Source organism: Streptomyces sp. I05A-00742, from assembly GCF_013055795.1.
Taxonomy (GTDB): Bacteria; Actinomycetota; Actinomycetes; order Streptomycetales; family Streptomycetaceae; genus Streptomyces.
Window position 1 is genome coordinate 1 of sequence record NZ_JABETO010000049.1, and the last position, 42298, is coordinate 42298.

Genomic DNA, 42298 nt, shown 5'->3' on the forward strand with positions numbered 1-42298 from the left:
GGAGTGGTCGCGCGGGGCGCGGACGCCGCTAGGCGTCCGCCGGAGCCCCGCCGCGGGGCCGGTCGTCGACGGCGTGCCACCGCCGGGCGCCCGGCGGTCGACCGTGCCGTCGGCCCCGCCCGCCGCCGAGTGCGGCCGCTCCGGTGGCATCGCCGTCCGCTCCCCGACGGCCTCGCTTCCCGGCCTGTTCCCCCGCGTCACGACCTGTGCGGCCTCCACTGAAGGGGCAGTCCTTCCCAGGGCACCGTTCCGGCCCGGCCAGGCAGCGGTACCGTCGTTACCCCGGGTGCCGCTTCCATCAGTGGCTTCCGGCTTCGGGACCGGCTCCGCTCCGGCGTCCGCCCTCCACGGATTTCCGTGTACGGCCACGGACGCTGCCGCCCGAAACCCTTCCCGATCACCGCCGGTTCCAGCGGCGTCCGGCGGCACCATGTGCCCGCCGGTCCCCACCCCGCCGACATCCTGCCGACCGGGCACCGCACCGCGCTCCCTCGCCTCGGCCACCGACGCGGCCAACCGCTCCTGGTACCGCGCGACTTCCTCGGGCCCGTCCGCGATCACCAGCCCTTCCACCACCGCGCGACCGGCGGGGGTCGACGGCCGAACCGTGGTCAGCGTCGGCCGGAGGGCGCTCACCCAGGCGCGTTCGCCCGGGTCGGGCACGGCGGGGATCAGGTGGGCGGGCGACAGGACGGCCGCCGTCGCGGCGGCGCGCTGCCAGGGGTCCTCGGCCCCGGCCACCAACTGCCCGACGCGCAGCCGGCGCCAGCGCACGCCCCGTTCGTCACCGCCCGCGTCCAGCGCCGCGCGGAGGTCGGCCGGGAGCCTGCCCGTCAGCAGGCCGGGCCGGCTGTCGGCGAACTCCGCGACCTCCGAGGCGAGGTACTGCCAGACGACCGCCCCGTACCGGTTGATCCAGAACCTCACCGGGACGAGGAGCCCGCACCGCGCGAGCCGGGTGAAGCGCGACGGGCCGACGCCGGCCAGTTCGGCACCGTCCGCCGTGCCGACCGTCCACAGCCGGGCCCGCAGGGCCTCCGGGAACCCCTCGGCGGACCGGTGCCTCTCGATCTCCTCCCCGGGAACGACCCGTCGTACGGCCCCCGGCCCCGAGGCGGCCGTCCGCACCTCTCCCAACTGCACGGCGAGCTCGAACTCGTTGGGCTTCAGGCCCAGTTCCCGAGCCGCCCGCCCGAGGGGAACGCCGTGCTCCGCCACGCTCCCCGTCCGGCACCGCACCGCCATGACATCCTCCTGCCACACGTCGATTACTCACAGTGACGACTGTAGAGGAGGGGTCTGACAATGCCCTCTGACCTTGTCTTCGGAGCCTTCCGTCACCCGGGCCGTACGCGGCGCTCCCCCGGATCCTGGTCCGGACGGCCGGGGTCCTGAACCGCCCCCGGTCCACCGGTCGCCGGATCGCCGCCACCGCCCCGCGCCGCCCGCGCCCCGTCGGCCGCCCGCGCGGCCACGCGTTCGGCGAGCACGGTCATCTCGTAGGCGATGTGCCCGATGTCCGCGGCCTCGCCCCCCAGCACGCAGAGGCAGCTCTCGTCTCCCGCGGCGGTCACGAAGAGCACACCGCCGTCGAACTCGATCATCGTCTGGCGGACCCGTCCGGCCCGGAACTGGCGGCCGGTCCCCCGGGCCAGGCTGTGCAGTCCCGAGGCGACGGCGGCCAGATGTTCGGCGTCCTCGCGCGCCAGCCCCTCACTGGCCCCGGTCACCAGACCGTCGTTGGACAGCACCAACGCGTGCCGTACACCCTCGGCGCGACGCGTCAGTTCGTCCAGTATCGCTTCGAAGCCCTCGCCGAGCCCCATACGCCGCCTCCCGCTCCGCGTTCCCGGCAGTGTCGTGCCAGCCTCGCTCACGCTTGAGCGGTCGGCAACCACGCCGCTCCGGGCGCATCACGTCGGACGGGTCACGGAGGAGCGGCCGGGACGCCGGTCAGCGGCCGCCCGCCGACGCCGCGAACTCCGGTCCGGCGACGGCCGCGACGAACGCGTCCGGGTTGTCGAACATCACCACGTGACCGGCCCCCGGCACGGTCTCGACCATCACGCCGGCCGCCACCAGCTCGTCCCTGCCGGGCAGTTCGCCGCTGAGCTCGCCCTGGAGGTAGGTGCGCGGAATGTCCAGGCCGAGCAGCATGGCCCGCATCGTCGGCCGGGTGCCGCGGACCAGGCAGGTGGCGCTGCGGTGCAGCGCCGCCGGGTCGGCCAGGCGCATCGTCGAGGCCCACTCCCCGCCCACCCGCTCCAGCGTCTCCTCGAACCCTCCGCCCCGCACAAAGGTTTCTTCGCTGTAGGCCGCGATGCCGCTGCTCCCCGCGGTCACCGGCGGATCGGGGTCGAGGTTGGCCTCGGTGAGGACGAGGCGGGAGACGAGGCCGGGCCACCGGTGGGCGAGCACGACGGCGACCGCTCCGCCCATGCTGTGCGCGACCAGTTCGGCCCCTTCCGCTCCCGCCGCGCGCAGGACGGCCGCCAGGGCGTCGGCGTGGTCCTCCAGGGTGTAGGCGAAGTCGGCGGGCCGGTCGCTGATCCCATGACCGGGCAGGTCGACGAAGAGGGAGCGCCGGCCCCGGAGCGCCGGGTGCGCGGCGATGTGGGCGTGGTAAACGGTCGACGCGGCACCGAGGCCGTGCACGTAGACCAGGGGCGTGCCCTCACCGCGCGCCTCCACCCATCGGATCCGCGCCCCTCCCGGGGTGAACTCCGCTGCCCTCATCATCTTTCCCGTTCCCCTCTCCCGCGATCAACACGTGGTGATCGCCAACAGAGGAGAGCATATATCGAAACGACCTATCTCGTATTCGATCTATCTCCACGACGGCGGAGGCGGACACCCGACCGTCCCCCTCCCCCGTCCACGGGTTCAACCGGCCGCGGACCGGGCACACTTGCACAACCGCAGGAAGAGCCGCTCACGGGGCAGGTGATCCGCGTGTTCGACAGGCTTCGCAGGCGCTCGGGACCGGCAGGGCAGGAAAAGGGACCGAGCGCCGCCCCGCCGCGCCGCCCGGAGAGGCAGCACAATCTCTTCGAGGCCGCGGCCGTGTACGTCGCCGCGTGCGCCGAGAACGACGCGGAACGGAGCGCGGAGGCCGCCCGCTGGGTCTCCCCGGAGGCGCTCAGCTTCGGGGTCAACGAGCTCGCCTGCCGCGCCGTCCTCGCCCTCGCGCGCGAACGCGGCACGTCACCGCAGAACGTGGCCCGGAGCCTGCTCGGCCTGCCCGCGGCCTGACGCGCGCCGGGGGGCCGTACGTCCATCCCCGCCTCGGCGAACGTTCCCCGGGGTGTCACCGGCAAGACGTGTACATGCCACCGTCCGCGTCCTACGCTGCCAGCGCACCCCGTACGCAGCGGAACTCCCGGCCCCCGGCCCCTCCCACCCCCATACCGGAGGACCCCGTGCCCCCCACCACGCCACGCCCCCAGCGCCCCCGCAGACGTCATCTCGGAGCCCTGGCCGCCGCCTTCGGCCTCGTCGCGGGCTCCCTCGGCCTCTGGGCCGCCAACTCCTCCGCCTCACCCACGCGCGCGGCGGTCCCCACGCCGGACCACGTCGTGGTCGTGGTCTTCGAGAACCACGCGTACAACCAGGTCATCGGTTCCTCCTCCGCTCCCTACCTCAACTCCCTGGTGGCCGGCGGCGCGAACCTCACCGCCTCCTACGCCGAGACGCACCCCAGCCAGCCCAACTACTACGCGCTCTTCTCCGGGGACACCCAGGGCGTCACCGACGACAGCTGCGTGGACGTCGGTTTCAGCGACGCGCCCAACCTGGCCACCGAACTGACCGCCAAGGGCAGGACCTGGGCCAGCTACAACGAGTCCCTGCCGGCCGAGGGCTCCACCATCTGCAAGAGCGGCAAGTACCGGCAGAAGCACAACCCGTGGTTCGGCTTCGGCAACGTGCCCACCAGCACCGCGCACACCTTCGACGCCTTCCCGACGGACTACACCAAGCTGCCGACGGTGTCCTTCGTGGTGCCCAACATGTGCAGCGACATGCACGACTGCTCGGTGTCGACCGGTGACTCCTGGCTCAAGAAGAACCTCAAGGGCTACGCGGACTGGGCGAAGACCCACAACAGCCTGCTGCTGGTCACCTTCGACGAGGACAACCGGCTGAGCGGCAACCGGATCCCGACCGTCCTCTACGGCCAGCCGGTCAAGGCCGGTTCCACCTCCGGGACCACGTACAACCACTACGACGTGCTGCGCACGATCGAGGACATGTACGGGACCGCGCACGCCGGCAACGCCGCGCGCGGCAAGGACATCACCGGCATCTGGAACAGCTGACCGTGTACCTCGCGGACAGCCGCACGACCCCGGGGACCACCGCGCCCGCCGGCCGGACCGCCCGGTCCGGCCGGCGGCGGGCCGCCGTTCCCGGCACGGTGCTGGTCCTGGGGACCGTCAGCCTGGTCACCGACATCTCCTCGGAAATGGTCACCGCTGTCCTGCCCCTGTACCTCGTGGCCGGGCTGGGGCTCTCCCCGCTCGGGTTCGGGCTCTTGGACGGCGTCTACAACGGTGTCAGCGCGCTGGTACGGCTCGTGGGCGGCGGGCTCGCCGACCGCGGCACCGGGCCCAAGGCCGTGGCCGCCGTCGGCTACGGCCTGTCGGCGCTCTGCAAACCCCTGTTGCTCGCCGTCCACAGCGTGCCGCTGATCGGCGCGGTCCTCGCCGCCGACCGCACGGGCAAGGGCCTGCGCACCGCGCCGCGCGACGCGATGATCTCGCTGGCCTGCGAACCGGCCGGGCGGGGGCGGGCGTTCGGGGCGCACCGGGCGATGGACACGGCGGGCGCACTGCTCGGTCCTGTCGTGGCGTTCCTCATCCTCGGGGTCGCGGCCGGCGGATACGACGCGGTGTTCACGGTGAGCGGCTGCGTCGCGGCCCTCGGGGTGCTCGTCCTGCTGCTGTTCGTCCCCGGACGCTCCCGCGCGCCGGGGCGTACGGAACCGCGGGCGCCGCGCACTCCGGTACGCGCGCTGCTGCACCGGCCCGCGGTCCGCCGACTGGCCGTCTGCGCGGCCCTGCTCGGTCTGACCACGGTCAGCGACTCCTTCCTCTACCTCACGCTGCAACGCCGCCTGGACCTGTCCGAATCCTGGTTCCCACTGCTGCCGTTGGGCACGTCCGCCGGCTTCCTGCTGCTGGCCGTGCCGGTGGGGATACTCGCCGACCGGTTCGGCCGCCGGCTCTTCTTCCTCTGCGGCCATCTCGCCCTGCTGGGGGCGTACGGAGTGCTCGTCGTGCCTCTCGGCGGCTCCCCCGCGCTCGCCTGCGTGGTGCTCGCCCTGCACGGGGCGTTCTACGCGGCCACGGACGGCGTCCTCGCCGCGGCGACGGCCGACGCGGTGCCCGAGGCCGTGCGCGGCAGTGGGCTGGCCGTGGTGCAGACCGGTCAGGCGGCGGCCCGGTTCGTCTGCTCGATCGCGTTCGGCGCGGCCTGGACGGCCTGGGGCGACCGTACGGCGCTGGCCGTGGCGGCCGCGGGACTGGCGGTCTCCGCGCTGGTCAGCGCGGTGCTGCTGCGGCCCGCCGGGCGGGACACCGAGCCGGGGGCGGTCCGGTGAAGCGCGCGCACCGCGTCCTCGTCCTGCTCGCCGCCGTGCTCGTCCTGGGCGGCGTCGCCCTCGGCGCGACCCTGCGCGCCGCGGACCGCGCGGCGGAGAAGGACCGCGCCCAGGCCGGCGGTCCCGAGGTGCGCTCCGGCGACGTCGTGCTCGGGGCCCCGGGCCGTACCGTCTTCCGGAACATGGCCTGGGGTCCGCACCGGGACGAACTCGCCTCGGTGGCCGACGCCGACCCGTCCGGGCCCCGCACCGCCTCGGGCGTGCGCTGCCTGCGGTTCCACTCCGCCGACGGCACCGGGGTCTGTCTCCAGGCGGTGCGCGGCGCGCTCCGCGACACCTACCGCGCCATCGTCCTCGACGCGCGCCTGCGGGAACGCCACCGGTACGGCCTGGCGGGCATCCCCAGCCGCGCCCGGGTGGCGCCCGGTGGGCGGGTCGTCGCCTGGACGGTCTTCGTCAGCGGCGACTCGTACGCCGGCAGCGCCTTCTCCACCCGCACCTCCATCCTCGACACCCGCACCGGGCACCTGGACCACACCCTGGAGTCGTACCGCTTCTTCCTGGACGGGCGGGAACACCGGGCGGCGGACCTCAACGTCTGGGGCGTCACCTTCGCCGACGACGACCACTTCTATGCCACGGTCGCCACCGGCGGCCGCACCTATCTCGCCCGCGGCGACCGTTCCGGGAAGACCCTGCGTTCCCTGCACACCAACGTGGAGTGCCCCTCGCTCTCGCCCGACGGCACCCGCGTCGCCTACAAGAAGCGCGTCGAGGGCGCGTCGTCGGACGCGCCCTGGCGGCTGTACGTACTCGACCTGCGCACGTTGCGGGAGACCGCGACGGCGGAACACCGGAACGTGGACGATCAGGCCGTCTGGCGGGACGGACACACCCTGGTGTACTCGCTGCCCGGCGACTACGGCTCGGACCTCTGGACGGTCCCGGCCGACGGATCCGGACGGCCGCGGACGCTGATGGCGGCGGCGTTGGCACCCGCGTTCCCGGGCTCGCGGTGACCGCCGGGGTCCGGCGCTCGGGGGTCTGTACGGCCCCCGAGCGCCGTGAGCGCCGGCCATGACGCACGGCGCCCCTCAGGCCGCGGGCACCAGTTCGGCGCGGCCGAAGAGCAGGGCATATCCGCGGGGAAGTCCGGCGAGGATCCGGCCGGTGAGCTCCTCGCCGGCCGTCTCGGCGAGCACGCCGAGGACGGTGCCGACGCCCCAACGGGCGGTCGGCAGGGGGACGGACCCCAGGCCCGCGGCGACGGCCTCGACGAACTCGGGTGCGGTCAGGGGCTGGGTGAGCGGGATACGGCTCGCCAGGATCTCGCCCGCCCCGGTGGGCAGGAGACGCACGAGTTCGCAGCGTTCCTCACCGATGACGTGGCCGCCGAGGACGGTCAGGACGGCACGCAGGACGTCTTCCGCTTCCGCGTCGGTGGTGTACCGGCCCGAGGTGCGTATCCGCCGCACGAGTTCGTGCCAGGTCATGTCGGTCTGGGTCCTTCCTGTAAATGGTCCGCGCTCTGTCGACGAGCCCCCGGAGACGGGCCGGGGGCGGACCGGAGCGGTCGGGGGATACGGACGGAGGGATGCGGATGAGGGGATGCGGAGGAGGGAGAAGACGGCTCACGCGGCCTCCGGGTGTCCGAAGAGCAGGTCGTAGCCCGGCGGGAGTTGCAGCAGGATGCGCCGCGTGAGGTCCGCGCCGACGGCGTCGGCCGCCACGCTGAGCACGGCGCCGGTGTCCCACAGGGCCGTCTTCTCGGTGGCCCCTTCTATCCAGGCCGCTGCCGCCCGGACGAACCGTTCGGGGCTCAGCGGCTCGGCGGCCGGCAGCGGGTTGAGGAGGATCAGGGCGTAGGTCTCGGGCAGCCGGGCGGCCAGCCGGCTCCGTTCCTCGCCCACGAGGTGTGCGCCCAGCAGCGCGAGGACGACCCGGGCCGCCCGGTCCGCCTCCTGCCGCGACGCGTACTCGCCCCGTTCCCGGACCGCCTCCAGGAACGCGTCCGTCGTCATGTGCGCCACCGCCGCCTCCTCCCGGGCCGGCCTCGCCGCGGCGGAGGGCGGTTCGACGGACCCGCCCTCCGCACGCGGTGCTCAACCGCGCTCAACCGCCGATCTGCCGGGGCGTCCCTCCGGCGGAGATGGCGATCTTCCTGGGCTTGGCACGCTCGGCGATCGGGATGCGCAGGGTCAGGACACCCGCGTCGTAGTCGGCCTTGATGTGCTCGGTGTCGAGCGTGTCGGCCAGCATCAGCTGGCGGGAGAAGACGCCCAGCGGGCGCTCGGACAGCTCCATCTGCACGCCGTCCTTCTTGACGGCGGGCCTGCGCTCGGCCTTGACGGTCAGCATGTTCCGCTCGACGTCGATGTCGATCGCGTCCGGCGAGACGCCGGGGAGGTCCAGGGCGATCACGTACTCGTCGCCCTCCCGGTAGGCGTCCATCGGCATCGGGGAAGGCCGCGACCAGGTGCCGGACGTACCCAGGAGCTGCTGGGTGAGCCGGTCGAGCTCGCGGAACGGGTCGGTGCGCATCAACATCGCGAAACACCTCCAGTCGGTTCGGGCAAATCTGCCAATGCGCTTCACCTGCTTCCTGTTGTAGCATGTCATCGAAACGACGACAAGCACGATGTCATCGAAAGGGTGACAGCCGAGGGAGGCCCCCGTGCCCGAACCGACCGACCCGCCGAACGCGCCCGCGAGCCCCGCCCCCGCCTCGCTCCTCGCCGCCGCCTCGGCCCTCAGCGCCATCGACCGGGAGGTGCGCACCGCTGGAGCCGCGGGCTCCGAAGGGCGTCCGGACACCGGTGCGACCAACCTGGAACAGGCCCTGGCCACGCTCCTTCTGCTGCGCGAGGTGCGCCATCAGCTCGCCGAATGGGAGCCCGGTCTCATCGAGGCGGCCCGGGAGGCCGGCGCCAGCTGGGCCGAGCTCGCCCGGCCGCTGGGCGTCACCAGCCGGCAGGCCGCCGAGCGCCGCTACCTGCGGCTCCGTCCGGACGGCGCCGGCACCACCGGCGAGCAGCGCGTCAAGGCCACCCGCGACCGGCGCGCGGCCGAGCGCACCGTCACCGCCTGGGCCCGCGACAACGCGGCGGACCTCCGCCAACTCGCCGGCCAGATCACGGCCCTCACCGGCCTCCCCGCCGAGGCCAGGGCCCCCATCGTCGGCCTGACCCGGGCGCTGGCCCGGGACGACGCCGCCCACCTCGTCGGCGCCCTGGCCGACACCCACCCTCACCTGCGCCGTGACCATCCCGAGCTCGCCGCCCGCGTGGACGCGCTCACCCGCCACACCGACCGGCTGCGCCAGGACAGTCACGTACGGCGCGGGAACACCGGGTGACACCCTCGGACCGGACCACAGGTCCGGGAAGCGGCGAGGGGCCCGGCCCCGCCGGGGTCTAGCGCCCCAGCTCCTTCCGCGACACCCGGCGCAGCCGCTTGCGCTGTGCGGGGTCGAGCAGGAGGTACGCGCCGACGGGCACGCCCACCATCACCAGTACCGCCAGCCAGAAGGGCAGCACCAGCAGGAGGAGTGCTCCCACCGCCACACCGCCGACGGCGACCTTCGCCCTGCCGCTCATGTCCGTTCCTCCTCGTGCTCGCCGGCCGATCCGCCCGCACAACGCCCGGCGATCGCACCCGGTTCCTGTCGTCCAGTGTGCATCCGAACGCGTGCCGCGGCTCAGAGCGGGAGGGGGCTCTGTTCCGGAGTTCCGGACGGCCGCCCAGTTCCGGACGGCCGCCCTGTACCCTCGGCGGCTCCGAAGCCGCCGCGGTCAATCCGCTGATCGAATCCGAGGAACGCACCGCCCCCGTGACGCCGCTCCCTGCCCTGTCCCCCACCGAGGTCGCCCGGCTCGCCCGCTGCTCCGCCGTGTTCCTCCCCTCCGGCCCCGGCCGCGTCGCCTTCTGGCAGCCGGACGGCGCGGCCCCGGAGGTGCGGGGGCCCGTGGAGGAGGTCACGGTCGTCGTCCCGGAGGGCCCGGACAGCCCGGCCGGGGCCACTGCGGCCGTACGGGCGGTGGTCCTGCCCGTGCGCGACGCCCTGCCCGTCCTCACCCGCGCCCGTGCGGGAGGGGCCGGCGGGGCCATCGCCTTCTGGGGCACGGCGGCCGTTCTCGCCCTGCAACTGGCAGCGCGCGGCCGGACCGCCGCCGGTGGCCAGGAGGACCTACGACGGGTGCGGGACCTGGCCGACGCCATGCCGCCCGCCGCCCACGCCGTGCCCCTGGGCGGCGAGGCCCCGCGGCCGGAGCGGCTGCTCCGCTCCTTCCTCGACGCCGTCGCCGACGGACTGCCCCGCTCCCGCTCGGCCGTCGCGGCCCCCGAGCCGCGACGGGCGCTGCCGAGGACCGGTCACGAGGCGGGCGTCCGGCTCTCGCTGCGCATCGAGGTCCGGGGACTGACGGCGACCGGCGCCCGCGACTCCGGCCCCCGCTTCCGGGCCGTCCTCCAGCTGCACGGCCTCGCCGACCCCGCGCTCGTCGCCGACGCCGCCGACGTGTGGTCCGGGGCCTCCCCCGCCGCGTCCGCACTCGGCCCGGGCGCCCGGGCGAGCGCCCTGCTCGCCCTCCGCCGCGCCGCCCGCGCCTGGCCCGCCCTGTCCCCGCTGCTGTCGGCCACCGTGCCCGACGCCCTCGACCTCGCCGACGAGGAGGTCGTCGAGCTGCTGGGCGCCGCCACCACGGCCCTCGACCATGCCGGGGTCGAGGTGCACTGGCCCCGGGAACTGGCCCGGACGCTCACCGCGCACGCCGTCGTCGGCCCGCCGGAGGACGACGGTCCGTACCCGGACCGGGGCACGGGCATGCCGTCCGTGCTGTCCGCGGACGCGCTGCTGGAGTTCGGCTGGCGCCACTCCCTGGGCGGCCAGGAGCTGAGCCGCGCCGAGCTCGACCGGCTCGCCGAGGCGAACCGCCCGGTGGTGCGCCTCCGGGACCGGTGGGTGCTCGTCGACCCCGCCGCCGTCCGCCGCGCCCGGGACCGGCGGGGCCGCGAGGTCACCCCCGTCGAGGCCCTGGGCATCGCCCTCACCGGCCGGGCCGGCGCCGGGGGCGGTACGAGGCCGACGGAGACGGTGGAGGTCCGGCCGACCGGCTGGCTCGCCGCCCTCCGCGACCGCGTCGCCGACCCCGCGACCGTCCGGGAACCCGTGCCCCGGCCCGCCGGGCTGGCCGGCACCCTGCGCGACCACCAGCTGCACGGCCTCGGCTGGCTGGACCGGATGACCTCGCTCGGCCTCGGCTGCTGCCTCGCCGACGACATGGGGCTCGGCAAGACCATCACCCTCATCGCCCTCCACCTGCACCGCCGCACCCGCCCCGGGGCGGCGGGCCCGACGCTCGTCGTCTGCCCCGCCTCCCTCATGGGCCACTGGCAGCGGGAGATCGAACGTTTCGCCCCCGGCGTCCCCGTCCGGCGCTTCCACGGCACGTCCCGGTCCCTGGAGGCGTTGGCGGACGACGAGTTCGTCCTCACCACGTACGGCACGATGCGGCGGGCCTCCGGTGGCACTGAGCAACTGGCGGGCACGGAATGGGGCTTGGTCGTCGCCGACGAGGCCCAGCACGTGAAGAACCCGCACTCCGCCACGGCCCGCCGGCTGCGCGCCATCGGGGCGAAGGCCCGCGTCGCGCTCACCGGCACCCCCGTGGAGAACAACCTCTCCGACCTGTGGGCGATCCTCGACTGGACGACCCCCGGCCTCCTCGGCCCCCTGAACACCTTCCGCCGGCGCCACGCCCACGCCGTCGAGTCCGGCACCGACCCGGACGCGGCCCGGCGCCTCGCCGCGCTCGTCCGCCCGTTCCTGCTGCGCCGCCGCAAGTCCGACCCCGGTGTCGCGCCCGAACTGTCGCCGAAGACGGAGTCGGACCGCGTCGCCGCGCTCACCCCCGAACAGGCCGGCCTGTACGAGGCGGTGGTACGCGAACTGCTCGCCGAGGTCACGGAGGCCGACGGCCCCCAGCGGCGCGGACTGATCGTCAAGCTGCTGACGAGCCTGAAGCAGATCTGCAACCACCCCGCGCAGTACCTGAAGGAGGACGGCGTACGGGGCCCGGCACCCCGCATCGCGGGCCGCTCCGGCAAGGTCGCGCTGCTGGACGAACTCCTCGACACCGCCCTCTCCGACGGCGCGAGCGTGCTCGTCTTCACCCAGTACGTCCGGATGGCCCGCCTCCTGGAACGGCACCTCGCCGACCGCGGCGTCGCCGCCCAACTGCTGCACGGCGGCACTCCCGTGACGCGCCGGGAAGAGCTCGTCCGGCGCTTCCAGAACGGCCAAGTCCCCGTCTTCCTCCTCTCCTTGAAGGCCGCGGGCACCGGCCTGAACCTCACCCGCGCCGAACACGTCGTCCACTTCGACCGCTGGTGGAACCCCGCCGTCGAGGCCCAGGCCACCGACCGCGCCCACCGCATCGGCCAGACCCGGCCCGTCCAGGTGCACCGGCTGGTCACCCAGGGCACCGTCGAGGACCGGATCGCCGAGCTGCTGACGCGCAAACAGGCCCTGGCGGACGCCGTACTGACGGCCGGCGACGGCGGGATCGCACCGCTGACCGAACTGAGCGACGCCGAACTGGCGGAGCTCGTGGCCCTGGGGGGACCGGGGCCGCGCCGATGACGTCACGGTCCCGGCGTGGGCGGCCCCCTTCACCACTCCGCCGCCAGTCGCCACAGCGAGGTGACCTCCGCGGCGCGCGCCACGTGCAGGGGATCGGTGGTGTCTCTCGTCCGGGGATGGCGCGGCCGGGTGTCCGTTCTGTCGACCACGCGCAGGCCCGCCGCCGCGATGGTGTCCAGCAGTTCGGTCCGGCTCCGGAGGCCGAGGTGTTCGGCCAGGTCGGAGAGGACGAGCCAGCCCTCGCCGCCCGGTTCGAGGTGGTCGGCGAGTCCGTGGAGGACGTCGTGGAGCATGGTGCTGTCCGGGTCGTAGACGCCTTGTTCGACGGTGGACGTGGGACGGGCGGGCAGCCAGGGCGGGTTGCACACGACGAGGCCGGCGCGGCCTTCGGGGAAGAGCCGGGGGCCTGTCACCTCGACGTGCCCGGCGAGGCCCAGGCGGCGCATGTTGTCCCGTGCGCAGGCGAGGGCGCGTGGGCTGATGTCGGTGGCCACGACGCGGCCGCAGCCGCGGCGGGCCAGGAGCGCGGCGAGCACCCCGGTGCCCGTTCCCAGGTCGAAGGCGGTGCGGCGGCCGGCGGCCGGGAGCGGGGCCCGGGCGACCAGGTCCACGTATTCGCCCCTGACCGGCGAGAACACCCCGTAGTGGGGGTGGATCCTGGCCCCGAGCGCGGGTATGTCGACCCCCTTGAGGCGCCACTGGTGCGCGCCGATGACGCCCAGCAGTTCACGGAGCGGGACCACCGTCGCCCCGCGCGGGGCGCCGTACGCCTCGGTGCACGCGCGCCGGACGTCGGGGGCCCTGCGCAGGGCCAGGCCGTGGTCGTCCTCCAGGGACACGAGCAGCATGCCCAGGGTCCGGGCGCGGTGGGCGCGGGCCCGGCGGTGCCGCTCGAAGGTCTCGGCGGGGTCGCCGCCGGGGCGGAACGGTACGCGGTCGACGCGGCGGCCCATCGCCGCGAGCAGTTGGCGCGCCTGGGGGAAGTCGCCCTGCCACAGCAGTGCGGTGCCCTCACGGGCGAGCCGGTGGGCGGTGGTGGCGTTCATACGGTCGTCCGCGGGGACGACCCGCCGCGGGGGCGGCGCTCCGTTCTCGGAGTGCCAGCGAGCGGACCGGTCGACGCCGGCCAGGGTCCAGTGCAGCGTCCGGAGGTCGGACATGGGTGCTCCTCGTGATCGCGACGTGCGGGGCGAAGAGCACGTCGACGAGGAGCGGGCGGGCAAGGCGAACAGCCCGTGCGGCGGGCACGGGTGGGGAAACGACCGGGGCCGGTTCGGCTGTCTCTTCCGCTAGTTCTTCCGCGTCGGCGTGCGGGAGGAGACGTCACCGAGGACCATGCCGAGCGTCATGATCGCCCTTTCTGGAGATCCGGGGAGCAAAGGCCCCAGGCTTTCAAGTACGCGCTCCGGTCCGCAAATCCTTTTCGCGCGGGCCTCACCTGCTGCTCCCCACCGCCGACACCCCGCCGGGCAGGCCGGGCGGCAGGGCCGTCGGGAGCCGGGTGGGGAGGCCGGGCGGCAGACGCGTCGGGAAGCCGCTGGGCAGTTCGGACGGGAAGCCGGAGGGGAGCCGGGACGGAAGGCGGGTCGGGAAGCGCGACGGCAGCTCGGTCGGGAAGCCGCTGGGCAGGGTTCTCGACGGCCCGCCCGGCCGGGCGGAAGGGCTCGCGGACACACGGGCCGTGGCCGTGCCGTCCGGCGCCGGATCGTCGCCGCCGCCCCCGTCGCCCTTCGTGAGCAGGGCGGCGCCGAGGCCGAGCCCGCCCACCACCAGCACTCCGGCCACGGCGACGATCATCCACCGCCGGCGCCGGCCGTCCCCTCCGTCCCCCGGGTCCGGTCCGGGCGGGGGCGCCGGCGGCCAGGCCGGCGGTGGGGGGCCGAAGGCGCCGGGTGGCGGCCCGGGCGGGCGGTCGCGGGGCGGCTGCGGTGGAGTGGCCATGGGGACAGCGTCCTCCGGCCCGTCGCGCCGATACCCTGCGGCGACAGGACCGTCACACGGTCCGCCCGGGAGCATGACATTCCATCAGGAAGCCTCCGATGAACGTCCGCGTGGCGCTCCTCCGGAATGATCCACCGACCGTACGATTTTCCGGATGACTGTCGATACGCACCAGAATGTCACGGCGGCGAAGGCGCGGGCCGCCCGCCTCCTGCTGGCCTTCCGGCACGGCAATCAGCGGGCCTTCGACGACGGCCTGCCCTGCGACATGGCGGCCGACGAGGCGCGCGTCCTGGTCGCGGCCCTCGTCTGGATCGCCAACGAGGCGGTCCGCAAGGTGTACCGGCCCGGCGTCGCCGACCGGGTGCTGCGGCACCTCGTCACCCGGTCGCCGGACGAGCCGGGCTGGGTCCGGACGGACGAGGAGGCGGCGCCCGATGTCGCGTTGCTGCTGGAATCGGTGTGGCGGGAGGACACGGACGCGGTCCGCGAACTGGTCCGCACCACGCCCGACACCACCTTCCTGCTCGGCAAGCTCCTCCAGGCCGTGGCGCTGCTGCTGCCCCGGATCCCCGAGGCGGACCTGCGCGCGGTGCTCAGCGAGCTGCGCGGAGGAACGCCTCCAGACCCGCCAGATCGTCCGTGTTGAGATGGTCGACGCCGGCCGCGAGCAGTTCCCGCCACACCGCGTCCCTGGCCGGGCCCGGCACATCCGGCGTCGCCCAGAAGCGCACCCGCCGGTGCTCGGCGTGCGCGCGGTCGGCGATCCGCCGGAGCGCCGCCCGTTCCCGTGCCGGCATCGGCCCGATGCCCTGCCAGGTGAAGTTCTGGCCCCAGTTGTCGCTGACGAGCGGCAGGAACGAGGCGGGCGCGGCGGTGCCGAGGTCGGTCAGCCGTCCGTCGTAGAAGGCGTACCGCACCCGTTCGGCCTCCATGGCGGGCCGTGCGCCGCGGTCCCCGGAGACCACGGCCGTGACCGCGCCGCGCCGGACCCCGCCGTCCGCGCAGGTGCTGAGGATCCCGCGGTAGCGGCGCAGTTCCCGCGACAGGGCGCGGTACGTGGCGTCGCCCGGGGACTTGATGTCGATGAGCAGCTGGAGGGTGCGGTCGTACCCCCGGTACACCCGGCCGCCGTTCTCCCGGACGCGGCGGAGCAGCGGGTCCAGGTACAGCGCGGCGAGGGTGCGGCGGGGGTCGAGCCCGGTGCTGTCGTGCGCGACGAGGAGCCGGTCGCCGACGAGCCAGATGTCGGCCTCGACACTGGCGAAGCCGTGGGAGAGCGCGTCGGTGAGCGGGCGCGGGTGTTCGTAGTCGTTGTGCGCGTGCGCCCGGCGCAGGGGCGGCGGGACGCGTCTGCCATGTCCGGCGGCGGCGAGGGCGGGCGGGGCGACCGAACCCGCGAGGGCGGCCCCCAGGGTGATGACGACGGCGCGGCGGGTGCGGCGCGGCGGTCCGGTGCGCTCGGTCCGAGGGTTCACGGTCTCTCCAGGGGAGCGGGCGTTCGATGGACGCGCATGCGGGCCGTGCGCGCGATACGCACACGCTGCGCGTGCTACTGCCAGTGAGTATCGGGGCCCGAAGGGCTGTTCGGCAGGGGCGTGCCGAGAGTTGACGGGTTGGACGCCGGTGCTTTCACTGCCGTTCTTTTGGGGCAGGGATTTCGGGGCAGGGACAAGGCCCCTGTGCTGTGGTGCTGTTGACGGGTCCTCTGGGGTGACGGTGAGTAGACGCGGATGCCGCGTGCGCGCGGTGCTGACGGTGCTGGTGGCATGGGTCTCCCTGGTCGGCCCAGGCGTCGCCCGGGCCGCCCCGGCGGGTGGACCGGAGGTCCGGGACGACGCGGCGCTGCGGCTGGGCACCCGGGCGGCCGTCGCCCCCGGGGTCGGCTACCGGGAGTTCTCGCTGAAGGGGAGTCACGGCCCCGCGCACGGCCATCTGCTCACCGTCGACCTGCGGGAGAGACGGGTGTCGGTGGACCTGTTGTACCCGGGGGTGGTGGGAGCCAGGGAGCGCGTGTCGCGACTGGCGGACGGGCGGGGCGCGGTGGGCGGGGTGAACGGGGACTTCTTCAACATCGCGGAGGCGCAGCATCCGGGCGTGGAGGCGACGGGCGCCCCCGTCGGGCCCGCCGTGGCGGGCGGGCAGGCGCTGAAGTCGGCGGTGCCGGACGGCCAGCGCTTCGGCCCCGCGATGCCGCGCGGGGTCACCACCGAGGACGTCATCGCGGTGGGCACCGACCGGGTGGCCCGGCTGGACCGGCTGCGCTTCGAGGGAGTGGTCACGGCCGGGGACGACGAGCTGGAGCTGAGCGGGTTCAACCAGTACGCGCTGCCGGTCGGCGGCGTCGGCGCGTACACCTCGGCCTGGGGGCCGGCGTCCCGGCTGCGCGCGACGTGCGGTACGGACACCGACCGCGCCGCCCCGTGCAGCCGGACCACCCGTGAGGTGACCGTGCGCGGCGGCAAGGTGACGGCGGTGGCGCGCAAGCCCGGCAAGGGGACGATCCCCCGGGGTTCGGTGGTGCTGCTGGGCCGGGACGGCGGGGCGCGGGACCTGGGCCGGCTGGAGGTCGGCGACGAGGTGGAGGTGTCGAAGCGGCTGCGTCCGCGGGAGGGCGGGGCGCCGCGGTTCGCGCTGGGCGGCTTCCCGATCCTGCGCGACGGCCGCGCGCTCGGCGGCCTGGACGCCGCGACGGCGGCCGTGCGCACCGCGGCGGGCGTGGCCGACCGCGGACGGCGTCTGTATCTGCTGGCCCTGGACGGGCGGGCGGCGTACCGCGGCGGGCTGACCCTGGCCGAACTGGCCGCCGCCATGCGGAAACTCGGGGCCGTCGACGCGTTCAACCTGGACGGCGGCGGGTCGAGCACCCTGGTCACCCGGGTTCCCGGCGGGCACGCGACGGTGCGGAACCACCCTTCGGGCGGTGCGGAGCGGGCGGTGCCCAACGGGATCGGGGTGTTCGTCCGCTAGAAGAGCTTCGAGGCCCCCGACGGACCGTGCGGTCCGTCGGGGGCCTCACTCAGGGCCGGACGCTGGCGACCAGGTCGGTCGTCGCGGTGATGCCGTGGGAGATCATCGGGGCGATGCTGGTGCTCGCGAGCATGAAGCCCAGCAGGATGCACACCAGGGCGTGGGACGTCCGGAGTCCTCCGTTGCGGAGGAACACCACGGCCAGGATCATGAGCAGCAGAATCACGGAGATGGAAACGGCCATGGCGAACCTCCTGGGCGGAGCAGCGGTCATCCGCAAGTCTCGCGTATCTCGCCATGTCCTCCCGCATGCCACATGTCCTCCTTTCAGGTGACAACTTCGCAGATCGGGCGAGCGCGGCCCCGCTCCGGCCCACGACCCGGGTGACGGCACGCGCCTACGTTCTAGGAATGTTCGACAGGCGTGCTGCCCCGGGCCTGCCTAAGGTGACGGAATGAGCCGCACAGTCCGGGAGCGCGGGCGCGCCGCGGTGGAGAAGGAGACGGCACGGGAGACCGGCGTCCGGGGCGCGGAGGAGGGCGAGCCGGCCTCCGCCCGGAGCCGGGTGCTGCGCAGGGTCCCGAACGGCTTCGCGCTCTTCTTCGGTCTGCTCGGCGTGTTCTGCGCGCTCACCTCGCTGATCTCCCCCTTGCGGCGCGCGGCGTACCCGCTGACGGACGCCCTGGACACCCTCACCGTGCCCACCGCGCCGAACCTGGCGTACGCGGTCTTCCTGCTGCTGCTCGCCACCGCCACGGCCGCCCGCAAGCGGGTCGCGCTCTGGTTCGTCCTCGCCTATCTGACGCTGCTGGTGCTGGCGGACGCGCTGTTGCTCGCCGTGGGCTACTGGGACACCGTCCCCTCGCTCGTCCTGTCGCTGGCCGCGATGGCCCTGCTGGTCCTGGCCCGGCACGAGTTCTACGCGCAGGTGCGGCGCGGTGCGTTCGTCCGCGCCCTGCTGGTGCTGGTGGCGGGCCTGGCGGCGGGCACCCTGGTGGGCTGGGGGCTGGTGGAGCTGTTCCCCGGCACGCTGGAGCACGGCGCCGCCAACCGGCTGCTGTTCGTGGCCAACAAGGTGTGCGGCGGGCTGGTCAGCGGCCGGCACTTCACCGGGCACCCGCCGCACGGGGTGTACTTCCTGCTCGGCCTGTTCGGCGCGCTGGCGCTGCTCAACGCCACCATGACGCTGTTCCGCTCGCAGCGTCTGGAGGCCGCCCTGCACGACGACGAGGAGCCTCGCATCCGCGCCCTGCTCAGCCGCTACGGCGGGCAGGACTCGCTCGGCTACTTCGCGACGCGCCGGGACAAGGCCGTGGTCTTCTCCCCCAGCGGCAAGGCCGCCGTGACCTACCGGGTGGAGGCGGGCGTCTGCCTGGCCTCCGGCGATCCGCTGGGCGACCCCGAGGCGTGGACGCCTGCGGTCGACGCCTGGCTGGAGCTGGCGGGACGGTACGGGTGGCAGCCCGCGGTGATGGGCGCCAGCGAGGCGGGCGCCCGCGCGTACGCCCGGTCGGGGCTGGGCGCGCTCCAGCTCGGTGACGAGGCGATCCTCCAGGTGGCCTCGTTCGACCTGGACGGCCGGGAGATGCGGGTGACCCGGCAGGCGGTCAACCGGGTCGAGCGCACCGGCGCGTCCGTCCGCGTCCGGCGGCACGCCACGCTCACCGACGAGGAGATGGGCGAGGTCATCCGGCGCGCGGACGCCTGGCGGGACACCGAGACCGAGCGGGGCTTCTCGATGGCCCTGGGGCGGCTGGGCGACCCGGCCGACGGGGACTGCCTGCTGGTCGAGGCGTTCGACAGCGAGGGGAAGATGATCGCCCTGCTGTCCTTCGTGCCCTGGGGGCGGGACGGGGTCTCCCTGGACGTGATGCGCCGCGACCGGGCCGCGCCCAACGGTGTCATGGAGTTCATGGTCTCGCGGTTGTGCACGCAGGCCGGCCGCTTCGGGATCAAGCGCGTCTCCCTCAACTTCGCGGTGTTCCGCGCGGCGTTCGAGGAGGGCGCGCGCATCGGCGCGGGACCGGTGCTGCGGCTGTGGCGCAGGCTGCTGCTGTTCTTCTCCAAGTGGTGGCAGCTGGAAGCGCTGTACCGCTCGAACGTCAAGTACAACCCCGAGTGGCACCCCCGCTTCCTGTGCTACGCCGACGCGGGCGCCCTCGCCCGGATCGGCCTGGCCTCCGGCATCGCGGAGGGCTTCGTCTCGGTGCCCAGCCTGGGGCAGCTGTGGGGCAGGGGCCGCGCGCGGGGCGTCGTCAGCCCGGCGTCGACGGCCGGACTGCCGCCGCTGTCCGAACTCGGCCTCGGTACCGAGGCCGGGGGCGCGGTGCTACAGGACGAGCTGGAGCGGCTGCCCGAGCAGGTGCGGATCCGCCGCCGTAAGCTGGACCGGCTCCGCCGCGAGGGCATCGACCCGTACCCCCCGGACGCGCACCGCACCCATACGCTCGCCGCGATCCGCGCCGCGCACGCCGGGCTCGCGCCCGGCTCCCGCACCGGGGAGCGGGCCGCCGTCGCCGGCCGGTTGCTGCTGATCCGCAACCACGGCGGGATCGCGTTCGCGGTGCTGCGCGACTGGTCCGGCGACCTCCAGCTCACCGTCGCCCGCGACGGTTCGGGTCCGGAGCTGCTGCGCCGCTTCACCCGGCTCGACCTCGGGGACCATATCGAGGCCGAGGGCGAGATCGGCACGACCGACCGCGGTGAGCTCACGCTCTTCGTCACCCGGGCCCGGCTGATCGCCAAGTGTCTTCGCCCGCTGCCCGACAAACGGCACGGCCTCAGCGACCCGGAGGCCCGGGTCCGGATGCGCTACGTGGACCTCGCCGTCTCGCCGGAGGCCCGGCGGACGGTGCGGGCGCGCAGCGCGGCCGTCCAGGCACTGCGCCGGGGACTGCTGGAGCGGGGCTACCTGGAGGTCGAGACGCCCATGCTCCAGCAGGTGCACGGCGGGGCGAACGCCCGCCCGTTCACCACCCACATCAACGCCTACGACCTGGACCTGTACCTGCGCATCGCCCCCGAGCTCTACCTCAAGCGGCTCTGCGTGGGCGGCCTGGAGAAGGTCTTCGAACTGGGCCGCACGTTCCGCAACGAGGGCGTCTCCTACAAGCACAACCCCGAGTTCACCATGCTGGAGGCCTACCAGGCGTTCGCCGACTACGACGTGATGCTGGACCTGACCCGCGAGCTGATCCAGGAGGCGGCCGTCGCCGCGCACGGCGAGGCCGTGGCGGTGCGGACGGAGGAGTCCGGGAAGGCGGTCGCGTACGACATCTCCGGCAGCTGGCCGGTGCGGACCGTGCACGGGGCGATCTCGGAGGCGCTGGGCGAGGAGGTCGGCCCGGACACCGGTGAGGCGGAGCTGCGGCGGCACTGCGACGCGGCGGGGGTGCCGCACCGGCCGGAGCACGGGCGCGGGGACATCGTCCTGGAGCTGTACGAGCGGCTGGTCGAGGAGCGGACCACGCTGCCCGTCTTCTACAAGGACTTCCCCACCGACGTCTCCCCGCTCACCCGCCCCCACCGCGTCGACCCGCGGCTCGCCGAACGCTGGGACCTGGTGGCGTTCGGCACCGAACTGGGCACCGCCTACTCCGAGTTGACCGACCCCGTCGAGCAGCGCAGCCGGCTGACCGCCCAGTCGCTGCGGGCGGCGGGCGGCGATCCCGAGGCGATGGAGCTGGACGAGGACTTCCTGCGCGCGCTGGAGTACGCGATGCCGCCGACGGGTGGGCTGGGGATCGGGGTGGACCGGCTGGTGATGTTCCTGACGGGGCTGTCGATCCGGGAGACGCTGCCGTTCCCGCTGGTGCGGCATCAGTAGGCGGGAACCTCCCTGACTGGTCGCCCACGCCGTGGCGGACGAGCTCCCGCGCCAACGCGCCGCGCGCGTCGGCGAGTTCGGCGGCGATCCGCCGCTCCCTTCCGTCGTCCGTCGGCACGGCCGGCGGCATGGGCTCACCGTGCAGCAGGCAGGCGCGCCTCAGGTGGGTCGGAGGGTGGGTCGAGTCGACGGCGTGCCCCCGCAGGGACCCGGCCCGGCGCCGGCGCTCGTACTCGTGCTCGGGGATGGTCTCCAGGTGCTCGGCCAGGCGCGCCCACAGCCGGTCCGCCCGTTCGGCCTCGCCGCGCCCGGCGTCACGCCGGCCCGTCCGGGCGGTGCCGGCCTCGCGGCGCAGCGTGTTGACCACGGAGTCCGCGACCAGGAGCCGGTCCATGAAGCCCACGGCGGCCTCTGTCGAACCGGCCCTGGCCGCCGCGGCGTCGGCCAGGTACTCCGCGCGCTGGGCTGCCCGCAGCGTCAGGTGGTCGAACAGCGTCAGCAGGCCCTGAACCAGCAGCCGGGGCACGAGGCCGAGGAGATTCGCGGCCATCTCGGCGAGGGACGGCCGGGCGACCGGGGCGAGCATGTAGTGCCAGGTGGCCAGTGACAGGTAGGCGCTTGCCACCACACGCCCGTGGCGGGTGTCCCCGTGGGCGTAGTGGCCGAGTTCGTGGCCCAGGACGGCGATCCGCTGTTGCGGTGTGAGGGTCTCCCACAGCGGCAGGCCCAGCGTCAGCAGGCGACGGCCGCGCACTCCGTACATTGTCACGCTCGCGTTGACGTCGGTGACGATCGCGATCGCGTCCACGCCCCGGGTACCGACCACGGCGGCGATGTCGTCGACGAGCGCGTACAGCTCGGGAGCGTCCGCGCGCCGCAGGACAGGAACGTTCGCGGGCAGCCGGGGGAACCGGGGTCTCAGCACCCAGGCCAGAAACAGGAGCACCGGTGCCAGCACCATTCCGGCGCCGCCCCAGCCGGCCAGGAGGAGCCAGATCCCCGCCGCGGCGAGCACGGCGGTCACTCCGTGGACGGCGAGCGCGATCACTTGGGCGAGGACCGTGGAGGCGTCGCGCCGCGGCCGCAGCGGACGGCCGGACGTCACCTCGGCGAGCAGCCGTTCACCGTGCCGGCGGGCCAGGGCCCGCTGCGTCCGCTCCCGTCGTCCCGGCTTCTCCTCGGGCCTGGCCGGGTCCACGTTCCAGTCGCAGGCGGCGCACCAGGCGGTGAACCGGTCGTCGGTCCGTATCCCGGCCCCGCACCGAGGGCATGTCCCGGTCGTCCGTTCTGTGGTGTCGGGCACCGGTGTGTTCTCCCCACCCCTACGGCTCCGCCCCCGGAAGCCGTCCTCGTATCGGCCGGGCAAGGTCATCACACGGGTGCGCTCCCGTAAAGCCCTTTCTGCGGGAAGCGGGTGCCGGGCGGGTGCCGGGCGGCCGCCGCTAGTCCGGCACGCCTCCGCGCACCCGCCGGGAGGGGGTGAAGACGTAGAGGTCGAGGACGCCGGGCGGATCGGCGAGGCCGGGGCCGCCCGCCGCGGTCCAGGCGGCGACGTCCGCGGGGACGTCGGGGTCGTTGCACAGGCCCAGCCAGACCGGGCGGCCACCGGCCTCGCGGCCGGCCCGGGACGGCTGGACGACGATGACGTTGGCCTGTTCGCAGACGTCCAGGCAGTCGGTGACGCGCACGGTGGCCGTGCCGTCGAGGGCGCGGCGCAGCTCGCGGAGCTGGGCGGCGTGGTCGACGCCGGGGGTCTTGGGGGTGCCGCAGCAGCAGCCGCGGCAGACGGTGACGGTGCAGCGGCCCGCCGCGGGCGCGGCGGTGTCGGCGCGGCGGGGGCGTCTTCCGGCGGGGGCGGTCATCGGGGTCCTTGGTGGTGGGAGTGGGGTCGATACGGGTCCGGGGCGTCCGGCGGGGTCCGCCGCACGGTTCGGCGGGGGGGGGCGTCGGGCGGGGGAGGTGGAGGAGGTGGAGGGGCGAAGGCCGTCACCCTCCCCCGGCGCCCGGGGCGGCGGGGGGGGCGGGTGAGGGCACCCCCGTTTCGCCGTTTCCCGCCCGAAGCGTGCTGCGCATGCTGCCCTCAAACGCCGGACGGGCTGCGCTGCGTGCCCGCCACGTCCTGCCAGCGGACCGTCCGGTCGCACCAGCGGTCGAGGAGTGCGCGGTCGTGGCCGACTGCCAGCAGGCCGGCGCCGGTCTCCCGCCGGTAGTCCTCGACGACGGCGACCAGGGCGGCCGTCGTGGAGGCGTCCAGCATGGCCGTCATCTCGTCGCAGATCAGCCAGCGGGGGCGGAGGACGAGTGCCCGGGCCACGCAGGCGCGTTGCAGCTGGCCGTCGCTCACCTCGTGCGGGCGGCGGGCGAGCAGGTCGTCGGAGAGGCCGGTGGCGGCGGCCAGTTCGGCGACGCGGTCGGGGGCCTCGGCGCGGCGGCCGGTCGCGCGGAGCGGTTCGGCGATCAGGTCGTGGAGCCGCAGCCGGGGGTCGGCGGACATCCTCGGCTGCTGGAAGACCACGCCGAACGCGGTGCGCTGCTCGCGCGGGGCGCGGTGCCGCCAGCCGCGCGCGGGTTCGCCGTCGAGGACGACCGTGCCCGCCTCCGGCCGGTGCAGCAGGGCGGCGACGCGGGCCAGCGTGGACTTGCCGCAGCCGCTCGGCCCGAGCAGCCCGACCGCCTCCCCGGCCGCCACGGTGAGGGACACATCGCGGACCACGGGCCGGCGCGGCTCGTACCCGGCGGTGATGCGGCGCAGCTCAAGCACGGGCGCTCCTCGGGTTCCCCGGGTTCCTCGGGTGGTGGCAGGCGACGCCGTCCGTGAGCGGCGGGACGGTGGCGCAGGTGTCCGCGGCGCGGGGGCAGCGGGCGGCGAAGGCGCAGCCGTCCGGGAGGTCGCCGAGCTCGGGGGGCATGCCGGGGATGGGGGTGAAGGCACGTTCGGGCAGGGCGTCGAGCAGGCCGCGGGCGTAGGGGTGGCGGGGGCCGGGGTCGCCGAAGAAGGCGGCGGCGTCGGCGAGTTCGACGATGCGGCCCGCGTACATGACGGCGACGCGGTCGGCGATCCGCTCGGCCGCGGCGAGGTCGTGGGTGATCATCAGCAGGGCGTGGCCCCGGTCGACGTGGTGGCGCAGTTCGTCGGCGGTGCGGTCGACCAGTTCGCGGTCGAGGCCGGTGGTCGGCTCGTCGGCGAGCAGCAGCGGGGCGTCGCCGACCAGGGCGAGGGCGGTGGCGGCGCGCTGGGCGAGGCCGCCGGAGAGCTGGTGCGGGTGGCGGTCGAGGTGGTCGGCGGGGAACGCGGCGCGTTCCGCGGCGGCCTCCTCGCCCTGCCGCCGGCCGGTCAGCTCGCGAAGTGTCTCGCGCAGTTGGGAGCGGACCGTGCGGACGGGGGTGAGGTGCGCGGCGGGGCTCTGCGGGACGAGGCCCACGCGGCGGCCCCGGACGGTACGGGCGAGCGTGCGTTCGTCTGCGGCGAGGAGGTCCAGGCCGCCGAGGTGGGCCTGCCCGGCGGTCCTGGCGTTGCCGGGCAGCAGGCCGAGCAGGGCGGAGGCGAGGACGGACTTGCCGCAGCCGCTCTCGCCGATGAGGGCGAGGCATTCGCCCCGGTGGAGGCGGAACGTGGCGTCGGTGACGGCCGCGATCTCGCGGGAGCCGCGCATACGGAAGCGGACGGAGAGGTTCTGTACGTCGAGGAGGGGGGTGGCCGAGGCTTCCCGCGGAGCTGTGCCCCAGTCCCGCCCCTTCCCGTTTTCCGCGGGCGCAGCGCCCTCGCGCGCCCCCGCTTCGTCGCGGACGCGCCGCTCCGCCTCAACCGCCGGCCGGGCCGACACGGCGCGTTCGCGCGCACGCGGCTCGGGCAGCACTGCCTCGGTCCCGGCGCCGGCGCCGGCCTGCGTGGCCTGTCCCGCGTTTGAGGACCGGTCCTGCCCCTTCCTGTTCTCCGCGGGCGCAGCGCCCCCGCACGCCCCCGCTTCGTCGCGGACGCGCCGCTCCGCCTCAACCGCCGGCCGGGCCGACACGGCGCGTTCGCGTGCACGCGGCTCGGACGACGCGGCCTGGGCCCCGGCACCGGAGTACGCGGCCCGACCGGCACTTGAGGACCCGTCCCGCCCCCTCCCGNTGCACGCGGCTCGGACGACGCGGCCTGGGCCCCGGCACCGGAGTACGCGGCCCGACCGGCACTTGAGGACCCGTCCCGCCCCCTCCCGCTCTCCGCGGAGGCCGCGCCCCCGCACGCCCCCGCTTCGTCGCGGACGCGCCGCTCCGCCTCAACCGCCGGCCGGCCCGACGCGGCGCGCTCGCCCCCACACGGCTCGGACAGCACGGCCTCGGCCCCGGCACCGGACGACGCGGCCCGACCGGCACTTGAGGACGACCGCGCGGAGCGTGCTCGCAGAGGCCGGGGGGAGCGCGGGGGCTCCTCCCCGCGGGAGTCGGGTCGGGGCGGGGTGGGGGACATCACAGCGTCAGCTCCGATCGCCGCCGTGGCGAGAGGCGGTCGCGCCAGGCGGCCGCCAGGCCCGCGACGGCCAGGGTGGGGACGATGATGAACAGGCCGGGGAAGAGCGTCGGCCACCAGTCGCCGGCCAGCAGCGACCCGCGCGCGGCCTGCACCATGTTGCCCAGGCTGGCCTGGTGCGTGGGCAGGCCGAGGCCCAGGAACGACAGCGCCGACTCGTGCCAGATCGCGTGCGGGACCATCAGCACGGCGGCCAGTCCGGCCTGCGGCAGAACGCCCGGCAGCAGGTGCCGCACGGCGATCCGGAGCCGCGAGGAGCCCCCGGAGACCGCAGCGTCGACGAACGGGCGGGAGCGCAGCGACAGCACCTCGGCGCGGACGATGCGGGCGGTCGACAGCCAGTGGGTGACGGCGATCGAGGCGATGACCGGCCAGACGCCGGGGCGGAACATCGCCACCACGAAGATGCCGAGCAGCAGGTGGGGAACGGAGGAGAAGAGGTCGACGACGCGCATGACGACCCGGTCCGCCCAGCCGCCGAGGGCACCGGCCAGGGCGCCCACCGCCGTGCCGACGACGGTCGCGACGAGGGCGGCGACGGCGCCGACGAGGAGCGAGACCCGCAGCCCGTAGACGCAGCGCAGCAGCAGGTCGCGGCCGACCTCGTCAGTGCCGAAGGGGTGGTCCGCGCTCGGCGGCAGCAGTTTGGCGCCGAGGTCGACGGCCTGCTCGTCCAGCGGGACGAGGAGCGGCACGAGGAGGACGGTCAGGACGACGACGGCGAGGACGGCGGCGCTCACGACGCCCGGCCGTCGTCCCCGGCCGCCGCTTCCGGCAAGTCCGGCGAGTGCCTTCGTCCGCCGCGTGCCGGTCATGGGCCGGGGGGTGGTGCGCGGCTGCCGGGTGGTGGTGCGCGGCTCAGCCATCGAAGCCCACCCTCGGGTCGGCGAGCCCGTACAGCAGGTCCGACAGCAGATTGCCGGCCAGCACGGCGGCCGTGGCCAGCACGGTCAGCGCGGCGAGCAGGGGAAAGTCGACGCCGGTCGCCGCGTCGACGGTCGCGGAGGCGATGCCGGGCCAGCTGAAGACGGTCTCCACGAGCAGGGCCCCGGTGATCAGTTCGGGGACGCGCGAGCCGATGAGGGTGAGCACGGGCAGCAGGCCCGAGCGGAGGGCGTGGCCGAGCAGCACGGTGCGTTCGGCGAGGCCGCGGGCGCGGGCGCCGCGGACGGGGTCCTCGTCGAGGGCGTCGCCCACGCCTTGGCGGACGTACAGGACGAACCAGGGCAGCTGGGTCACGGCGAGCACGGCCGCGGGAAGCACCAGGTGCGTGGCGACCTGTCCGGCGGTGACGGTGTCGCTGCCGGTGTCGGTGAGCCCGCCGGCGGGCAGCGCGCCGGTCTTGAGCGAGAAGAACCAGACGGCGAGCAGCCCGAGCCAGAACGGCGGCGCTGCCTCCAGGGTGTACGCCAGGGAGGTCACGGCCCGGTCGAGGAGCCCGCCCCGCCGCCGGGCGGCGAGCACCCCGAGCGCGGTGCCGACGGCGACCGCGACGGCGAAGGCGGTGCCGCAGAGCAGCACGGACCAGCCGATGCGCTCGCCGATGGCCTGGGCCACCGGCTGGCGCAGGGATGTGGAGTCGCCGAGGTCGCCGGTCAGGGCGGCGGTCAGCCAGTCCCACCAGCGGGCGGCGAAGGGCCGGTCCGCGCCGAGGTTGTCGCGCAGCTGGTCCAGGACGCCCTGGCCGGTGCCGGGGCCACCGCCGCCCGCGTAGACGCGGGCGGGGTCGAACGGCGAGGCGGCGGCCACGGCGAAGACGGCGAACGTCACGACGAGCAGCACGGGGACGGCGGCCAGCAGCCGGCGTCCCGCCATACGGGCCATCGGCCCCCAGGGGAGGGCCGTCCAGCGGGAGCTCACTTCTTCGGCTGCCAGTCCTCGACGTTCCACCAGGGGCCCGCGCCGAGGCCGTGGTCGTGCGGCTCCACCTGGGTGGTGAGGTCCTGCCAGGCGTCGTTCATGACGTAGAGGTGGTCGACGTGGGTGAGGAAGACGTAGCCCGGGTCGTCGGCCAGGGCGCGCTGGATCCTGTCGTACGCGGCCTTGCGGGCGGCCTTGTCACCGCTGCGTCGGCCCTCCTCCAGCGCCTTGTCGACCTCGGGGTTCTTGTAGGCGGCCATGTTGTTGAAGCCGTCGAGGGCGAGGGAGGAGTGCAGGAGGTTGTAGAGGTCGAAGTCCGGGTCGGCCGGGTTGCCGCCGCCGGCGAGGACCGCGTCGTCCTTCATGCGCGGCTCGATGACCTCCCAGGTGCCGCTCTGCACCTTCGCCCGGATGCCGATCTTCTTGGCGTCCGAGGCGAACGCGAGCGCGTGCTCCTGGCGGAGCTTGTCGCCCGCCGGGAACCACAGGGTGAACTCCGCGCGCTCCCCGTCCTTCTCCCGGATGCCGTCGTCACCGGGCTTCCAGCCCGCGTCGTCCAGGATCTTCTTCGCCCGGTCCGGGTCGTACGGGCGCTCGGTGCCCTTGGCGAACCACTCACTGTCCGTGGGAACGGGCCCGTAACCGGCCCGGCCCGCGCCCTCCAGCAGGCTCTTCACCATGGCGTCGCGGTCCACGGCCAGGTCCAGGGCGCGGCGCACGGCGGTGTCGCCGGTGACCTTGTTCGCGGTGGGCAGCGTCACACCGCGGAAGTCGGTGGTCTTCGCGGTCGTCGTCACCTTGGAGCGGTCGCCCTTGAAGCCCTTGGCCAGGTTGGGCGGCAGGATGGCGCCGTCGAGGTCACCGCTGCGCAGCCGGGTGGCCCGGACGTCGTCGTCCTTGATGATCGCCATGGTGAGCTTCTTGACCTCCGGCTCACCGCCCCAGTAGCCGGGGTTGGCCTTGAAGGTCAGCTTCTCGCCCTTGCTCCAGCCGGTGAGGACGTACGGTCCGGTGCCGATGGGCTCGGTGTTGAACGAGCCGGTGTTGACGTCCTGTCCCTTGGCCGCGTGCTCGGGGACGATCGGCAGGACCGTGCGCTCGGCGAAGGGCGCGTACGGGTACTTCAGCGAGAAGACGACGGTGTCGTCGCCCCGGGCGGTGACCTTGTCGATGGCGTCGAGCTCGCCCTTGTTCGCGTTGTTGGTCTTCTCGTCGAGGATGGTCCGGTAGGTGAAGACCACGTCCTCGGCGGTGAACGGCTTGCCGTCACTGAACTTCACCCCGTGCCGGAGCGCGAACGTGTACGTGCGCCCGTCGTCGGTCACCTTGGGCAGAGCCTCGGCGAGGGCCGGGCGGAGCTTCATCGACGCGTCCCGGCGGAGCAGCCCGTCGAAGATCTTCGAGTTGCCGTCCTTGCCGTAGCCCAGCAGCGGGCTCAGCGTCTCGGGCTCGTTGGCGAGGCCGACGACGAGCGCGTCCTTGCCGCCCCCGCTACCGCCCCCCGCGTTTCCTCCGCCCGGCTTCCCGCAGGCGGCCGCGCCCATGGCCAGCATGGCCGCCGCGGCCATGGCGGCCGTTCCCCGTATGGACCGGGCCGTCATGCCGTCCACCCCTGTTCACTGATCGGTTGCTGTTGCGAATCCCTCGCAATTAAATCGCATGGGGTGCGGTGCGGGTGATCGAGGCGGGTGGGGTAGCGGCATATCCAGCAAAAGCCCTTTCCCGGGCAGGAAGGATCCGGGTTCGGAGGTGCACCGCAATCGGGGACCTCGGGGCTGCCGGAAACAGGGGCGTACGCGATCTCGGCGGGGCCCCGGGCGCACTCGGACCGCAATCCGCCCCCCTCGTGGCCGACCGTCTCGGGAAGGCGCCCCAGCGTCCGTCCACGACGTCGACGAAACAGCTCTGACCTGGCATTTTTCAGGGCACTGCCTAGGCTGACGAGGTCTGCCGGACACATCGGAGGCGACTTCATGAGCAACGACGCGCAGCACACGTACGGCGCCACTCACCTTCAGGGGCTCACGGAGTGGGAAGCCATCCGGACACGGCCCTGGATGTACATCGGATCGGTCACCGAACGCGGCCTGCACCAGATGGTGTTCGAGGTCGCCGACAGGGCGGTGAACGAGGTGCCGGCCGGACGCGCCGGCTCCGTCGACGTCGCCCTCACCCCCGACGGCGACGTGCGGGTCGCCGACGACGGCCCGGGCGGCCCGTTCGCGTCGGGCCAGGACACCGGCGGTCCCGGTCTCGAAGCCCTGCTGACCCGCACGCATGCCGGCGCCCATCCCGGCGGCCGCCACGCCGTGAGCACGGGCGCCGCCGGTACCTGGCTCTGCGTCACCAACATCCTGTCGAGCCGGCTGACAGCCGAGGTGCGGCACGACGGTGTCCGCCGGCTCCAGGACTACGTGCGCGGTGTCCCGCTCGCCCCACCCCACGCCGCGGGGCCGGCGACCGGAACCGGGACCGTCATCACCTTCCGTCCGGACACCAGCATCTTCGGGGCGGCGAAGTGCTCGTTCGCGGCACTGGCGGAGCGCTTCAAGGAACTCGCCTACCTGAACCGGGGCCTGGACATCTCACTGACCGACGGGCGCGCCTCGGACGGATCCCGCTCGGAGCGGTTCCGGTTTCCGGGCGGGGCGCGGGATCTTGTCGCCCACCTCGACGCGGAGGCGGCGGCTGGGGCGCCCGTCCACCCGGATGTCATCGGCTTCGAACGCGAGGACCCGCGAATGGCGGGGACGATGGAAGTGGCCCTCCGGTGGCACGACTCCCCCGAGGAACGAGTCCGGAGCTACGCCAACAGCCGTCCCACCTCCGAGGGCGGCTCGCACACGGCGGGATTCCGCGACGGTGTGACAGCCGCGGTCAACCGGTACGCGCGGGACCGGCGGCTGCTGACGGCGACGGACCCCGGTCTCGACGCCGCGACGACCAGCGAGGGCCTGACCGCGGTCGTGTCCGTGAAACTGGACCACCCCGAGTTCGAGGGCTCCACACGTGGCAAGTTGGCCAACGCCGCGGTGCCTGCCTGCGTCGGGGAGGCTGTCCGGGAACACGTCGGCGCGTGGCTGGAGGAGCACCCGGAGCGGGCCGAGGCCGTCGTCGGCCGGATCATTCACCAGGGCTGAGCAGTAGCGCCTCCAGGTTCCTTCGGCTCGTGTCCCCAGAACGACAGCTACCGCCGACGTTCGCTTCCCATCAGGCGTACTCCTCCCGCCACCACCGGCGCTACCTGCGACGACGCCAGATCAAGCGCACCATCCCCGAGCCTCGGGACCAGCGGGCCATCCGCAAACACCGCGGGAGCATGGGCAGCAGGCCGGCCGGCTTGGGCAAGATGTTCCGCATTCCACGGCGCCGTCACCCCCGCCTCGATCCAGCTCCGGCTCCGCCGATGACCTGCCGAACACGACCCTGGGCTCGTTCGAGTTGGTCGGCCAGGCCGGCCAGATCGTCGGCGTGGAGGTCGAACCCGTCCGAGGAGGTGGGTGGGTCGCCGACGGGGCGGGCGACGTATGCGGTGCGCAGGCCGAGGCGCTGTGCTCCGCGCAGGTCCCAGGCGTGGGCGGCGACCATCAGGAGTCGCTCCGGCGGTCGTCCGGAGACGGTGACGGCCAGCTGGTAGACCGCGGGATCCGGCTTGTAGGTCCGGGCGTCTTCGGCGGACAGGGCCTGGTGCCAGCGCAGTCCGGCGTGGGCGTTGAGCCCCAGCAGCGCGGTCCGGCTCGCGTTGGAGAGTCCGATCAGCGGGAACCGTTCGGCGAGTCGGGCGAGCCCTGCCACGGTGTCGGGCCACGGCGGGAGCCTGCGACCTGACAGAGCCAGCGCCGCTACGGCGGTCGGGTCGCCGACTCCGGCGGCCTCGGCGACGAGCCGGGCGGCTTCCAGGTCGAGGACGTCGCTGGTGAGGTAAGGCCGGAGACCGTTGAGGATGCGACGCTGCTCGCGGTCGATGTGCCGCTGCCACAGCGACAACAGTTGCTCGACCCTGGAATCGTCGAGCGACGGGGCGAGTTCACGAATGCCGGCGCGGATTCCGGCGGGTTCGTCGACGAGCGTGCCGAGCACGTCGAAGACGATGGCACCGATCTCTGGCTCTGACATGAGAGAGGTCTCCTGGACGAAGCACGGGCGCGTGAGTGGCTGTTGACCGAACGCGGCGGCAGGCCACCCGGATTCCCGGCTCGTACGGCCTGCGCCGTAACCGCATCAACATCACCAACCGCCACGGGCCAAGCCACAAGATATGAGCCTCATCGCGGCGCGGACCGCGCGGACTTGAAAAATATGTAGACCGGTCTATTATCCGTTCCCATGGCAGGAACCAAGGGAGTCAAGACCAGCGCGCGACTGGCGGAGTCGATGCTCGAACTGATCCAGCGTCACGGCTACAGCGGTACGGGACTCACCACGGTGGCGGAGCACGCGGGTGCCCCCAAGGGGTCGCTGTACTTCCACTTCCCTGATGGCAAGGAGGCGCTCGGAGAGAAGGCCGTCGAACTCGCGGCGACGCGGTTCGGCTCTCTTGTCACCGACTCGGCATCGGAATCGACGACTCCGGGGGAAGCGGTGCGCCGCGTGATCGACGCGCTGGCAGTGATGCTCGACGACAGCGGCTTCCAACTGGGGTGCCCGGTCTCGGTGGTGACGCTGGAGATGGGTGCGCGGAGCGAACGGTTGCGGGACGCCTGCGCGAATGCCTTCGAGTCGTGGATCGCGCCGGTGACCGAGCACCTCGTCGCGCACGGCCGTCATCGTCCGGCCGCCCGCGCGCTGGCGACGGCCGTGGTCAGCATGGTCGAGGGAGCGGTGATCGTGTCGCGTGCCCAGCGGTCCACCGAGCCGCTGCACTGTGCCGCCCAGGCGCTCGCCGTGCTGCTGGACGAGGGCGCGGAGGCTTCGGTATGAGCGCGGAGGAACGGCACGCACTGGTGCTGGGCGCGAGCGGCTTCATCGGACGCCATCTGGTGCTGGCGCTCGGCCGCACCGGCGTCCGGGTGAGCGCGGCAAGCCGGAACCACGATGCGTACCAGCGGCTGGCCCGGTGGCTGCGCGACCACGGGCACGACGACGCCCCGGCCGACCTCCGGGTCGACTTCGGCGAGCCGTCGCTGATCGAGGGCGAGTGCGACGACATCACCGAGGTCTACAACTGCGCCGGCGCCTACCGGTTCGGGATGCCGGCGGACGAGGCCCGTCGCGCCAACGTCGACAGTGTCCGCGCGGTCGTCGCGTTCGCGGCGCGACTGCCGCGTCTGCGTCGGCTGGTTCACGTCTCCGGGTACCGGGTGGGCGGGCAGGACGCCGCTCCCTGGAGCGAAGAGCGACGACGGGAGACCTACCGTGCCCTCGGTGCCTACGAGGCGTCCAAGGCCGAGGCGGACGCCGTCTTCCAGGCCACAGCGGAGCAGCTGGGTGTTCCCTGGTCCGTTGTCAATCCGGCGAGCGTGATCGGTGACAGCGCCACCGGCGAGTCCGACCAGTACCTGGGGATCGCCTCCCAGGTGAAGGACATCTGGCAGGGCTCCCTTCCGGCGGTGCCGGGGAACGCACGGACGTTCGTCCCCGTGGTCGCGGTCGACTACCTGGCCCGGTTCATGACCCTGCTTCCGATGGACGAGGCCGCCGAACGCGCCGCGTACTGGCTGCTGGACGACAACACTCCCGCACTGCCCGGGCTGCTCACCCTCGTCTCCGAGCACTACCGGGCCAAGGCGCCCCTTGCGCGGATCCCGGTGCCTCTCATCAAGCTCCTGCCCCGATGGCTCACCAAGGCCGATCCGGAGACCTTGACGTTCTTGTCGAGCGACCGCTACCCCACCGATTCAGCGCGTGCCTTCGCCGCCCGTCACGGGCTGGCCATGCCCGACGCTGCCACGACGATCCGCCGCTGGGCCGACCACCTGGCGGCGCACCGCTTCGGCGATGCCCCCGCCGGCGACCGGCGGTTCACGGCGCCGGGCGGGACACGGACTTTCGAGCTCGGCGAACCCGGCGCACCCACGGTGGTGCTGCCGGGGCTGCCGGTCAACGCCGACACCTGGGCGCCGGTCGTCGCGGCACTGGGCCGTGCCCGCGCCGTCGACCTGCCCGGCCTGGGGATGAGCGCGGGACGCCGCGCCGACTGGCCGTCCTGGCTGGCCGCACTGGTGGCCGAGACCGGTGCCCGTCACCTGGTGGGCCACTCCATCGGTGCCGCGGCCGCCGTCGAGGCCGCGACCGCTCTTCCCGGCACGGTGGATCAGCTCACGCTCGTATCGCCATTCTTCCTGCAGGCGCATCCTCCTCGCGCTGCTCGGTGGGCGGCCCTGACGCGTCGGTACCTGAGCCACGTGGGCTCCGAGGCGCTGGCCGAGCGGCTCACCGGCACCACGGCGTACGAGAGCACACTCCGATCGAGTGTGGCGGATCTTCGTCGCGGCACCGTCGCGGGCACCACCGCCCGGCTCCTGGCTGCCACCGTGCAGCCGCAGTGGCGGGACGACCTCCAAGCCGATCTGCAGCGGTACCCGGGGCACGTGCACGTCGTCGTGGGCTCCCGCGACCCGCTCACGCCCGAGGGGCAGGCCCTGCTGGCCACACTCCCACGCGCCACAGTGACCGTCATCGCCGGCGCGGGCCATCATCCCCAGCTGACGCACCCGGACGACGTCGCCCACGCCATCGGTCGGCATACCGCCTCCGCGAGTTCGCACGGCGATCCTGAGGCCAGGGCGGGGGAACGTCCGCGGTGATGAGGGAACGGGCGTCGGGAGCCCCCTGCGGCCGGGGGGTCGCATTCCCTGCGGAAGCATACGCGGTGTTGAGAGTGCCGCTGCCTCACCCTGACCGGCCGGGCAGGGAATTCGCCTTCGTCGCACGACGTCCGGTGGCCTGATGAGCGTGCGGAAGCGGAGCTACCGGTACGTCGGGCCGGACGAGTTGAGGGCTGCGATTCGGCCCGGCGGCGTCGGCAGCCCGATCGGACGGGCGGCTGACCTCGACAGCTGGATCGCGGAACAATCGGCCGTGGAGTTGGACGAACCGTTCACCTTCGTGGCCGACACGGACGGTTTGCTACGGCCGGCACCACGGCGGAGCGAGCACGTCGCCTGTGCCGGTGGAGCACCGGTTCTGAGCGCAGGTGAGATCAGCTTCGTCCGCGAGGCCGGCCGTTGGGCCGTGGGCGACGTCACCAACCACTCGACCGGGTACTGCCCGGACGTCGCGTCGTGGCGGGCGGTTGCCCACGCCCTGGATCGGGCAGGACTCGGGCATCCGTCCGGCTTCACGCACGAGGTGGTGTTCCGGCGCTGTCCCGGCTGCCGGGAACGCGGCATCGTGCGCGAGGACGACTTCGTGTGCGTCTTCTGCGGCGGCGACCTGCCCCAGGTATGGAATCTGGATCCCGCTGGGTGAGAGCTGTTGTCAGTCCCGGTCGAGGGGCTGCGGCTACTTGTGCGAACGGGATAGCGAACTCAACGCCGTCACCGGATGTTTCGACCTCGCCTCACTCTGGCATCGCATGGGGCCTGGTCGGCGCGCCGGATGGGCGGCAGATCCCTCCGGACCCTACCCGCCCCGCACCACCCCCGTGGACCCCCGCGCCACCAGCCGCGGCGTGGTGTCCCGGCAGCGGCGCGGCGGGCCGCCGTCCAGGAGGGCGACGAGTTCCTCGGCGGCGCGGCGGCCGAAGGCGTCGGTGTCGCGGGTGAGGGCGGTGAGCGGGGGGTGGGTGCTGCGGCAGAGGATGGAGTCGTCCCAGGCGACGATGGAGAGGTCGGTGGGGACGGAGAGGCCGTGCTGGGCGGCGACGGAGAGGCCGGCGACAGCCATGACGTCGTTGTCGTAGACGATGGCGGTGGGCGGGCTCGGGGCGGAGAGGAGGCGGCGGGTGGCTTCGGCGCCCTGGGCGTCGGAGTAGTCGGTGGTGACGGAGTGGACGTCGGGCAGGCCGCGGCGGTCCGCCTCCCGGCGCAAAGAGGCGATGCGGCGGCGGGTGTGGGCGAGGCCGGGCAGGCCGGCGACGTGGACGAGGTGCTGGTGGCCGAGGGCGTGGAGGTGGTCGACGACGGAGGCCATGGCGGCGGCGTCGTCGGCCCAGAGGTTGGAGAGCGGGGCATCCGGAGGGCGGGCCTCCCAGGGCGGGTCGTCCATGGCACCGATGACCACGGCGGGCAGGCCGAGTTCGGCGAGCAGGGCGGGCCGGGGGTCGGCGTCGCGCGGGTCGACGACGAGGAGGCCGTCGACGCGGTGCTCGGCCCACCAGCGGCGGTGAACGGCGCATTCGGCCGTCACGTCCTCGACGACCTGGAAGAGCAGGCCGAGCCGCCGCGGGGCCAGTGCCTCCTGGACGCCGGAGACGAGGCGGAGGAAGAACGACTCGACGCCGAGGGTCCGGGCGGGCCGGGCGAGGACGAGGCCGACGGTGGCGGAGCCCTCCCCGGACAGGGCGCGGGCGGCCGTGCTGGGCTGCCAGCCGAGCTGTTCGGCGACGCGCCGGACGCGTTCCCGGGTGGCGGCCGAGACGCCCGGGCGGCCGTTGAGGGCGAAGGACACGGCGCTCTCGGAGACGCCCGCGCGGCGCGCGATGTCGCGGATCGTCGGGCGGCGGGCCGGCAGCCGGCGCATGGATCGGCCTCCTGGAGCGGTCGGTCGCCAACACACTAAAGCGCATTAGTCATTGACGGAAGTATTGACGCGACTCCCTTGCCGGGTGCACCTTTTGGACCGCCACCCTCCGGCCCGACCGAAGGAGTTGCCGGCCATGGACCGACCCCGCGGTGCCCCCGGGAGAACCGTCCGCAGAACCGCTCGCAGAACCGTCCGCCGTGCCGTCCGTCCGGCCGCCGCACTGCTCGCCCTCGCGCTGACGGCGACCGCCTGCGGATCGGGCGGCGGGAGCGACGGCGGCGGTTCCGCGGACGGCCGGATCGAGGGCAGCATCAGTTTCCAGACCTGGAATCTCCGGGCGCAGTACAAGGACTATTTCGAGTCGCTGGTCCGGGACTTCGAGAAGCAGCACCCGGACGTGAAGGTCAAGTGGCTGGACCAGCCGGCCGAGCACTATGCCGACAAGCTCGGCGCGGACGCCGCGGCCGGTACCCTGCCCGACGTCGTCAACGTCTCCCCCGATCTCTCCTATCCGCTGGCCAAGGCCGGGGTGCTGATGAACCTCGACAAGGAGCAGGCGGCGGCGAAGTTCAAAGGTGAGTACACCGAGGAATCCTGGCGCGGCAACACCCTCCCGGGGCTGGACGGCTCGTACGCCTTTCCCTGGTACCTCACCACCGGGCCGCTCTTCTACAACAAGTCCCTGTTCAAGGACGCCGGCCTCGACCCGGAGAAACCCCCGCGCAGCTACGACCAGTTGTTCACCGCCGCGTCGGCGCTGGCCCGGCGCCCGGGCGGGCCGACGGCCACCCTCGCGGGCACCCCGGCGATCGAGGACCTCGGCCGGTACGGGGTGCGGCTGATGAACGACGACGCCACCGCGTTCACGTACAACGAGCCCAAGGGCGTGGAGCTGCTGACCCGCTACAAGGAGCTCTACGACCACGGCGGCCTCGACCCGCAGGCGCTCACCAGCACCCCCGAGCAGGCGGGCCGGAAATTCCTGGAGCAGAAGGTCGCCATGAATCCGGGCGGCGCCAACGACCTGGCGAATTTCCGGAAGAACGCGCCCGGCCTCTACCGCAGTCTCGGCATCACCGACGCGCCCAACAACACGGGCCGGCCGAACATGTACGTCATGGGCGTGGCCGTCAACGCCCACAGCGGACACAAGGCGGCCGCCGTCGCCTTCGCGCATTTCGTCACCGACCGCCGGAACCAGGACGCGTTCGCCCACCGGGTCGCCGTCTTCCCGAGCACCAAGGGATCGCTCGACGATCCTTATTGGACGAAGGACGACGGGACCGACGAGGGACGGATACGGGTCGCCTCCGCGAAAATGCTGAAGGGCGCGGTCAATTACACACCCGTGGTGATGAGCGACGAGATGAAGACCATTCTGCGCAACGAGGTCGCCAAAGCGCTCCAGGGGAAGAAATCCCCGCGGCAGGCGCTCGACGACGCGGTGGCGCAGAGCAACAGACTGCTCCGGCAGAAGTGACCGGCGCCCGAGCCATGGCCGGACGACGACGCGTTCGCACCCACCGCACCGCCACCCCGTGGCTGCTGCTCCTGCCGGGGCTCGGCGTCCTCGCCGCGTTCAGCCTCTGGCCGTTCCTGACGACCGTCCGGGACGCGTTCACCGACGCCCGCACCCTGGCGCCCGGGGAGTGGGTGGGGCTGCGGAACTTCCGGGACATGCTGCACGACGAGCAGTTCTGGGTGGCGCTGCGCAACAGCGGGCTGTACGTGCTGCTCGTCGTCCCGTTCACCGTGCTGCTGCCCCTGCTGCTCGCCCTGCTGGTGCACAAGCGGCTGCCGGGCACCGGCTTCTTCCGGTCGGCGTTCTACACGCCGGTGGTGGCGTCGGTGGTCGCCGTGGGGCTGATCTGGTCGTGGATGCTGGACGACCGGGGGCTGGTCAACGGGATCCTGGAGGCCCTGGGCGCCGGGCCGGTGTCCTTCCTGGGTGACGCGTGGCTGCTGCTGTTCAGCGCGATGGCGCTGACGGTGTGGAAGGGCCTCGGCTACTACATGGTCGTCTATCTGGCGGCGCTGGCGCACGTGCCGCGTGAGCTGCACGAGGCGGCGGCGGTCGACGGGGCGGGGGCGCTGCGCCGCTTCACGAGCGTCACGGTGCCCGCCGTCCGTTCGACGATGGTGCTCGTCGGTGCCCTGTCGTCGGTGTCGGCGTTCAAGGTCTTCTCCGAGGTGTTCCTGCTGGCCGGCCCCACCGGCGGTCCGGCCGGCGAGGACACCACGCTGGTGATGCTCGTGCAGCGCACGGGAACGGGTCTCAACGGCCGGGTGGGGTACGCGTCGGCGATCTCGCTGGTGGTCTTCACCGTCGCGCTGCTGCTGATGCTGCTGGTGCTGTGGGCCGGCCGCAGGACGGACGCGGAGGGCGGGGCGTGAACCGGATGCGGGCGCGCGAAATCGTCGTGCGCTACCTGCTGTTGCTCGTGGTACTCGTGATCAGCGTGGGGCCGTTCCTCTGGCAGCTCTCGACCTCCTTCAAGGGCACGACCGAGGATGTCTACACCTCGCCGCCCCGCTTCCTGCCCGAGCACCCGACCACGCACAACTACGCGGAGGTCGCGGACATCGTCCCGGTCTGGGACTACGCGCTGAACTCGCTGAAGGTCGCCGTCACCAGCGTCCTCACCAATCTGGCCGGGGCCTCGATGGCGGGCTACGCGCTGGCGCGACTGCGCTTCCGGGGCCGCCGGGCCGCCGGGCTCGCCTTCGTGATGGCGCTGCTCGTGCCCGCGGAATCCATCGTGGTGGCGCAGTTCACGATGATGCGCGACCTGGAGCTGAACAACACCCTCACCGCCGTCGTACTGCCCGGTGCCGTCGGCGCGCTCAATGTGCTGCTGATGCGCAACGCCTTCGCGAACGTGCCGTACGAGATCGAGGAGGCGGCGGTGATCGACGGCGCGAACGTGTGGCAGCGGTTCACCCGGGTCGCGCTGCCGTCCGTGCGCGGCACGCTGGCCGTCGTGGCGATCTTCGCGTTCATGGGTGCCTGGGACGACTTCCTGTGGCCGCTGATCGTGCTGTCGGACTCGGACCGCTACACCCTCACCGTCGGCCTCAACTTCCTGCACGGCACGTTCCAGCAGAACCCCCGGCTCGTCGCGGCCGGGACCGTCATCGCGGTCGCCCCGCTCGTCGTGATGTTCGCCTGTCTCCAGCGGTACTTCTTCCGCGGGACCGGCGAGGGCGCCGTCAAGGGCTGAACCCGACCTGGAGAGGAGCTCCATGAGCGTGCGCTTCGGTGTCAACTACACGCCCAGCAGAGGCTGGTTCCACCACTGGCTCGACTTCGACCTCGACGACGTCCGCGCCGACCTGGACTGCGTCGGGTCGCTGGGCCTAGACCACATCCGGGTGTTCCCGCTGTGGCCGCTGTTCCAGCCCAACCGGACGCTGATCCGGCCGCGCGCCGTCGACCAGCTCGTCCGGCTGGTGGACGAGGCCGGGGAACGCGGCCTGGACGTCGCCGTGGACGGGCTCCAGGGGCACCTGTCGAGCTTCGACTTCCTCCCCTCGTGGGTGACCACCTGGCACCGCCGGAACCTGTTCACCGACCCCGACGTCGTCGACGCCCAGGCCCGCTACCTGGCCGAGCTCGCGGGGGCGCTGGCCGGGCGGCCCCACTTCCTCGGCATGACGGTCGGCAACGAGACCAACCAGTTCTCGGGCGACCCGCACCCCGACCCCGACCGGATCACCGGCGCCGAGGCGGGCCGCTGGCTGCGCCGGATGACCGACGCGTGCGAGAAGGCCGCCCCGGGACGGACGCACCTGCACGCCGCGTACGACGCGGCCTGGTACGACGGCACGCACCCCTTCACGCCCGCGCACGCGGCCCGCATCGGGGCCATGACCGCCGTGCACTCCTGGGTGTTCAACGGCACCGCCCAGCGGCACGGCCCGGACGGCGCGGCGACGGGCCTGCACGCCGCGTACCTCGTCGAGCTGTCGAAGGCGTGGGCGGAGGACCCGGCCCGGCCGGTCTGGCTCCAGGAGGTCGGGGCGCCCGCGCCGCACATCCCGGCCGCGCGGGCGGCGGAGTTCACGCGGACGACGCTGCTGAACGTCCTGGACTGCCCGGACCTGTGGGGCGTCACCTGGTGGTGCTCGCACGACGTGGACCGGGCCCTGGCCGACTTCCCCGCCCTGGAGTACGACCTGGGGCTGTTCACCAACGACCGCCGGCTCAAACCTGCGGGCGAGGCACTGGCCCGCGTCGTGCGGGAGCACCGGGACGGCGCGCGGGACGCCCCCGCGCCCCGGCGGATCGCGCTGGTCGTGGACGCGGGGGACGTGGACAGCGCTCCGCTGCGGCCGATGTGCGCGCCGGGCGGCGCGTACTTCGAGGCATGGATGCGGCTCGCCGCGGACGGTGTGCGGCCGGCCGTCGTCCTGACCCAACGGGTGGCCGAGACGGACCACTTGAGGGGCCGGGGGATCGAGGAGACGGTCACGGTGGACCAGATTCTCTGACTCCGACCGGACGCCGCCGGATCCACCCGCGGCCCGGACCCACCCGCGGCCCGGATCCACCCACGCCCGGCCTTCACCCACGGCCCCCGGAGGCCGGACAAGGAGGGCGCGGTCCTCCGGGAGCCGGGGCTGACCGTCCGCATATCCATTCGGAGGAGCGCCATGCCCGCACCGACCCGCCGCACCGTCCTCGCCGCCGGCCTCGCGGCCGCCTTCGCGAGCCCGTCCGCCCGGGCGGCGCCCGGCGCCCCGGACCTCCAGCCCTACGCCTCCTACTGGTTCCCCGACTCCCTGCCCCCGGGCGCGCCCCCGCCCGGGGTGACGTGGCGCTCCCTGGCCCGCTGGAGACCCGAGGACGACCCCGACCTCCCGTTCAACCGCTCGGCCGTCCCCCTCGCCCCGCGCTTCACTCCCCCGCCGGCCCCCGGCCGCGCCCGCGCCGGGCAGGCCCGGGTCAGCGCCCTCGTCTCCTTCGCCCCCACGTCCGGGAACCCGTCCCAGGGCGGGCCGACCGCCGACCACTACGCGCTCACCCACTGGGCGTACCTCGACGAACTGGTCTTCTGGGGCGGCTCCTCGGGAGAGGGGCTGATCCTCGCGCCGACCGCCCCCGTCGTGGACGCCGCCCATCGCAACGGCGTGCCCGTCCTCGGCACGGTGTTCCTGCCCCCGGCCGCCTACGGCGGGCAGCTGCGCTGGACGCGGGAGCTGGTGCGCCGGGGGCCGGACGGCGGCTTCCCGCTCGCCGACCAACTGGTCCGGGTGGCCCGCGCCCACGGTTTCGACGGCTGGTTCCTCAACGCCGAGACCGACGGCGGGGACGCGCGGCTGGGCGCGGACATGCGCGACTTCGTCGCCCACCTGCGGGCCCGCGACCGGGGGCTGCGCGTGACCTGGTACGACGCGATGACCGTCGAGGGCGACGTCTCCTGGCAGAACGAGCTGAACGACCGCAACGCCGCCCTCTTCGATGCCGCCGGATCCCTGTTCCTCAACTTCAACTGGACGCCGGGCGGCCTGCGTTCGTCCGGCGAGCGGGCCGACGCCATGGGACCCGGGCGGTACGCGCTGTGGGCGGGTGTGGACGTCGAGGCGCGCGGCTGGGACACGCCCGTCGACTGGGACGCCGTCGTCCCGGCCGGCCGCCCGCACGTCACCTCGTTCGGCTTCTACCGCCCCGAGTGGACCTGGAAGCACGCAGCCTCGGGCGACCGCTCCCCCGCAGCCTTCCACGCCCGGGACGACCGTTTCTGGTGCGGTACCGGCGACGAGGGCCCCTGGCGCCCGCCCGCCGCGTCCGTCGCCGACCGGTCCACGCTCACCGCTCTCCCGTTCGCGACCGTGTTCAACACCGGTCACGGCCTCGGCTGGTACGAGCGGGGGCGGCCGGTGCCCGCCGGGCCCTGGCACCAACTGGGGCTCCAGGACCGGCTGCCTGGCCGCCGCTGGACAATCCAGGGCTCCGGCGCCCGTCCGGCCGTGGGGTTCGACTTCGCCGACGCCTGGCACGGCGGCAGCAGCCTCCTGGTCGACGGCCCGCTCACCGCGCCCACCGCGGTGGAGCTGTACGCCGCCCGGCTGCCGCTGTCCCCAACCACCGTGGTCGAGCTGGCGTACCGCACGGATCCGGGCACGGCCCCCGTCCAGGTGGAGCTCCTGCTGGACGTCGACGGGCACACGGCGACGCTGCCCGCCGGCAGCGCCGGCCCGGGCTGGACCACGGCCACCGTCCGGGCCGGTGCCCTGCTGCGGGGCCGTGCCGGGCGCACGGTCCGCACGCTGGGCGTGCGCCTCACCGCCCCGGACGGCGGCCGCGTCCGCTGGCGGCTGGG

Annotated in this window: 36 protein-coding genes and 2 pseudogenes; 18 read left to right on the forward strand and 20 right to left on the reverse strand. The window is 73.9% G+C overall.

What is annotated here, in order from left to right; genetic code table 11:
* From HN013_RS28875 to HN013_RS28885, 3 genes and pseudogenes are all read right to left on the reverse strand, one after another.
* On the reverse strand, positions 1-1245 hold a 1245-nt coding region (locus HN013_RS28875), incomplete at its 3' end, for a DUF6397 family protein (RefSeq protein WP_171171429.1).
* Positions 1246-1436: 191 nt separating this feature from the next.
* Positions 1437-1826, reverse strand: a pseudogene (locus HN013_RS28880) (roadblock/LC7 domain-containing protein); the annotation flags it as partial.
* Between the two features lie 127 nt (positions 1827-1953).
* Positions 1954-2736, reverse strand: coding sequence for an alpha/beta fold hydrolase (locus tag HN013_RS28885; protein ID WP_171171482.1), 783 nt, complete (start codon positions 2734-2736; stop codon positions 1954-1956).
* Between the two features lie 207 nt (positions 2737-2943).
* On the opposite strand from HN013_RS28885, the gene HN013_RS28890 reads away from it, so the two are divergent.
* From HN013_RS28890 to HN013_RS28905, 4 genes are all read left to right on the forward strand, one after another.
* Positions 2944-3252 carry a hypothetical protein gene (locus tag HN013_RS28890; RefSeq protein WP_398980944.1) on the forward strand — a complete coding sequence of 103 codons (309 nt, stop codon included), beginning with the start codon at positions 2944-2946 and terminating at the stop codon, positions 3250-3252.
* Positions 3253-3419: 167 nt separating this feature from the next.
* Complete coding sequence (locus HN013_RS28895) at positions 3420-4316, forward strand: alkaline phosphatase family protein (protein ID WP_171171435.1); 897 nt, start codon at positions 3420-3422, stop codon at positions 4314-4316.
* A 2-nt stretch (positions 4317-4318) separates the two neighbouring features.
* Positions 4319-5599 carry an MFS transporter gene (locus HN013_RS28900; RefSeq protein ID WP_171171437.1) on the forward strand — a complete coding sequence of 427 codons (1281 nt, stop codon included), beginning with the start codon at positions 4319-4321 and terminating at the stop codon, positions 5597-5599.
* A complete protein-coding gene (locus HN013_RS28905; RefSeq protein ID WP_171171439.1) occupies positions 5596-6618 on the forward strand; it encodes a TolB-like translocation protein in 1023 nt (340 codons plus the stop codon). The genes HN013_RS28900 and HN013_RS28905 overlap by 4 nt, the downstream gene beginning before the upstream one ends.
* 75 nt (positions 6619-6693) lie before the next feature.
* Here HN013_RS28905 and HN013_RS28910 read toward each other — a convergent pair whose 3' ends face one another.
* The 3 genes from HN013_RS28910 to HN013_RS28920 all read right to left on the reverse strand — a co-directional run bounded on the left by HN013_RS28910 (position 6694) and on the right by HN013_RS28920 (position 8146).
* Positions 6694-7092 (reverse strand): DUF2267 domain-containing protein, encoded by a 399-nt coding sequence (locus HN013_RS28910; protein ID WP_171171441.1) that lies wholly within the window; start codon positions 7090-7092, stop codon positions 6694-6696.
* 138 nt (positions 7093-7230) lie between these two features.
* A complete protein-coding gene (locus tag HN013_RS28915; protein ID WP_171171484.1) occupies positions 7231-7620 on the reverse strand; it encodes a DUF2267 domain-containing protein in 390 nt (129 codons plus the stop codon).
* Positions 7621-7711: 91 nt separating this feature from the next.
* Positions 7712-8146: an Hsp20/alpha crystallin family protein gene (locus HN013_RS28920; RefSeq protein WP_171171443.1), complete on the reverse strand. Its 435-nt coding sequence runs from the start codon at positions 8144-8146 to the stop codon at positions 7712-7714.
* Positions 8147-8273: 127 nt separating this feature from the next.
* Here HN013_RS28920 and HN013_RS28925 point away from each other — a divergent pair, with 127 nt between their 5' ends.
* The gene (locus tag HN013_RS28925; RefSeq protein ID WP_171171445.1) at positions 8274-8954 is read left to right on the forward strand and encodes a type III effector protein; all 681 of its coding nucleotides are present in this window, start codon (positions 8274-8276) and stop codon (positions 8952-8954) included.
* 58 nt (positions 8955-9012) lie between these two features.
* On the opposite strand, the gene HN013_RS28930 is transcribed toward HN013_RS28925, so the two are convergent.
* Positions 9013-9195, reverse strand: a complete 183-nt coding sequence (locus tag HN013_RS28930; protein ID WP_171171447.1) for a hypothetical protein — start codon at positions 9193-9195, stop codon at positions 9013-9015.
* Positions 9196-9428: 233 nt separating this feature from the next.
* On the opposite strand from HN013_RS28930, the gene HN013_RS28935 reads away from it, so the two are divergent.
* Positions 9429-12239: a DEAD/DEAH box helicase gene (locus HN013_RS28935; RefSeq protein WP_171171449.1), complete on the forward strand. Its 2811-nt coding sequence runs from the start codon at positions 9429-9431 to the stop codon at positions 12237-12239.
* A gap of 29 nt (positions 12240-12268) precedes the next feature.
* Here the strand turns inward: HN013_RS28935 and HN013_RS28940 are convergent, their stop codons facing one another.
* The gene (locus HN013_RS28940; protein WP_171171451.1) at positions 12269-13399 is read right to left on the reverse strand and encodes a class I SAM-dependent methyltransferase; all 1131 of its coding nucleotides are present in this window, start codon (positions 13397-13399) and stop codon (positions 12269-12271) included.
* A 274-nt stretch (positions 13400-13673) separates the two neighbouring features.
* Positions 13674-14180: a hypothetical protein gene (locus tag HN013_RS28945; RefSeq protein WP_249375542.1), complete on the reverse strand. Its 507-nt coding sequence runs from the start codon at positions 14178-14180 to the stop codon at positions 13674-13676.
* 154 nt (positions 14181-14334) lie between these two features.
* On the opposite strand from HN013_RS28945, the gene HN013_RS28950 reads away from it, so the two are divergent.
* On the forward strand, positions 14335-14829 hold the full coding sequence (locus HN013_RS28950) for a hypothetical protein (protein WP_171171454.1): 495 nt from the start codon (positions 14335-14337) through the stop codon (positions 14827-14829).
* On the opposite strand, the gene HN013_RS28955 is transcribed toward HN013_RS28950, so the two are convergent.
* A complete protein-coding gene (locus tag HN013_RS28955) occupies positions 14777-15658 on the reverse strand; it encodes a phosphatidylinositol-specific phospholipase C/glycerophosphodiester phosphodiesterase family protein (RefSeq protein ID WP_171171456.1) in 882 nt (293 codons plus the stop codon). The two genes, HN013_RS28950 and HN013_RS28955, sit on opposite strands and share 53 nt — an antisense overlap.
* A 262-nt stretch (positions 15659-15920) precedes the next feature.
* Between HN013_RS28955 and HN013_RS28960 the strand changes: the two genes are divergently transcribed.
* Positions 15921-17150 (forward strand): phosphodiester glycosidase family protein, encoded by a 1230-nt coding sequence (locus HN013_RS28960; RefSeq protein ID WP_171171458.1) that lies wholly within the window; start codon positions 15921-15923, stop codon positions 17148-17150.
* Positions 17151-17199: 49 nt separating this feature from the next.
* Here the strand turns inward: HN013_RS28960 and HN013_RS28965 are convergent, their stop codons facing one another.
* Positions 17200-17394 (reverse strand): hypothetical protein, encoded by a 195-nt coding sequence (locus HN013_RS28965; protein WP_171171459.1) that lies wholly within the window; start codon positions 17392-17394, stop codon positions 17200-17202.
* A gap of 211 nt (positions 17395-17605) precedes the next feature.
* Between HN013_RS28965 and lysX the strand changes: the two genes are divergently transcribed.
* A complete protein-coding gene (lysX, locus tag HN013_RS28970) occupies positions 17606-20977 on the forward strand; it encodes a bifunctional lysylphosphatidylglycerol synthetase/lysine--tRNA ligase LysX (RefSeq protein WP_249375544.1) in 3372 nt (1123 codons plus the stop codon).
* Between the two features lie 214 nt (positions 20978-21191).
* Here the strand turns inward: lysX and HN013_RS28975 are convergent.
* From HN013_RS28975 to HN013_RS29005, 7 genes and pseudogenes are all read right to left on the reverse strand, one after another.
* Positions 21192-22349 (reverse strand): annotated as a pseudogene (locus HN013_RS28975) (M48 family metallopeptidase); the annotation flags it as partial.
* A 70-nt stretch (positions 22350-22419) separates the two neighbouring features.
* Positions 22420-22839, reverse strand: a complete 420-nt coding sequence (locus tag HN013_RS28980; RefSeq protein ID WP_171171461.1) for a (2Fe-2S) ferredoxin domain-containing protein — start codon at positions 22837-22839, stop codon at positions 22420-22422.
* Between the two features lie 218 nt (positions 22840-23057).
* Positions 23058-23738 (reverse strand): ABC transporter ATP-binding protein, encoded by a 681-nt coding sequence (locus HN013_RS28985; RefSeq protein WP_171171463.1) that lies wholly within the window; start codon positions 23736-23738, stop codon positions 23058-23060.
* On the reverse strand, positions 23731-24630 hold the full coding sequence (locus HN013_RS28990) for an ABC transporter ATP-binding protein (protein ID WP_171171494.1): 900 nt from the start codon (positions 24628-24630) through the stop codon (positions 23731-23733). The genes HN013_RS28985 and HN013_RS28990 overlap by 8 nt, the downstream gene beginning before the upstream one ends.
* Positions 24631-25429: 799 nt before the next feature.
* Positions 25430-26356 carry an ABC transporter permease gene (locus tag HN013_RS28995; RefSeq protein WP_249375546.1) on the reverse strand — a complete coding sequence of 309 codons (927 nt, stop codon included), beginning with the start codon at positions 26354-26356 and terminating at the stop codon, positions 25430-25432.
* Complete coding sequence (locus tag HN013_RS29000) at positions 26349-27314, reverse strand: ABC transporter permease (RefSeq protein ID WP_171171497.1); 966 nt, start codon at positions 27312-27314, stop codon at positions 26349-26351. Before HN013_RS29000 ends, HN013_RS28995 begins: the two co-directional genes overlap by 8 nt.
* Before the next feature lie 32 nt (positions 27315-27346).
* Entirely contained in the window at positions 27347-28951 is a 1605-nt protein-coding gene (locus tag HN013_RS29005) for an ABC transporter substrate-binding protein (RefSeq protein WP_171171465.1), read from the reverse strand.
* Between the two features lie 372 nt (positions 28952-29323).
* Between HN013_RS29005 and HN013_RS29010 the strand changes: the two genes are divergently transcribed.
* Positions 29324-30490 carry a DNA gyrase subunit B gene (locus HN013_RS29010; protein ID WP_171171467.1) on the forward strand — a complete coding sequence of 389 codons (1167 nt, stop codon included), beginning with the start codon at positions 29324-29326 and terminating at the stop codon, positions 30488-30490.
* Between the two features lie 232 nt (positions 30491-30722).
* Here HN013_RS29010 and HN013_RS29015 read toward each other — a convergent pair whose 3' ends face one another.
* Positions 30723-31466, reverse strand: a complete 744-nt coding sequence (locus HN013_RS29015; protein ID WP_171171468.1) for a haloacid dehalogenase type II — start codon at positions 31464-31466, stop codon at positions 30723-30725.
* 210 nt (positions 31467-31676) lie between these two features.
* Here HN013_RS29015 and HN013_RS29020 point away from each other — a divergent pair, with 210 nt between their 5' ends.
* The 3 genes from HN013_RS29020 (at position 31677) to HN013_RS29030 (ending at position 34760) form a co-directional block, all read left to right on the forward strand.
* Positions 31677-32270 (forward strand): TetR/AcrR family transcriptional regulator, encoded by a 594-nt coding sequence (locus tag HN013_RS29020; RefSeq protein WP_212764939.1) that lies wholly within the window; start codon positions 31677-31679, stop codon positions 32268-32270.
* Entirely contained in the window at positions 32267-34096 is a 1830-nt protein-coding gene (locus HN013_RS29025; RefSeq protein ID WP_171171470.1) for an alpha/beta fold hydrolase, read from the forward strand. The genes HN013_RS29020 and HN013_RS29025 overlap by 4 nt, the downstream gene beginning before the upstream one ends.
* A gap of 142 nt (positions 34097-34238) precedes the next feature.
* Complete coding sequence (locus HN013_RS29030) at positions 34239-34760, forward strand: hypothetical protein (RefSeq protein ID WP_171171472.1); 522 nt, start codon at positions 34239-34241, stop codon at positions 34758-34760.
* A gap of 153 nt (positions 34761-34913) precedes the next feature.
* Here the strand turns inward: HN013_RS29030 and HN013_RS29035 are convergent, their stop codons facing one another.
* Complete coding sequence (locus HN013_RS29035; protein WP_171171474.1) at positions 34914-35972, reverse strand: LacI family DNA-binding transcriptional regulator; 1059 nt, start codon at positions 35970-35972, stop codon at positions 34914-34916.
* A gap of 136 nt (positions 35973-36108) precedes the next feature.
* Here HN013_RS29035 and HN013_RS29040 point away from each other — a divergent pair, with 136 nt between their 5' ends.
* The 5 genes from HN013_RS29040 to HN013_RS29060 form a co-directional block, all read left to right on the forward strand.
* Positions 36109-37455, forward strand: a complete 1347-nt coding sequence (locus HN013_RS29040) for an ABC transporter substrate-binding protein (protein WP_171171476.1) — start codon at positions 36109-36111, stop codon at positions 37453-37455.
* A gap of 14 nt (positions 37456-37469) precedes the next feature.
* Positions 37470-38369, forward strand: coding sequence for a carbohydrate ABC transporter permease (locus tag HN013_RS29045; protein WP_171171478.1), 900 nt, complete (start codon positions 37470-37472; stop codon positions 38367-38369).
* Between the two features lie 5 nt (positions 38370-38374).
* On the forward strand, positions 38375-39196 hold the full coding sequence (locus tag HN013_RS29050) for a carbohydrate ABC transporter permease (protein WP_171171501.1): 822 nt from the start codon (positions 38375-38377) through the stop codon (positions 39194-39196).
* Positions 39197-39218: 22 nt separating this feature from the next.
* Positions 39219-40466: a glycosyl hydrolase gene (locus tag HN013_RS29055; RefSeq protein ID WP_171171480.1), complete on the forward strand. Its 1248-nt coding sequence runs from the start codon at positions 39219-39221 to the stop codon at positions 40464-40466.
* Positions 40467-40628: 162 nt separating this feature from the next.
* Positions 40629-42298, forward strand: a 1670-nt coding sequence (locus HN013_RS29060) for an endo-beta-N-acetylglucosaminidase (protein WP_249375548.1), incomplete at its 3' end; no start/stop codon positions are given.

What these genes read in the sequence shown, in the direction of transcription:
- HN013_RS29025 (WP_171171470.1), top strand. Translation starts at nt 32,267, where the DNA reads ATGAGCGCGGAGGAACGGCACGCACTGGTGCTGGGCGCGAGCGGCTTC.
- HN013_RS29000 (WP_171171497.1), bottom strand. Translation starts at nt 27,314, where the DNA reads ATGGCCCGTATGGCGGGACGCCGGCTGCTGGCCGCCGTCCCCGTGCTG.
- HN013_RS29035 (WP_171171474.1), bottom strand. Translation starts at nt 35,972, where the DNA reads ATGCGCCGGCTGCCGGCCCGCCGCCCGACGATCCGCGACATCGCGCGC.
- HN013_RS28965 (WP_171171459.1), bottom strand. Translation starts at nt 17,394, where the DNA reads ATGGCCGTTTCCATCTCCGTGATTCTGCTGCTCATGATCCTGGCCGTG.
- lysX (WP_249375544.1), top strand. Translation starts at nt 17,606, where the DNA reads ATGAGCCGCACAGTCCGGGAGCGCGGGCGCGCCGCGGTGGAGAAGGAG.
- HN013_RS28915 (WP_171171484.1), bottom strand. Translation starts at nt 7,620, where the DNA reads ATGACGACGGACGCGTTCCTGGAGGCGGTCCGGGAACGGGGCGAGTAC.
- HN013_RS29010 (WP_171171467.1), top strand. Translation starts at nt 29,324, where the DNA reads ATGAGCAACGACGCGCAGCACACGTACGGCGCCACTCACCTTCAGGGG.
- HN013_RS28940 (WP_171171451.1), bottom strand. Translation starts at nt 13,399, where the DNA reads ATGTCCGACCTCCGGACGCTGCACTGGACCCTGGCCGGCGTCGACCGG.
- HN013_RS28885 (WP_171171482.1), bottom strand. Translation starts at nt 2,736, where the DNA reads ATGAGGGCAGCGGAGTTCACCCCGGGAGGGGCGCGGATCCGATGGGTG.
- HN013_RS28920 (WP_171171443.1), bottom strand. Translation starts at nt 8,146, where the DNA reads ATGTTGATGCGCACCGACCCGTTCCGCGAGCTCGACCGGCTCACCCAG.
- HN013_RS28990 (WP_171171494.1), bottom strand. Translation starts at nt 24,630, where the DNA reads ATGCGCGGCTCCCGCGAGATCGCGGCCGTCACCGACGCCACGTTCCGC.
- HN013_RS29050 (WP_171171501.1), top strand. Translation starts at nt 38,375, where the DNA reads ATGCGGGCGCGCGAAATCGTCGTGCGCTACCTGCTGTTGCTCGTGGTA.
- HN013_RS29030 (WP_171171472.1), top strand. Translation starts at nt 34,239, where the DNA reads ATGAGCGTGCGGAAGCGGAGCTACCGGTACGTCGGGCCGGACGAGTTG.
- HN013_RS29015 (WP_171171468.1), bottom strand. Translation starts at nt 31,466, where the DNA reads ATGTCAGAGCCAGAGATCGGTGCCATCGTCTTCGACGTGCTCGGCACG.
- HN013_RS28950 (WP_171171454.1), top strand. Translation starts at nt 14,335, where the DNA reads ATGACTGTCGATACGCACCAGAATGTCACGGCGGCGAAGGCGCGGGCC.
- HN013_RS29045 (WP_171171478.1), top strand. Translation starts at nt 37,470, where the DNA reads ATGGCCGGACGACGACGCGTTCGCACCCACCGCACCGCCACCCCGTGG.
- HN013_RS29040 (WP_171171476.1), top strand. Translation starts at nt 36,109, where the DNA reads ATGGACCGACCCCGCGGTGCCCCCGGGAGAACCGTCCGCAGAACCGCT.
- HN013_RS28930 (WP_171171447.1), bottom strand. Translation starts at nt 9,195, where the DNA reads ATGAGCGGCAGGGCGAAGGTCGCCGTCGGCGGTGTGGCGGTGGGAGCA.
- HN013_RS29055 (WP_171171480.1), top strand. Translation starts at nt 39,219, where the DNA reads ATGAGCGTGCGCTTCGGTGTCAACTACACGCCCAGCAGAGGCTGGTTC.
- HN013_RS28945 (WP_249375542.1), bottom strand. Translation starts at nt 14,180, where the DNA reads ATGGCCACTCCACCGCAGCCGCCCCGCGACCGCCCGCCCGGGCCGCCA.
- HN013_RS28995 (WP_249375546.1), bottom strand. Translation starts at nt 26,356, where the DNA reads ATGGCTGAGCCGCGCACCACCACCCGGCAGCCGCGCACCACCCCCCGG.
- HN013_RS28980 (WP_171171461.1), bottom strand. Translation starts at nt 22,839, where the DNA reads ATGACCGCCCCCGCCGGAAGACGCCCCCGCCGCGCCGACACCGCCGCG.
- HN013_RS28910 (WP_171171441.1), bottom strand. Translation starts at nt 7,092, where the DNA reads ATGACCTGGCACGAACTCGTGCGGCGGATACGCACCTCGGGCCGGTAC.
- HN013_RS29005 (WP_171171465.1), bottom strand. Translation starts at nt 28,951, where the DNA reads ATGACGGCCCGGTCCATACGGGGAACGGCCGCCATGGCCGCGGCGGCC.
- HN013_RS29020 (WP_212764939.1), top strand. Translation starts at nt 31,677, where the DNA reads ATGGCAGGAACCAAGGGAGTCAAGACCAGCGCGCGACTGGCGGAGTCG.